This window comes from Kitasatospora sp. GAS204B, from assembly GCF_029892155.1.
GTDB lineage: Bacteria > Actinomycetota > Actinomycetes > Streptomycetales > Streptomycetaceae > Kitasatospora.
In genome coordinates this window covers 110,774-165,608 of sequence record NZ_JARZAG010000008.1, presented here as the reverse complement: position 1 = coordinate 165,608, position 54,835 = coordinate 110,774, and the positions used below count along the sequence as shown (strand labels likewise).

At 72.7% G+C, this 54,835-nt stretch carries 56 protein-coding genes, 1 tRNA gene and 1 riboswitch (1 of these 58 only partly in view); of the genes, 22 read left to right on the top strand and 35 right to left on the bottom strand.

The genetic code is table 11. The features are described 5' to 3' along the window. Nucleotides 1-447: 447 nt before the first annotated feature. Both P3T41_RS13675 and P3T41_RS13670 read left to right on the top strand, forming a co-directional pair. A complete protein-coding gene (locus P3T41_RS13675) occupies nt 448-867 on the top strand; it encodes a TOBE domain-containing protein (protein ID WP_280690070.1) in 420 nt (139 codons plus the stop codon). Between the two features lie 151 nt (nt 868-1,018). Next, nucleotides 1,019-1,726 carry an RraA family protein gene (locus tag P3T41_RS13670; RefSeq protein ID WP_280690069.1) on the top strand — a complete coding sequence of 236 codons (708 nt, stop codon included), beginning with the start codon at nt 1,019-1,021 and terminating at the stop codon, nt 1,724-1,726. A 26-nt stretch (nt 1,727-1,752) separates the two neighbouring features. On the opposite strand, the gene P3T41_RS13665 is transcribed toward P3T41_RS13670, so the two are convergent. The 3 genes from P3T41_RS13665 to P3T41_RS13655 all read right to left on the bottom strand — a co-directional run bounded on the left by P3T41_RS13665 (nt 1,753) and on the right by P3T41_RS13655 (nt 5,554). Further along, the gene (locus P3T41_RS13665) at nt 1,753-2,931 is read right to left on the bottom strand and encodes an alpha-hydroxy-acid oxidizing protein (protein ID WP_280690068.1); all 1,179 of its coding nucleotides are present in this window, start codon (nt 2,929-2,931) and stop codon (nt 1,753-1,755) included. 87 nt (nt 2,932-3,018) lie between these two features. Next, nucleotides 3,019-3,900 carry a diacylglycerol kinase family lipid kinase gene (locus P3T41_RS13660; protein ID WP_280690067.1) on the bottom strand — a complete coding sequence of 294 codons (882 nt, stop codon included), beginning with the start codon at nt 3,898-3,900 and terminating at the stop codon, nt 3,019-3,021. A gap of 1 nt (nt 3,901) precedes the next feature. Further along, a complete protein-coding gene (locus P3T41_RS13655) occupies nt 3,902-5,554 on the bottom strand; it encodes an FAD-binding oxidoreductase (protein ID WP_280690066.1) in 1,653 nt (550 codons plus the stop codon). 48 nt (nt 5,555-5,602) lie between these two features. Here P3T41_RS13655 and P3T41_RS13650 point away from each other — a divergent pair, with 48 nt between their 5' ends. Then, nucleotides 5,603-6,343, top strand: coding sequence for a TetR/AcrR family transcriptional regulator (locus P3T41_RS13650; protein ID WP_280690065.1), 741 nt, complete (start codon nt 5,603-5,605; stop codon nt 6,341-6,343). Continuing rightward, entirely contained in the window at nt 6,340-7,902 is a 1,563-nt protein-coding gene (locus P3T41_RS13645) for a glycerol-3-phosphate dehydrogenase/oxidase (RefSeq protein ID WP_280690064.1), read from the top strand. Before P3T41_RS13650 ends, P3T41_RS13645 begins: the two co-directional genes overlap by 4 nt. Before the next feature lie 282 nt (nt 7,903-8,184). Here the strand turns inward: P3T41_RS13645 and P3T41_RS13640 are convergent, their stop codons facing one another. From P3T41_RS13640 to P3T41_RS13630, 3 genes are all read right to left on the bottom strand, one after another. Next, nucleotides 8,185-8,568 carry an RNA-binding S4 domain-containing protein gene (locus tag P3T41_RS13640; RefSeq protein WP_280690063.1) on the bottom strand — a complete coding sequence of 128 codons (384 nt, stop codon included), beginning with the start codon at nt 8,566-8,568 and terminating at the stop codon, nt 8,185-8,187. 165 nt (nt 8,569-8,733) lie between these two features. Then, nucleotides 8,734-10,170: a helix-turn-helix transcriptional regulator gene (locus P3T41_RS13635; RefSeq protein ID WP_280690062.1), complete on the bottom strand. Its 1,437-nt coding sequence runs from the start codon at nt 10,168-10,170 to the stop codon at nt 8,734-8,736. Between the two features lie 242 nt (nt 10,171-10,412). Then, nucleotides 10,413-10,859: a nuclear transport factor 2 family protein gene (locus P3T41_RS13630; RefSeq protein WP_280690061.1), complete on the bottom strand. Its 447-nt coding sequence runs from the start codon at nt 10,857-10,859 to the stop codon at nt 10,413-10,415. 100 nt (nt 10,860-10,959) lie between these two features. On the opposite strand from P3T41_RS13630, the gene P3T41_RS13625 reads away from it, so the two are divergent. Next, the gene (locus P3T41_RS13625; protein ID WP_280690198.1) at nt 10,960-11,856 is read left to right on the top strand and encodes a LysR family transcriptional regulator; all 897 of its coding nucleotides are present in this window, start codon (nt 10,960-10,962) and stop codon (nt 11,854-11,856) included. A 38-nt stretch (nt 11,857-11,894) separates the two neighbouring features. Here the strand turns inward: P3T41_RS13625 and P3T41_RS13620 are convergent, their stop codons facing one another. The 3 genes from P3T41_RS13620 to P3T41_RS13610 all read right to left on the bottom strand — a co-directional run bounded on the left by P3T41_RS13620 (nt 11,895) and on the right by P3T41_RS13610 (nt 13,291). Next, nucleotides 11,895-12,098 carry a hypothetical protein gene (locus P3T41_RS13620; RefSeq protein ID WP_280690060.1) on the bottom strand — a complete coding sequence of 68 codons (204 nt, stop codon included), beginning with the start codon at nt 12,096-12,098 and terminating at the stop codon, nt 11,895-11,897. After that, on the bottom strand, nt 12,095-12,502 hold the full coding sequence (locus tag P3T41_RS13615) for a hypothetical protein (RefSeq protein ID WP_280690059.1): 408 nt from the start codon (nt 12,500-12,502) through the stop codon (nt 12,095-12,097). Before P3T41_RS13615 ends, P3T41_RS13620 begins: the two co-directional genes overlap by 4 nt. 429 nt (nt 12,503-12,931) lie before the next feature. Beyond that, nucleotides 12,932-13,291 (bottom strand): DUF805 domain-containing protein, encoded by a 360-nt coding sequence (locus P3T41_RS13610; protein WP_280690058.1) that lies wholly within the window; start codon nt 13,289-13,291, stop codon nt 12,932-12,934. A gap of 299 nt (nt 13,292-13,590) precedes the next feature. On the opposite strand from P3T41_RS13610, the gene P3T41_RS13605 reads away from it, so the two are divergent. After that, the gene (locus P3T41_RS13605) at nt 13,591-14,409 is read left to right on the top strand and encodes an aminoglycoside 3'-phosphotransferase (protein WP_280690057.1); all 819 of its coding nucleotides are present in this window, start codon (nt 13,591-13,593) and stop codon (nt 14,407-14,409) included. A 106-nt stretch (nt 14,410-14,515) separates the two neighbouring features. On the opposite strand, the gene P3T41_RS13600 is transcribed toward P3T41_RS13605, so the two are convergent. The 3 genes from P3T41_RS13600 to P3T41_RS13590 all read right to left on the bottom strand — a co-directional run bounded on the left by P3T41_RS13600 (nt 14,516) and on the right by P3T41_RS13590 (nt 16,878). Further along, nucleotides 14,516-15,118 (bottom strand): acetate uptake transporter, encoded by a 603-nt coding sequence (locus P3T41_RS13600; RefSeq protein WP_280690056.1) that lies wholly within the window; start codon nt 15,116-15,118, stop codon nt 14,516-14,518. Nucleotides 15,119-15,358: 240 nt separating this feature from the next. Further along, entirely contained in the window at nt 15,359-15,751 is a 393-nt protein-coding gene (locus P3T41_RS13595) for a GNAT family N-acetyltransferase (protein WP_280690055.1), read from the bottom strand. 182 nt (nt 15,752-15,933) lie between these two features. After that, nucleotides 15,934-16,878, bottom strand: a complete 945-nt coding sequence (locus P3T41_RS13590) for a serine/threonine dehydratase (protein WP_280690054.1) — start codon at nt 16,876-16,878, stop codon at nt 15,934-15,936. 250 nt (nt 16,879-17,128) lie between these two features. Between P3T41_RS13590 and P3T41_RS13585 the strand changes: the two genes are divergently transcribed. The 3 genes from P3T41_RS13585 (at nt 17,129) to P3T41_RS13575 (ending at nt 19,422) form a co-directional block, all read left to right on the top strand. After that, a complete protein-coding gene (locus tag P3T41_RS13585; protein ID WP_280690053.1) occupies nt 17,129-17,770 on the top strand; it encodes a hypothetical protein in 642 nt (213 codons plus the stop codon). A gap of 70 nt (nt 17,771-17,840) precedes the next feature. Beyond that, a complete protein-coding gene (locus P3T41_RS13580; protein WP_280690052.1) occupies nt 17,841-18,440 on the top strand; it encodes an isochorismatase family protein in 600 nt (199 codons plus the stop codon). A 55-nt stretch (nt 18,441-18,495) separates the two neighbouring features. Beyond that, the gene (locus P3T41_RS13575; protein ID WP_280690051.1) at nt 18,496-19,422 is read left to right on the top strand and encodes an AraC family transcriptional regulator; all 927 of its coding nucleotides are present in this window, start codon (nt 18,496-18,498) and stop codon (nt 19,420-19,422) included. Between the two features lie 32 nt (nt 19,423-19,454). Here P3T41_RS13575 and P3T41_RS13570 read toward each other — a convergent pair whose 3' ends face one another. Together P3T41_RS13570 and P3T41_RS13565 are read right to left on the bottom strand one after the other, a co-directional pair. Then, nucleotides 19,455-19,928, bottom strand: coding sequence for a carboxymuconolactone decarboxylase family protein (locus tag P3T41_RS13570; RefSeq protein WP_280690050.1), 474 nt, complete (start codon nt 19,926-19,928; stop codon nt 19,455-19,457). Nucleotides 19,929-20,058: 130 nt separating this feature from the next. Then, nucleotides 20,059-20,592: a DUF6817 domain-containing protein gene (locus P3T41_RS13565; RefSeq protein WP_280690049.1), complete on the bottom strand. Its 534-nt coding sequence runs from the start codon at nt 20,590-20,592 to the stop codon at nt 20,059-20,061. A gap of 225 nt (nt 20,593-20,817) precedes the next feature. On the opposite strand from P3T41_RS13565, the gene P3T41_RS13560 reads away from it, so the two are divergent. From P3T41_RS13560 to P3T41_RS13550, 3 genes are all read left to right on the top strand, one after another. Continuing rightward, entirely contained in the window at nt 20,818-21,696 is an 879-nt protein-coding gene (locus P3T41_RS13560) for a LysR family transcriptional regulator (protein WP_280690048.1), read from the top strand. A 9-nt stretch (nt 21,697-21,705) separates the two neighbouring features. After that, nucleotides 21,706-21,837 (top strand): hypothetical protein, encoded by a 132-nt coding sequence (locus P3T41_RS13555; RefSeq protein ID WP_280690047.1) that lies wholly within the window; start codon nt 21,706-21,708, stop codon nt 21,835-21,837. Between the two features lie 70 nt (nt 21,838-21,907). Beyond that, nucleotides 21,908-21,978: transfer RNA gene (locus P3T41_RS13550), tRNA-Cys, on the top strand. 33 nt (nt 21,979-22,011) lie between these two features. Here the strand turns inward: P3T41_RS13550 and P3T41_RS13545 are convergent. The 3 genes from P3T41_RS13545 to P3T41_RS13535 form a co-directional block, all read right to left on the bottom strand. Continuing rightward, nucleotides 22,012-23,202: a winged helix DNA-binding domain-containing protein gene (locus P3T41_RS13545; RefSeq protein WP_280690046.1), complete on the bottom strand. Its 1,191-nt coding sequence runs from the start codon at nt 23,200-23,202 to the stop codon at nt 22,012-22,014. 25 nt (nt 23,203-23,227) lie between these two features. After that, entirely contained in the window at nt 23,228-24,430 is a 1,203-nt protein-coding gene (locus P3T41_RS13540) for a permease (protein WP_280690045.1), read from the bottom strand. 112 nt (nt 24,431-24,542) lie between these two features. Continuing rightward, nucleotides 24,543-25,880: a hypothetical protein gene (locus P3T41_RS13535; RefSeq protein WP_280690044.1), complete on the bottom strand. Its 1,338-nt coding sequence runs from the start codon at nt 25,878-25,880 to the stop codon at nt 24,543-24,545. A gap of 142 nt (nt 25,881-26,022) precedes the next feature. On the opposite strand from P3T41_RS13535, the gene P3T41_RS13530 reads away from it, so the two are divergent. Next, nucleotides 26,023-26,499 carry an ATP-binding protein gene (locus tag P3T41_RS13530; protein ID WP_280690043.1) on the top strand — a complete coding sequence of 159 codons (477 nt, stop codon included), beginning with the start codon at nt 26,023-26,025 and terminating at the stop codon, nt 26,497-26,499. Between the two features lie 43 nt (nt 26,500-26,542). Here P3T41_RS13530 and P3T41_RS13525 read toward each other — a convergent pair whose 3' ends face one another. Further along, entirely contained in the window at nt 26,543-27,079 is a 537-nt protein-coding gene (locus P3T41_RS13525) for a helix-turn-helix domain-containing protein (RefSeq protein ID WP_280690042.1), read from the bottom strand. A gap of 124 nt (nt 27,080-27,203) precedes the next feature. Between P3T41_RS13525 and P3T41_RS13520 the strand changes: the two genes are divergently transcribed. Then, nucleotides 27,204-28,703: an MFS transporter gene (locus P3T41_RS13520; protein WP_280690041.1), complete on the top strand. Its 1,500-nt coding sequence runs from the start codon at nt 27,204-27,206 to the stop codon at nt 28,701-28,703. A 56-nt stretch (nt 28,704-28,759) separates the two neighbouring features. On the opposite strand, the gene P3T41_RS13515 is transcribed toward P3T41_RS13520, so the two are convergent. Together P3T41_RS13515 and P3T41_RS13510 are read right to left on the bottom strand one after the other, a co-directional pair. Beyond that, on the bottom strand, nt 28,760-29,764 hold the full coding sequence (locus P3T41_RS13515) for an NAD-dependent epimerase/dehydratase family protein (protein ID WP_280690040.1): 1,005 nt from the start codon (nt 29,762-29,764) through the stop codon (nt 28,760-28,762). Between the two features lie 88 nt (nt 29,765-29,852). Then, entirely contained in the window at nt 29,853-30,386 is a 534-nt protein-coding gene (locus P3T41_RS13510) for a DNA-binding protein (RefSeq protein ID WP_280690039.1), read from the bottom strand. Between the two features lie 131 nt (nt 30,387-30,517). Beyond that, a riboswitch (M-box (ykoK) riboswitch) is annotated at nt 30,518-30,695 on the top strand. A 272-nt stretch (nt 30,696-30,967) separates the two neighbouring features. Between P3T41_RS13510 and P3T41_RS13505 the strand changes: the two genes are divergently transcribed. Both P3T41_RS13505 and P3T41_RS13500 read left to right on the top strand, forming a co-directional pair. Further along, nucleotides 30,968-32,617 (top strand): divalent metal cation transporter, encoded by a 1,650-nt coding sequence (locus P3T41_RS13505; protein ID WP_280690038.1) that lies wholly within the window; start codon nt 30,968-30,970, stop codon nt 32,615-32,617. A 153-nt stretch (nt 32,618-32,770) separates the two neighbouring features. Continuing rightward, the gene (locus P3T41_RS13500; protein WP_280690037.1) at nt 32,771-34,831 is read left to right on the top strand and encodes an FUSC family protein; all 2,061 of its coding nucleotides are present in this window, start codon (nt 32,771-32,773) and stop codon (nt 34,829-34,831) included. A gap of 56 nt (nt 34,832-34,887) precedes the next feature. Here P3T41_RS13500 and P3T41_RS13495 read toward each other — a convergent pair whose 3' ends face one another. Both P3T41_RS13495 and P3T41_RS13490 read right to left on the bottom strand, forming a co-directional pair. Next, on the bottom strand, nt 34,888-36,432 hold the full coding sequence (locus P3T41_RS13495) for a carboxyl transferase domain-containing protein (RefSeq protein ID WP_280690036.1): 1,545 nt from the start codon (nt 36,430-36,432) through the stop codon (nt 34,888-34,890). Nucleotides 36,433-36,640: 208 nt separating this feature from the next. Beyond that, nucleotides 36,641-37,273: a TetR/AcrR family transcriptional regulator gene (locus P3T41_RS13490; RefSeq protein ID WP_280690035.1), complete on the bottom strand. Its 633-nt coding sequence runs from the start codon at nt 37,271-37,273 to the stop codon at nt 36,641-36,643. Nucleotides 37,274-37,552: 279 nt separating this feature from the next. Between P3T41_RS13490 and P3T41_RS13485 the strand changes: the two genes are divergently transcribed. Continuing rightward, nucleotides 37,553-38,212 carry a nuclear transport factor 2 family protein gene (locus tag P3T41_RS13485; protein ID WP_280690034.1) on the top strand — a complete coding sequence of 220 codons (660 nt, stop codon included), beginning with the start codon at nt 37,553-37,555 and terminating at the stop codon, nt 38,210-38,212. A gap of 269 nt (nt 38,213-38,481) precedes the next feature. Here the strand turns inward: P3T41_RS13485 and P3T41_RS13480 are convergent, their stop codons facing one another. From P3T41_RS13480 to P3T41_RS13470, 3 genes are all read right to left on the bottom strand, one after another. Next, nucleotides 38,482-39,729, bottom strand: coding sequence for a low temperature requirement protein A (locus tag P3T41_RS13480; RefSeq protein ID WP_280690033.1), 1,248 nt, complete (start codon nt 39,727-39,729; stop codon nt 38,482-38,484). A 198-nt stretch (nt 39,730-39,927) separates the two neighbouring features. Next, a complete protein-coding gene (locus P3T41_RS13475; RefSeq protein ID WP_280690032.1) occupies nt 39,928-40,938 on the bottom strand; it encodes a pyridoxamine 5'-phosphate oxidase family protein in 1,011 nt (336 codons plus the stop codon). Nucleotides 40,939-40,947: 9 nt separating this feature from the next. Further along, complete coding sequence (locus tag P3T41_RS13470) at nt 40,948-41,427, bottom strand: VOC family protein (protein WP_280690031.1); 480 nt, start codon at nt 41,425-41,427, stop codon at nt 40,948-40,950. A gap of 139 nt (nt 41,428-41,566) precedes the next feature. Here P3T41_RS13470 and P3T41_RS13465 point away from each other — a divergent pair, with 139 nt between their 5' ends. Both P3T41_RS13465 and P3T41_RS13460 read left to right on the top strand, forming a co-directional pair. Continuing rightward, the gene (locus P3T41_RS13465; protein WP_280690030.1) at nt 41,567-42,121 is read left to right on the top strand and encodes a CGNR zinc finger domain-containing protein; all 555 of its coding nucleotides are present in this window, start codon (nt 41,567-41,569) and stop codon (nt 42,119-42,121) included. Between the two features lie 348 nt (nt 42,122-42,469). Continuing rightward, nucleotides 42,470-44,059, top strand: a complete 1,590-nt coding sequence (locus tag P3T41_RS13460; protein ID WP_280690029.1) for a glycosyl hydrolase family 18 protein — start codon at nt 42,470-42,472, stop codon at nt 44,057-44,059. A 37-nt stretch (nt 44,060-44,096) separates the two neighbouring features. Here P3T41_RS13460 and P3T41_RS13455 read toward each other — a convergent pair whose 3' ends face one another. From P3T41_RS13455 to P3T41_RS13440, 4 genes are all read right to left on the bottom strand, one after another. Continuing rightward, complete coding sequence (locus tag P3T41_RS13455) at nt 44,097-44,924, bottom strand: nucleotidyltransferase (RefSeq protein WP_280690028.1); 828 nt, start codon at nt 44,922-44,924, stop codon at nt 44,097-44,099. A gap of 23 nt (nt 44,925-44,947) precedes the next feature. After that, nucleotides 44,948-45,355: a cupin domain-containing protein gene (locus tag P3T41_RS13450; protein WP_280690027.1), complete on the bottom strand. Its 408-nt coding sequence runs from the start codon at nt 45,353-45,355 to the stop codon at nt 44,948-44,950. Continuing rightward, a complete protein-coding gene (locus P3T41_RS13445; RefSeq protein WP_280690026.1) occupies nt 45,352-46,533 on the bottom strand; it encodes a M48 family metallopeptidase in 1,182 nt (393 codons plus the stop codon). Before P3T41_RS13445 ends, P3T41_RS13450 begins: the two co-directional genes overlap by 4 nt. 82 nt (nt 46,534-46,615) lie before the next feature. Continuing rightward, nucleotides 46,616-47,932 carry a PP2C family protein-serine/threonine phosphatase gene (locus P3T41_RS13440; protein ID WP_280690025.1) on the bottom strand — a complete coding sequence of 439 codons (1,317 nt, stop codon included), beginning with the start codon at nt 47,930-47,932 and terminating at the stop codon, nt 46,616-46,618. Between the two features lie 324 nt (nt 47,933-48,256). Between P3T41_RS13440 and P3T41_RS13435 the strand changes: the two genes are divergently transcribed. Further along, on the top strand, nt 48,257-48,478 hold the full coding sequence (locus P3T41_RS13435) for a hypothetical protein (protein WP_280690024.1): 222 nt from the start codon (nt 48,257-48,259) through the stop codon (nt 48,476-48,478). A gap of 303 nt (nt 48,479-48,781) precedes the next feature. Here the strand turns inward: P3T41_RS13435 and P3T41_RS13430 are convergent, their stop codons facing one another. From P3T41_RS13430 to P3T41_RS13405, 6 genes are all read right to left on the bottom strand, one after another. Next, on the bottom strand, nt 48,782-49,852 hold the full coding sequence (locus P3T41_RS13430) for an inositol-3-phosphate synthase (RefSeq protein WP_280690023.1): 1,071 nt from the start codon (nt 49,850-49,852) through the stop codon (nt 48,782-48,784). 14 nt (nt 49,853-49,866) lie between these two features. Then, the gene (locus tag P3T41_RS13425; RefSeq protein WP_280690022.1) at nt 49,867-50,343 is read right to left on the bottom strand and encodes a hypothetical protein; all 477 of its coding nucleotides are present in this window, start codon (nt 50,341-50,343) and stop codon (nt 49,867-49,869) included. Nucleotides 50,344-50,384: 41 nt separating this feature from the next. Then, nucleotides 50,385-50,768 carry a hypothetical protein gene (locus tag P3T41_RS13420; protein ID WP_280690021.1) on the bottom strand — a complete coding sequence of 128 codons (384 nt, stop codon included), beginning with the start codon at nt 50,766-50,768 and terminating at the stop codon, nt 50,385-50,387. Continuing rightward, the gene (locus P3T41_RS13415; RefSeq protein WP_280690020.1) at nt 50,765-52,321 is read right to left on the bottom strand and encodes a hypothetical protein; all 1,557 of its coding nucleotides are present in this window, start codon (nt 52,319-52,321) and stop codon (nt 50,765-50,767) included. The genes P3T41_RS13420 and P3T41_RS13415 overlap by 4 nt, the downstream gene beginning before the upstream one ends. Beyond that, nucleotides 52,318-52,659, bottom strand: a complete 342-nt coding sequence (locus P3T41_RS13410; protein WP_280690019.1) for a type VII secretion target — start codon at nt 52,657-52,659, stop codon at nt 52,318-52,320. Before P3T41_RS13410 ends, P3T41_RS13415 begins: the two co-directional genes overlap by 4 nt. A gap of 143 nt (nt 52,660-52,802) precedes the next feature. Continuing rightward, nucleotides 52,803-53,228, bottom strand: a complete 426-nt coding sequence (locus P3T41_RS13405) for a gamma-glutamylcyclotransferase (protein ID WP_280690018.1) — start codon at nt 53,226-53,228, stop codon at nt 52,803-52,805. 281 nt (nt 53,229-53,509) lie between these two features. On the opposite strand from P3T41_RS13405, the gene P3T41_RS13400 reads away from it, so the two are divergent. Continuing rightward, nucleotides 53,510-54,487 (top strand): EamA family transporter, encoded by a 978-nt coding sequence (locus tag P3T41_RS13400; RefSeq protein WP_280690017.1) that lies wholly within the window; start codon nt 53,510-53,512, stop codon nt 54,485-54,487. A 192-nt stretch (nt 54,488-54,679) separates the two neighbouring features. Further along, a protein-coding gene (locus tag P3T41_RS13395; protein ID WP_280690016.1) for a hypothetical protein crosses the window boundary here: on the top strand, nt 54,680-54,835 show its 5' portion. Its footprint extends 93 nt past the window's final position; only the first 156 of its 249 coding nucleotides appear in the window; its start codon is at nt 54,680-54,682; the stop codon falls past the right edge of the window.

Genomic DNA, 54,835 nt, shown 5'->3' with positions numbered 1-54,835 from the left:
AGCGTCAACTGTCATCTGACGAAGGTCCCCCCGGATGCCGCACCGGCATCCGGGGGGACCTTTCGCGTCACGGGGCGGCTCCAGTCGGGCGCGAGGACGGTGCGGCAGGATCGGCACCGAGCTCGCCGGGGTACCCCCGTCCCGCAGCGAGCAGCCTCGCCGCCGGCTCCGCAAGGCCCGGCGCGAGGCCGGAGAGCCGCCGGCCTGCCGGCTTCCGGTCGGCGGCTCTCCGGCTGCCCGTCTGCGTGCGCGGGCCGGCTTCTGACGGGCGCCCGTTGCGCCCACCGGGTGAGATCCGCCGCCGAGTGGGCGGAATTTGCGAGGCCCGGCCCGCCATACCGCTGGCTGATGCGAGTGACTGGCGACGGGGTCGTGACGGGCGTGGCAGGCTGGGCGGCAGCGGCAGTCCGATCTGCCCGAAATGCGCCTTCGATCGAGGAGCCCGTCATGACGCTGAGCATTCGCAACCAGTTCCCCGGCACCGTCACCGCGATCACCAACGGCGCGGTCATGGCCACGGTACGAGCACGCCTGACGGGTGGCCAGGAGATCACCGCCGCGATCACCCTCGACGCGGTCAAGGAACTCGGCCTCGCCGAGGGCTCGTCGGTCAACGCGCTCGCCAAGTCCACCGAGATCGCGATCGCCACCGCCCCGGTCACCGGTGTGAGCATCCGCAACCAACTCCCGGGCACCGTCGTGGAGGTGGCCACCGGTGGGGCGATGGCCACCGTCAAGGTCGCCATCGAAGGCGGCGAGCTGACCGCCGCCATCACCAAGGACGCCGTGGAGGACCTCGGCCTGGCGGCCGGCACCCGTGTGGTCGCCCTGATCAAGTCCACCGAGATCGCGCTCTCCGCCGCCTGAGCCAGCGCTGCCCAACACGCCCGTGGGGTTAGGGCCTCTCTTGCGGATCTTGCCGGGCGCCCCAGGAGTCATTGCGCGCACCGTGCCCGCTCCCTGATCATTGGTCAGCAGGAATCCCAACCCCACGGCGCAGTGTGAGAGGGCAGACCGGATGGACCACCACGAGCTTCAGAAGCGGTTCGAGACGCTGACCACCGCCCACCTGGCCGACGCCTGCGTCCGCGCCCAGGTCCCGGTGCGCTGCGCACCCGCGCCGCTGCAGGCCGTGCTGCCCGGTGTCCGGGTGGCCGGGCGGGTGCGTCCGGCCCGGCATGTCGGCAGCGTCGACATCTTCCTGGAGGCCTTCGAGACCGCCGAGCCCGGCGACGTCCTGGTGGTGGACAACGGCGGGCGGACGGACGAGGCCTGCGCCGGCGACCTGGTGGTGCTCGAGGCGAGCACCGCCGGGCTCGCGGGCGTGGTGATCTGGGGGCTGCACCGCGACACCGCCGACGTCCGCGCCATCGGGCTGCCGGTCTTCAGCCAGGGCTCGCTCCCCACCGGGCCGCAGCGGCTGGACGCCCGGCCCGCCGACGCGCTGGCGGCCGCCACGGTGGGGGAGTGGACGGTGACCAGCGCGGACCTGGTCTTCGGCGACGACGACGGCGTGCTCTTCGCGCCCGCCGCCCGCGCCGAGGAACTCCTCACCCTCGCCGAGCAGATCCGCGACACCGAGCGGGGTCAGGCGGAGCGGATCCGCTCGGGTGACACGCTGCGGGCCCAGGTCCGCTTCGACGCCTACCTCGCCGCGCGCCGGACCAACCCCGAGCTGACCTTCCGCGAGCACCTGCGCGCGGTTCGTGGGGCGATCGAGGAGTAAGGCGGGGAGTGAGCGAGGAGTGAGCGTCAGCCGACCTCGCCCGGGAGCCGCACCAGCGCGTCCCGGGTGAGGTCGGCCGGCGTCGGGTAGCCGTCCACCGCCATGATCAGGTCGGCCTCGGCGAGCAGCGAGCGCAGCACGTGCTCGACCCCGGCCGCGCCGCCGAGCGCCAGCCCGTAGGTGTAGGGGCGCCCGACCCCGACCGCCGTGGCGCCCAGGGCCAGCGCCTTGACCAGGTCCGCGCCGCTGCGCACGCCCGAGTCGAAGAGCACCGGCAGCCCGTCGGCCGCCGCCACCACGCCGGGCAGCGCGGCCAGCGCCGGCAGCCCGCCGTTGGCCTGGCGGCCGCCGTGGTTGGAGCAGTAGATCCCGTCCACCCCCGCGTCCCTGGCCCGTCGCACGTCCTCGGGGTGGCAGATTCCCTTGAGGATCAGCGGCAGCGTGGTGAGCGAGCGCAGCCAGGGCAGGTCGGCCCAGGTCAGCGGGGCGGCGAAGACGCTCACCCACTCCAGCACGGCGGCCTGCATGTCCTCCTGCGGCGGCTTGGCCAGTCGGGCCCGGAAGACCGGGTCCGAGGTGTAGTTGGCCAGGCAGTTGCCGCGCAGCTGCGGGAAGTTGCCGGTGGCCAGGTCGCCGGGGCGCCAGCCGAGCACCCAGGTGTCCAGGGTGACCACGATGCCCTTGAACCCGGCCGCCTCCGCCCGGGCCACCAGACTCGCCGCCAGCTCACGGTCCTTGGGCGGATAGAGCTGGAAGAAGCCCGGTGTGTCGCCGAGTTCACCCGCGACCTGTTCCAGCGGATCGACGGTCAACGTGGAGGCCACCATGGGCACCCCGGTACGGGCGGCGGCCCGTGCGGTGGCGAGGTCGCCGTGCCCGTCCTGGGCGCAGAGGCCGAGTACGCCGACCGGGGCGAGGAAGAGCGGCGAGGGCAGGGTGAGCCCGAACAGCTCCACCGACAGGTCGCGTTCGGCGGCCCCGACCAGCATCCGGGGGATCAGCCCCCACTGCTCGAAGGCGCGGACGTTGGCCCGCTGGGTGAACTCGTCGCCCGCGCCGCCCGCGACGTACGACCAGAGCGAGGGCGACAGGGTGGCCTTCGCCCTCCGCTCCAACTCGGCGAAGGCCATCGGCAGTTCGGGGAGCACGCCGGACAGTGCGTTGAACTGGATCTCGTACTGGTAGTCACCGAACTGCGCAGCCATCGGATCGCCTCTCCTCTGCACTCTGGACCTACCGCCCGCTGGTCCGCACCTGGACGGTGTCGCCTCAACGCACCGCTACGAGGCACCCTACGGCGCGAGCACCGCCAGCGCACCGGGCAGCACCCGGATCCGGGCGGGCAGTTGCGCGATCTCGTCGCCGTCCGCGCAGACCGGGATCGGCCGGTCGGCGTCCACCGTGACCTCCTGCGCGGTCTGCACGCTGACCTCGGGTCGGCGTAGGTGAGTGCCGCGCTTGGCCTCGCGCATGAAGGCGATCACCTTCGAGCGCGGCCCGTCGCCGACCACCATCACGTCGAGCAGCCCGTCGTCCAGCACGGCCGTCGGCACGATCCGCAGACCATGCCCGTACGCACCGGAGTTGGCCACCACCACGGTGTGCCCGCGCACCTCGCGCCGCGCACCGTCGACGGTCAGCGTGTAGCCGGCCGCCCGCCAGCTGAGGATCGCCCGCAGCGGGGCCAGCCGGTAGAGCAGCAGGGCGGGCAGGCCGCGTCCGGCGTTGATGATCCGGGTGGCGAGCGCGTCGATCCCGATGTACACGTTGCCCGGTGCGATCACCCCGTTGACCTCCAGCACGTCGATCGTGCGGCGCTGTCCGGCCAGCAACAGCCGGGCCACCGCCGCCGGTTCGCCGGCCCCGGGCAGCTTGAGGGTACGGGCCAGGTCGTTGCCGCGCCCGGCCGGCACGATGGCCATCGTGCCGCCGCCGCGCACGGTGCCGTCGGCCACGTCGCGCACCATGCCGTCGCCGCCGACCGCGACCACCACCTCGCCGCGTTCGGCGGCCGCTCGGGCGGCGGCGATGGCGTGTTCGCGGTCCCGGCTCGGCTCCGTGCGCACGATGGCGCCGGCCGCGCGCAGCAGCGCGGCGATCGGCTCCCAGCGGGCGAGGGCGTGGCCGCCGCCCGAGATCGGGTTGACGATCGCGGTGAACGTGTCACCGGCCATCTCAGTGCTCGCTCTCGGTACCCGGGACGCCCGCTGCCGCCGCATCCGGAGTCGGGATCAGCACACCCGGGTTGAGGATCCCGGCCGGGTCCAGCACCCGCTTGACCGCCTGCAGTGAGGCCACCGCCAGCGGGCCCACCTCGCGGGCGTAGACGTCCCGGTGGTCGGTGCCCACGCCGTGGTGGTGGGTGATCGCCGCACCGGCCGCCCGGATCGCCTCGTTGGCAGCCGACTTGGCGGCGTGCCACTGGTCGATCGGGTCCTCGGTCTGGGCACAGGCGACGGTGAAGTAGAGCGAGGCGCCGGTCTCGTAGACGTGCGAGATGTGGCAGAGCACCAGTGGCGTGCCGCCCTGCGCGGTCAGCGCGCTGGTCAGCGCCTCGGTGACGGCCGCGCGCAGCGGGTGCAGGTTCGACCAGAAGGTCACCGTCTCCAGGGTCTCGATCAGCACCCCGGCGTCCAGCAGCGGATCGCGCAAGTACGGTGCGCGGTAGCGGCCGTGGCGCCAGGACTCGCCCGGCTCGGTGCCCAGCGGCTGCCCGCCGGCCGCGATCAGCAGCTCGCTCGCGCCGGCCCGGCGGGCGGCCACCTCGGCCGCGCTGCCCTCGTAGCCGGTGACGGCCAGGCAACCGCCCGGGCCGCCGCCGAACATCGCGGCCGGGTCGGCCAGGTTGATCGAGGTCTCCATCTCGTCGGAGAGCCGCAGCACGGTGGGCAGCGGGCCGTCCTGGACCAGCCGGCGCAGCGCGTCCGCGCCCGCCTCGAAGGAGTCGAACTTCCAGGCCTCGTAGACCCGTTCGGCCGGCAGCGGGCGCACCCGGACGGTCACCGAGGTGATCACGCCCAGGGTGCCCTCCGAGCCGAGCACCAGCTGGCGCAGGTCGGGGCCGGCCGCCGACTTCGGGGCGCTGCCCAGCTCCATCGTGCCGCGCGGGGTGGCCAGCACCAGGCCGACCACCATCTCGTCGAACCGTCCGTAGCCGGCCGAGGACTGGCCGGCCGAGCGCGCCGCGGCGTAGCCGCCGATGCTCGCGCCCTCGTACGACTGCGGGAAGTGACCCAGCGTCAGGCCGTGCTCCCGCAGCTGCCGTTCGGCCTCCGGACCGCGCAGGCCGGCCTGCAGCGTGGCGGTGCGGGAGACCTCGTCGATCGCCAGCACGGCGTTCAGCCGCTTGAGGTCGAGCGCGAGCAGGCCGGCGAACCCGGCCCGCTGCGGCGCCAGTCCGCCGACCACCGAGGTGCCGCCGGAGTAGGGGACGACGGCCAGGCGCAGCCGCTCGCACAGCTCCAGCAGGGCCACCACCTCCTGGTGCGTGCCGGGGAAGGCGACGGCGTCCGGCGCGTCCGTGACATCGCCCGCGCGCAGCCGCAGCAGGTCGGGGGTGGACCAGCCGCGGGTGTGGCCGATCCGGACGGCGGCGGCGGTGCTGAGCTGCTCCGCGCCGACCACGGCGGCCAGCTCGGTAAGCGCCTTCTCGTCCAGCGCGGTGTCGGGCAGCACGAGCGTGTCGAGGTCGACCGGCGGCTGCGCGGGCGTGCGGACCCCGAAGGCGGCCAGCGTCTCGTGCGCGGCGGCCGGGAGTTCGGTGCGGCGGGCGGGGTCGCCCCAGCGGTAGGGGTGGAAGTCCGCGACGGGCAGGTCTGACTCGGTCATCGAGGTCCTCAGGGTGGAGGGGAAGGCGCTGATACACTTGTACATGTGGTGTCGCAGCGAATCAACACGTCGGGATCCGGAACCCCGTCCGAAGCCCCCTCCGGAACTCCGCCCGAAGCCCGGCCCGAGTCTCCCGCCGACTCCCGCCCCGGGCCGAAGGCCGCCAATGCCATCCCCGAGGAGCGGATCCTCGACGCGGCCTACCAGCTGCTGCTCACCATCGGCATGCAGCGGATCACCATGGCCGACATCGCCCGCCAGGCCGGCGTCTCCCGCGCCACCCTCTACCGCCGCTGGGGCGGGGTGCGCGAGGTGCTCGGCGCGTTGACCACCCGGGTCTGGACGGAGCTGGCGGAAAGCGCTTTCGAAAGCGCTTTCCCGCTCGGCGGGGCGACCCACGGCCGGGCCCACGTGGTGGACGGCACGGTGCGCCTGGTCGGCGCCATCCGGGTGCACCCGCTGCTGCGCAAGATCATCGAGCTCGACCCGGACTTCCTCACCCCTTACCTGCTCAAGCGGCGCGGCACCAACACCAACCACCAGCTCGCGATGCTCGAAGCCGGCCTGCGCGCCGGCCTCGCCGACGGCTCGATCCGGACCGGCGACCCCGCGCTGCTGGCCCGCGCGGTGCTGCTCACCGCGTGGTCCTTCACTCTCACCGGGCCCGTCTTCGTGGACGCACCCGACGGGGCGGGGGACGAGGTCGACCGGCTCGACGGCGAGCTGCGCCTGCTGCTCGACCGATACCTCTCGCCAACTCCCGTCACCGAAGGCGGTTCTGACGCATGACCAGGACAATCGGCACCGGCTCCTCGCTGAACGCCGCTCGCCGCACCCGCGACCTGGCCGACCTGGCCTCGCCGCCGGCCGGCGCCCGCGCCATCGACGTCCTGGTGATCGGCGGTGGCGTCACCGGCGCCGGCATCGCGCTCGACGCGGCCGCCCGCGGCCTGTCCGTCGTCCTCGCCGAGAAGCACGACCTCGGCTTCGGCACCAGTCGCTGGAGCTCCAAGCTGGTCCACGGCGGCCTGCGCTACCTCGCCTCCGGCAGCGTCGGCATCGCCCGGGAGAGCGCTGTCGAGCGCGGCATCCTGCTCGACCGCACCGCCCCCCACCTGGTGCACGCGCTGCCGCAGATCGTCCCGCTGCTGCCCGGCACCGGCTTCGCGGACGCCGCGCTGGTCCGGGCCGGCTTCCTGGCCGGGGACCTGCTGCGCCGCACCGCCGGCACCTCCTCGACCACCCTGCCCCGCTCCCGCCGCCTCGCCCCCGCCGAGGTGCTGCGCTACGCCCCCACCGTGCGAACCGCCGGGCTGCGCGGCGGCCTGGTCTTCTGGGACGGCCAACTGGTCGACGACGCACGCCTGGTGGTCGCCCTGGCGCGCACCGCGGCGGCCCACGGCGCACGGATCCTGACCCGCTGCGCGGTCAGCGCGGCGCACGGCACCGGGGCCCGGCTGACCGACGAACTGACCGGCGACTCCTTCGAGTTGACGGCCAGCACGGTGATCAACGCGGCCGGCGTCTGGGCCGGCGAGCTGGCCCCCGGCATCACCCTGCGGCCCAGCCGCGGCACCCACCTGGTGCTGCCGCAGTCCGCCTTCACCGGCCCGACCGGCGCCCTGAACGCCGGGCTCACCGTGCCGGTGCCGGGCGAGACCAACCGCTTCGTCTTCGCGCTGCCCGCCCCCGACGGCCGGGTCTACGTCGGCCTCACCGACGAGGACGCGCCCGGCCCGATCCCCGACGTGCCGCAGCCGGCCGAGTCCGAGATCGATTTCCTGCTGCAGACCATCAGTTCCGCACTGCGCACCCCGCTCACCCGCGCCGATCTGCTCGGCACCTTCGCAGGCCTGCGCCCGCTGCTGGACGACGGCACCGGGCGCACCGCCGACGTCTCCCGCAAGCACGCCGTGCTGACCAGCCCCGAGGGCCTGGTGACCATCGTCGGTGGCAAGCTCACCACCTACCGCCAGATGGCCGAGGACGCCCTGGACGCCGCCCTCGCCCACGCCCGGCTGACCGCCCGCCCCTGCCGAACCCGCGCCCTCCCCCTGGTCGGTGCGGCCCCGCGCCCCCAACTCGACCGCGTCGACGCCCCCCTGCGCCTGGTCCGTCGCTACGGCACCGAAGCCCCCGCCGTCCTCGCCCAGGCCGACGGCGACCCCGCCCTCCTCACCCCGATCGCCCCCGGCACCGACACCACCATGGCCGAACTCCTCTTCGCCACCCGCCACGAGGGCGCCCTGGACACCGCCGACCTGCTCGACCGCCGCACCCGCATCGGCCTCGCCCCGGCCCACCGCACCGCCGCCCGACCGGCCGCGGAACGGGCGCTGGCCGGCTGAACGGCGGCCCGGCGGGTCGCACCCACCGCACCGCCGCTTGACGGGTGATCGTCTACGAGGACGCTGTCCTGGTGATCTGACGCTCCGTCACCAGGTGCTCTTCTACCCGGGCGGCGACGCGCGTACGCAGCGTGCTGGACACCGCCACCCACCGTCATCCACGGACGGCTGTGAGCAGCCGAGCAGGCCGACTGATCGCGCACCGCGAGCACCGCCGAGGCGGACAGCGCCTCGCGGACGGCGACAGCCCGGCAGGGAGCGTCCCGATCGGCCGGGGGATGGTCAGCCGCCAGGGGGGCCGAAGAGCTGCTCCAGGGCGCGCCGGTCGCGCTTGGTGGGGCGGCCGGCGCCGCGCTCACGCAGGGCCACGGGGGCGGGGCCCAGGGAGGTGGGGCGGGGCGGGCTGTTGTCGACGAAACAGTCGACGGCGACCGAGGCGCCGACGCGCTTGCTGATCACGCGGGCGACGACGACCACCCGGGTCCAGTCGTCCTGGCGCACCCGGACCTCGTCGCCGATCTTGACGGGGTGGGCGGGCTTGACGCGTTCGCCGTTCACCCGGACATGTCCGGCGCGGCAGGCGGTGGCGGCGAGGGAGCGGGTCTTGGCCAGTCGCACCGACCAGATCCAGCTGTCCACCCGTGCGGTGGCTTCGTCTACGGCCATACCCCGACTCTAACCCGCCTCGCCGGCCGCACCGGGAGGGGACCTGGTGTCCAGTCGACGCCCCCGAATCCGCGCGGCAGCCTGCGAGGAGGCTGCCGCGCGGCCGCGGTGGCGGCGATCCGACGTGCCGTCAGAGTAATGACGGCACGTCGGATCAGCGGCCGGTCAGCCGTTGGAGGTGTTGGGGTAGCGGCAGGCGGCGCGTTCGGCGATGCCGCGATCGGCGGGGCTCAGCTGGGCGGGAGCGGGCAGCGCGGTGGAGAGGGAGAGCAGTTGGGCGTCGGCCACCGTGGTCGGCCGGCCACCGCCGAGGCAGGCGACGGACACCACGGGAATCGGTGCGGTGGCGGTCTGCAGTGGGCCGAGGCGCCAGACGTAGTCGAACTGGTGCTGCGAATCGGCGGACAGCTGGATCTGGTGCCAGGCGGGGGCGGGCGGGGTGGGGGCGGGCGAGCCCGACCCGGCCGCGGGGGATCCCGGGGTGACGGCCGGCGAGCCGGCGGCGGCGCTCGGTGTGCCCGAGCCCGCCCCGCTCGGCGCCTCGCTGAAGAAGGCGGCGTAGCCGACGATGGCCACCTGGTTCCCGGTCGCCTTCAGCTCGACCGAACCGTCGGGCGCCGATCGAGCCATGGTCAGGGAGACCGAGACGGGACTCGGGGCGTTGTCCGCGCAGGGGGTGGGCTGCAGCGCGCTCGGCGGGTCCCCGTGCATGACCGCCGAGGCCACCAACCCGCCGCCGGCCAGTTCGTACCAGCGTATGTCCGGCTCGCCGCCGGCCACGTCGTAGACCACGTCGCCGAGGCAGAAGCCGGTCAGCTGGAGGGTGCAGTCGGGCGGGACGGTCCACAAGATGGCGGCGTTGAAGCTGGCACCGGGGCGGACGTGGGCGCCGGCGCTCTTCGTCGTCGCGGTGAAGCGCACCGGCGCCGGGGTGGCCGGAGCGACGCCGGCGGCAGCGCCCGCCGGCGGCAGGCAAGCCGAGTCGGCGACGGTCGAACTGGGCGGCTGGGGCTGTGAGTGCGGCTGGTGCTGCCCGGGCAGCCAGAGGGCGAGCAGTGCGCAGACGGCGGCCACGGCCCCCATGGTGAGCAGCGTCCGCCGGGCCGGGCGTTCGCGGTACGCCTGGTACCAGCGCCGGGGGAGCGTGGCGGCTGCGGTCGCAACCGGCTCGGCGGGTTGGGCGGCTTCAGCTTCGGTGGCTTCGGCGAGTGGCGCCGGGGCCGGTTGCTCGGCCGCGTTCGGCGCAGCCTCGCCGACGGCCTCCGGCTCCTCCGCCATCGTCTGTGTCGCGTCGGCCGCCGCAGTGTCCGCGGCCTCGACCCCCGCCGGCCGCACCGCCAGCTCGCGGCTCAGCTCCTCCCAGCGCCGCTCCCACAGCTCGACGTCACCACCGCACGCCCCGACATAGGCGAGCGTCACCTCCAGGCTTGGCTGCCGCACCCCGCCCGCCGCGTCGCTCAGCGTGCTGGCGCTGAACCCGGCCAGCGTGGCGAGGGCCCGGTAGGTGGGGTTGCCGGCCTGCTCGCGCACCGCCCGTAGGTCGTGGGCGAACGCTTGCAGCGGCCCCTCGGTCGGATCGACGGGGCGGGGTTTGCGAGCCAAACGAGTCTCCGGCGTGCGGGTGATGGACGGTCATGGACAGTCACGGGTGATCGGTTCAGTGTGCGCGGTGATCGTACTCGGTCACAGTCGCTGCCCGATTCCGCCCCGGTACGAACTCATCGAAGCTCTCGTCAGGTGACGTGTGCTCACCCCGTGGCTCGCCTGCCCCAGCACCGCCGTTCCCTGGGCCCGCACCGCCGCGCTCAACGAGGTGACCAGTGGCGTGACGGCCGGTCGCAGCGTCAGGCCAGAGACTCGGAGGTCGGCGCCGGCTGGTGGTTGTTCCACACGTATTCGTCCATCTGGTGCTGGTCGCCGGAGAGGTTGACCACCCGGTCCACCCTGCCCTCGGAGTTGAAGTGCCAGACCAGCGCCCACGTGGTGTCCACCTGCCCCACGCCCTCGGTGGACCAGCCGCGGTGGATGTCCACCACGTACTCCTCGTTGGCCTCCAGGAAGATCGGATCGGCCTGGAAGCCGGCCCGGCCCAGCTCGGTGAAGAAGGCGGCCACCTCCTCGATACCCCGCTTGGTGCCCGACAGCGGGTGGCGGCCCGGGATGGTCCACGCGACGTCGTCGGTCAGCACCTCCCGCATGCCCTCCAGGTCATGGGTGGCGTAGGCCGCGAAGAACTTGGTGATCGCGCCGATCTTCTTGCTCTTGTCGCTGATGTCACTCATGTCGCTCATGGGTCCGACTCCTCGTCGTCTCGCTCGTTCGCCTGCGAGAACAGCTTGCTGGCACCCCGTCAGTTCCGTCCAATAGCCGCTTCCATAACCTGACGGCATGATCGACGTCGACACTCGCCTGCTGCGCTCCTTCGCGACCGTCGCCGAGGAGGGGCAGCTGACCCGCGCGGCGGAGCGGCTGTTCATCTCCCAGCCGGCGCTGACCAAGCAGATCCGGCAACTGGAAGGCCAGCTGGGTGTCGAGCTGTTCACCCGGTCCCGGGCCGGGATGGCGCTCACCCCGGCGGGGAAGGCGCTTTCCGACCGTGTCCAGGGCGTGCTGGCGACCTGGGACGCCGCGCTGCGCGACACCCGGGCCGCCGTCAGCCGCGCCTCGCACGTGCTGCGGGTCGGCTTCGTGGCCAGCGCCGCGAACGAGGCCACGCCGGAGATCATCGGCGGCTTCGCCCGCCGTCGCCCGGGCTGGCGGGTCGAGTTGCGGCAGATCGACTGGTCCGACCCGACCGCCGGACTCGCCGACGGTCAGGTGGACGTGGCGCTGGTGCGGTTGCCGTTCCCCGGACAGGACACCCTGCGGGTGCGGGAGTTGCTCACCGAGCCGCGTTGGGTGGCGCTGTCCGCCGAGCACCCGCTGGCCGCGCTCGACGAGATCCCGTTCCGGCGGCTCTGGGACGAACCGTGCGTGGCCACCCCGCCCGAGTCGGGCTGGTGGCGCGACTACTGGCTGGCCACCGAGGAACGCGGCGGCCACCCGGTCAGGATCGGTGCGGTGGCTCGCAACCCTGACGAGTGGCTGGCCGCCATCGCGTACGGGCACGGCGTCAGCCTCACTCCGGAGTCCTCGGCCCGCTTCTATCCGCGGCCGGGAGTCGCCTACCGGCCGGTGAGCGGCGTCAGTCCGAGTTCGATGGGCGTCGCCTGGGCACCCGCGAGTGACCACGACGCGGTGGTGCGGGACTTCGTCGATGCCTGCGTGCGGGCGGCACCTCGCGGATGATCCGGCGCGCGCTGGGGTCTCGTGGCGCGCCGCCACCTCTAGAGTCGCTCCGCCGCCACGCGGATCGCGACAGCGAGACGGATGAGTTCGGCCGGGAGCAGCGGGCGCAGCTGAACCAGGACGGTGCCGTTCTCGGTCACCAGGAAGCCGCTGCCGAGCGGTTCGAGGTCGACCCCGAGCCCGGTGATCGCCTCGGTCAGCAGCGCGACCGACTCCGTCACCTGCTGGCGCACGTTGTTCACGACACAGCCCCGAAGCTGGTCGCGCCGCCGGCACCGTTCGCCCCGGACTGCCCGGCCGCCTGCCGGGTGGCCGGCGGTTTCTCCAGCCACTTGGGATCGGCCTCCCACTCGGGTCCGCCGCGTTCGGGCCGCAGGTAGACGATGCGGCCCACTTGGTCCATGAACACCCCGAGCCGCTGGTTGAGCGCGTCATAGACCAACTCGCCCCGCGAGCGCGGCTGGTACGTCAGCTCGGGTGGATGGGTGCCGACCGGCTGCACGGCCGGGTAGGCGAGGGTGAGGCGCTGGGCGGCCTCGGGGCGGCCGCCGCAGTCGGCGGGGCAGCGGCATTCGGGCATGCCCCGGTCGAAGAGGGAGTGGCCGCTGGCGATGGCGCCCTCCGCGTTCTTCTGATTATCTGTCATATCTGGCACTCCGGTGCTCGGTTGACTTCGAGAATCGCTCACCGCGAGGGCTTGGACTCCCAATGTTGCCGTTCTATCAACAAGCATCGGCAGGTCGCCCTACGATCGGTAGCGAATCCACGGGACAACCTGCGGCGTCGCCCGGAGAAGGTCGATCGAACTGGTGATCGGGGCCGCGCGCTCGGTGGCCCGTCCGGACCGCGGCGACCTCCGGGGCTCGGCCATCTCGGACGGTCGCCAGGATGTGAAATTCGTGTGAACTTCCAGGGGCTCCGGAGAAGCTCATGGGTAACACGGGGATTCAATTTCAACTCCGGCCACAACCGAATGCGTACCGAATGCGTAAGGGCCGGACGCGCCGCCTGGCGGCGCGTCCGGCCCTTACGTTTTCCGCGTCGAATTCCGGTCGCCCGGATGCCGCTCGGTCGGTCAGACCGTTGCGGCCGTGAGCTTCGGGTTCGGCCCGTACTGGTTCGCCTCCGGCTGGCCCGCGCCGGCCGTGAAGACGATCAGGACGATGGCGCCGATCAGCGGGATCACGCCGATGAGCACCCACCAGCCGGCACGGCCGGTGTCGTGCAGGCGCCGGAACAGCACCGCGAGGGTCGGCAGCAGCACCGCGAGCGTGTAGAGCCCGGAGATGACGCCGTTGGTGCCGGCCGCGGCGTCGACGATCTCGAGAATGATCGAGATGACGACGTTGATCAGGACGAACATCCAGTATTCCTGGCGGCGTGCCCGGCCGCTGAAACCGACGTAGTTCTTCAGTACTGCCAGGTACCAGTTCACTGCTACCGCTCTCCCGTTGTCAGTGCCATTGCTCGGGGCAGAACCTATGGCCTTGGTCAATGGATGGTCAATCGAAAATTCGCCCGCGATGCGCGACTGTGATGTCTCCTGGGCGGATTGACGGGATTTGGCCCGGCTCGCGATGATTTTCGCCTGGCCGCGCGGGCTGGTGACGCCACGCCAGGTTCGGCGGCGCCGGCTCGGATGGTCGCCGGTCCGTGGAGCCTCGTCGGCGCACCGGGCGACCGACGAAGCGTCACCACTTCCGTCACCCGGCCGGTGCCGGTGAAAATGGCCCGATGACAGCCACTCCCATGAAGGCCACGTCACCACAAGGCCCGGTCGCAGTGCCGCAGGTCGTCACCGACACCGCCGACGGGCGGCCGGTGCGGGCCGTCTGGCAGAACGAGCTCGGTGGCCTGACCTTCCAGCTCGGTGCGGGGGACGCACGGCAGTTCGTGAAGTGGACCCCGGTGGGCAGCGGGATCGACCTGTCGGCGGAAGTGGCGCGGCTGCGCTGGGCAGCGGCCTTCACCGTGGTGCCACGGGTGTTGGACGTGGGCTCGGACGCCACGGGAAGCTGGATCGTCACGGCGGGCCTCCGGGGTCGGATGGCGGTGGACGACCACTGGAAGCGCGACCCCGAGACCGCCGTGCGCGCGATCGGCGCCGGGCTGCGCGCGTTGCACGAGGAACTGCCCACCGCACCTTGCCCGTTCGACTGGTCGGCCGAGCGGCGGGTGGTGGCGGTGCGGGCCCGGGCCGCGGCGGGACGGATCGATCCGACGCGCTGGCATCCGGACCTCCGGCAGGTCGGCACCGTCGAACGGGCGCTCGGCCTGCTGGCCGATCCGCCGCCGGTCGACCGCCTGGTGGTCTGCCACGGCGATGCCTGCGCCCCCAACACCCTGATCGGCGATGACGGCACGTGCAGCGGGCACGTCGACCTCGGTGCGCTCGGTCTTGCCGACCGCTGGGCCGACCTGGCCGTCGCCACCTGGAGCACGCGGTGGAACTACGGTCCCGGGTGGGAGCAGCCGCTGCTGGACGCCTACGGGGTCGAGGCCGACCCGGCGCGGATCGCTTACTACCGGCTGCTCTGGGAGTTGTCGGACTGAGACCGACCGATGCCGCTCACCCGATGCTTCCGCAGACGTGCGCGGGCCCGTCGGATCGGCTGATCGATCGATCCGACGGGCCCGCGTGGTGCGGGGGCGGGAGCGGTCAGCGAGCCGGCCAGGTGGGCAGGATCTGGCGCTTGAACGTGTAGGCGGTGACGCCCGCGAAGGAGGCGTACCAGGCCACCACGGCGGTGACCAGGCCCAGCCAGCCGCCGATCTTGGTCGTGGTGTCGCTCGGGCCGAAGGCCCCGGCCGAGAGCACCGCGAAGGTGACGGTCAGCAGCACGAAGACGGCGAGCACGGCCAGGCTCACCCGCACCGCCGCGACCGCCATGTAGGCGGTGAAGATGGCCCAGGCGAGCAGGAAGAGGCCCAGCGCCTTGTGCAGGTCCGGGTTGGTGGCCAGAGCCGGCACGACGTCCTTGACCAGGAAGTAGTAGGCCAGCCAGAAGGCGCCGAAGGAACTGAACGCGGTGGCGCCGAAGGTGTTGCCCTTGCGGAACTCCCACATCCCCGCCAGCAGCTGCGCCAGGCCGCCGTAGACGAGGGCGAGCGGCAGCACCACTAGGCCGAGCTTCGCGTCCAGCAGGTTGGCGTTGAAGCAGCTGAGCACGAAGGTGGTCATGGCGAAGCCGGCCAGGCCGAGCGGCGCGGGGTCGGCGATCTCGGTGGCGGTGGTCGGCGGGGCGGACTGCTGTGTTGCCACGGGTGTCGTCCTTTCGGGGGAGTGGAATGACGACGCGACAGAACACATATGTTGACGTGAATAGCTGTCTTGAAACACCCATCGCACGGGGTTTTTGTGACGCCTGGTGAACTACGGCCATCCGGCTGGGGATGCTGGGGTCAATGGTGCGCATGTGACGTCTGATGAGATGATGAATCGCTCTTACGGAAGCCACTGTGCACAGCTATTCGAATGAAATTCGCCGTGCGAACGCTTGCGCTATACCAGGTTCTTGCGCATGAACACCCGGCTCGCCCCGGGCGGGTCGCAGGGCATCTCGCCGAACACCTCCCACCCGTGCCGCTGGTAGAACTCGGGTGCTTGGAAGGTGATGGTGTAGAGCACCGCACCGCGGCACCCGCGTCGCCGGCCCTCCTCCTCGGCCAGCCGCAGCACCTCGCTCCCGATCCCGCGCCCGCGCAGCTCGGCCGGCAGGTGGAAGAGGTCGACGAAGAGCAGCCCCAGCGAAGTTCGCCCGGTCAGGCCGCCGAGCACCGCTCCGGTCTGCGGATCCTTCACCAGGACGGCCAGCGGACGACGGTCGAACACGCCGGTCGCCTCGAGGTTGAACGTGTCCAGCGCGTTGGAGATCATCGCCAGGTCGTCCGCCATCAGGGCGTCGGTGACGACGATGCTGGGAGCGGAAGTCGCCAGGGGCGCGGAGGTTGACGAGGACGAAGAGGGCGAGGTTATCGAGTGATCGGTCACGCCCCGACTTTAGAGCGTCCGCATGGCGTGCCCCGCCCGGGCGTCCGAGGGCGATGTGCATCTCTCCCCCCGCAATTCGCGCCGACTTATCCCAGGGTGGCCGGGTCCGTGTTCGCCCCGCAGAGCACCACCGCGATGCGCTCGCCGGGGATCGGGCGGTAGGCGCCGCTGGTCAGGGCCGCGAGGGCGGTGGCGGCGGCGTGCTCGACGACCAGCCGGTGGTTCTCCCAGAGCTGCTGGCGGGCCGTCAGGATCTGATCCTCGCCGACCAGTACGGAGACGGTGTCCGCCCGCCTGGCCCAGTACAGGGCGGTCTGCGAAGCGCGGCGGGCGCCCAGCGAGTCGGCCGCGACCGAGTCCACCTCGACGTCGACCACCTCGCCCGCCTCGATCGCGGCGTTCAGCGCGCGACAGCGTTCCGGCTCGACGGCGACCACCCGCAGGCCGTGCCGCTCGGCCGCGATGGCGGTGCCCGCGAAGAGGCCGCCCCCGCCGACCGAGAGGATCACGGTGTCCAGGCCCGGTACGCAGGCGCGGATCTCCGGCAGCAGGGTGCCGGCCCCGGCGACCACGTACGGGTCGTCATAGGCGTGCGAGGCCAGCGCGCCGGTCTCCGCGCTGAACAGGCGGGCGGCCTCCTGGGCCTGGGCGTACTCGGTGCCGACCTGCCGCACCTCGGCGCCCAGGGCGCGCAGCCGGGCCACCTTGACCCGGGGTGCGGTGCGCGGCACGAAGACGGTGGCCGGCACCCCGTGTCGGGCGGCCGCCCAGGCGCAGGCCAGGCCCGCGTTGCCGCCGGAGGCGATCACCACGCCGGCCGCCGGCATCGCCCCGTCCGCCAGGTGCGCGGCGGCGAAGTTGGCGGCACCGCGGTCCTTGAAGGAGCCGCTGTGCTGCATGAAGTCCAGTGCGAGGTAGATCTCGGCGGAGGCGACCGGGCCCAGCTGCACCGGGATCACCGGCACCGGGCGGGTCACGCCGTCGATCCGCTCGGCGGCGGCTTTGACGTCGTCATAACTCAGTGCTGACACATTTGTTGAGTGTGGGGGACGGCGCGTACACGGTGCAATAGTCCTGCGCGAGCTGCGGCGTACGACGGCGTATCGGGGGGCGTAGGGCGGTGCGCCGGCGGTGTGTGGTGGCGTACCGACGGCCGGCGAGTGGCGTACCACGGCTCGAGATGCCGTGCCGGCCTGGGAGGTGGTGCCCTAGGCTGCCCGTCATGTTTTCGGTGCTTGCGGTCAGCTCATCAGACCAGAGACGGACGAGGGACGGTGCCCGGTGATCGACTGGGGCACCTTCTCGGCGCTGGCCACCGCAGGCGGAACGCTGGTCCTGGCCGCCGCCTCCTTCGCCTCGATCCGCTCGGCTGACCGGGCCGCGCAGTCGGCCGAGCGCGCGGTGCTGGCCTCGCTGCGGCCGTTGCTGATCAGCTCCCGGCTGGAGGCGCCGCGGCAGAAGCTGATCTGGCAGGACGGGCACCGGGCGCACCTGGCCGGCAGCGCGGGCTACCTGCGGATCGAGGGGGACAACCTGTACCTGGCGGCCTCGATCCGCAACGTCGGCCCGGGGCTCGGGGTGATCCACGGCTGGCGGTTCGCCCCGCCGGAGACCTACCAGGACGTGAAGCACCCGGACCCGGCCGACTTCCGCCGCCAGTCCCGTGACCTCTACGTCGCGCCCGGCGACACCAGCTTCTGGCACGCCGCGATCCGCGACCCCCTGGACCCGGACCACCAGGCGCTGGCCGGGCCGGTCAAGAACCGGGAGCGGGTCAACATCGACCTGCTCTACGGGGACTCGGAAGGCGGTCAGCGCACCATCAGCCGGCTCTCGGTGATCTCGGTCGCCACCGAGGAGGGGGACCGTTGGGTCTGCCAGGTGGTGCGGCACTGGAACGTGGACCGGCCCGACCCCCGCTGACCGGATCGTTCCGCGTCCGGTCCGGATCGGGCCTTCGCGAGACCCCCGGGCAGCCGCCACGATGGTGCCCATGGGAACCACATCGTCACGCACCGCGCTGATCGTCATCGACGTCCAGGAGTCCTTCCGCCGTCGCCCCGACTGGGCCGCCGTCTCCAACCCCGCCATCGTCGAGCAGGTCAACCGCCTGGTCGACGTCGCGCGGGCCAACGGCGACCTGGTGGTCTGGGTGCTGCACAGCGAGCCGGGCAGCGGCACGCCGTTCGACCCGGCCCTCGGGCACGTCCAGCTGATCGAGGGGCTGGAGCCGCGACCCGGCGAGCCGCTCCTGACCAAGACCTCGCACAACGCGTTCAGCACCACCAACCTGCAGCAATTGCTCACCCGGCACGGGGTGGGGGAACTGGTGGTCTGCGGCATCCGCACCGAGCAGTGCTGCGAGACCACCACCCGGCTCGGCGCCGACCTCGGCTACCGGATGGTCTTCGTCACCGACGCCACCGCCACCCACCCGATCGAGCACCGCGACGCCCCCGCCGGGCGCACCATGGCGGAGATCCTCGCCGACCCGACCACCCTCGGCACCGACGGGATCATCGCCCGCACCGAGTACGCGCTGGCCGGCCGGTTCGCCCGGATCGCGACCGTCGCGGAACTCGAAAAGGCCTGACCGGATCGTGCCCGCCGGGTCCCACCCGGCGGGCCGCCCGGCCTACGGTGTCCTCATGAGTCAGGTCGTCTTCCTCCTCGTCCCCCAACTGCACCTGCTGGACCTGGCCGGCCCCGCCCAGGTCTTCTCCGCGGCCGCCGACCTCGGCCACCCGTACCGGATCCGCTACGTCGGCGAGCAGAGCGCGATCCCGACCGCCCAGGGGGTCGAGCTGCGCGCGCAGACGCAGTGGCCCGAGCTGACGGCGGACGACCTGATCGTGGTCCCCGGCTGGCGCTCGCCCACGCTGCGCCGGCACGGCGCGCTCGGCCAGGCCACCCTCGACCGCCTGGCGGCCCACCACGCGGCGGGCGGCACGGTGGCGAGCGTCTGCGCGGGAGCCGACGCGCTCGGTCGGGCCGGGCTGCTCGACGGGCGGCGCTGCACCACGCACCACGACCTCCAGGAGGAGCTGGCCCGTCGCTACCCGCGCGCGACGGTGGTGCGTGACGTGCTGTACGTGGTGGAGGACCGGCTGATCACCTCGGCCGGCATCGCCAGCGGCATCGACCTCGCGCTGCACCTGATCGCCCTGCGCCACGGGCCCTACGACGCCGCGCGGGTGGCCCGCAAAATGGTGGTCTACGCCCGGCGCAACGGTGATGAGCAGCAGGCCAGCGCGATGCTCCGGCACCGGGCGCACGTCTGTGACGCGGTGCACCGCGCCCAGGACCTGATCGATGCCGGCTACACCGATCGCCTCGCGCTGACCGAGCTGGCCGCCGCCGTCGGCGTCAGCGAGCGGACCCTGACCAGGCGCTTCAGCAGCGCCACCGGCCTGACGCCGCTGCGCTACCAGCAGGAGCTACGGATCGAACGCGCCGAACACCTGATCGCCCGCGGCGCGACCACCGAAGCCGCCGCCCGGGCGGTCGGTTTCCAGGACGCCCGGATGCTGCGCCGCCTGCGCGCCCGCGAGGCGGCGGCTTCGGTGGTCGCCTGATGCGGTGGCCGCCCAGCGGCCCCGGGCGTTGGTCAGCCGAACTGGCCCACCTGGTAGTCGCCGGCGGGCTGCTGGACGATGACGTTCAGCCGGTTGTACGCATTGATGAGGGCGATCAGGCAGACCAGGGCGGCCAGTTGCTCCTCGTCGTAGTGCTCGGCGGCCTTCGCCCAGACCTCGTCACTGACGCCGCCGGCGGCGTCGGCGATGCGGGTGCCCTGTTCGGCCAGTTCCAGCGCCGCCCGCTCGGCCTCGGTGAAGACGGTGGCCTCCCGCCAGACCGCGACCAGGTTGAGGCGCTGCGCGGTCTCCCCGGCGTGCGCGGCGTCCTTGGTGTGCATGTCGAGGCACATCCCGCAGCCGTTGATCTGGCTGGCGCGGATCTTCACCAGCTCCTGCGTTGCGTGCGGCAGGGTCGAGTCCGTGACGACCTTGCCCGCCGAGTTGATGTACTTCGCGAAGTTGGGCGTGATGGAGCTGCCGTAGAAGTTGAGCCGGGCGTTCATGATGCTCTCCTTGCCGTGTCGATGCTTGCCCAGCTTTGACGGAGCAGACCGGCGAGATGTGACATCCGGACGGGCCGGGCGACTGTGACGCCCGTCTCATCCGGGGCGGCCCGCGACCGACGCGTCGGCCTCAGCCCAGCGCATCCCGGACCGCCCGGCGGGCCGGCTCGCTCAGCAACGGGTCGAGGGAGGTGAAGAGCCGCCCCAGCGCCGGCCCCCAGCGCTCCCGCAGCTCGGCGCTGTGCCGCAGCACGTCCAGCTCGTTGGCGACGGTCAGCTCGGCGAAGTCCTGGCGTCGCCGCTGGTCGGGGACGGACTCGAGCCCGCTGAAGCGATCGCGGATCAGCCCGTCGGCAACCGGGAGTTGACGGTACGACAGGGCACGGTCGCAGCTGCCGTAGTCGTACACCAGCTGCTCGGCCGCCGGGCCGATCACCTCCGAGAGCCGGCCCCGCGCGTTGAGCGGCAGCAGGGTGGTGGCGAAGCCGTCCGTTCCGTAGCAGGCGTGGCAGAGACCGGCCAGCCGCAGGTCGGGGCGGGCGCCCCAGGCGGTCAGCAGCAGCTGGACCCGCTCCAGGTGGGCGAGCAACGTGCCGCCAGGGTGGTCGAGTTCCGCCGCGCCCAGCGAACGCAGCAGCGCCACTGCCGCCTCGGCCCGTCCCATCCGGCTTCCCCCTGTCGCGTCTCGGGTCACCGGGTCGGCGCCTGTCCGCCAGGGTCGACGTCCGGCTCCCGGATCGCCGCCGCGTGCCCCCCTGGCTTCGGCGGACAGGTCGCCGCCCCGGTCGCTGACGATGCTTCTCCTCCCCGACACCCAAGTCAATCCTCAGGTTGTCTTCCACAGATCCAAGGGAAATCTTCGGTCTGGGCCTTGCTACGGTGCTGCTCCATGACCCTCGACGATCTCCGCGTCTTCGTCGCCGCCTGCGAGAGCGGCAACCTCAGCGCCGTCGCCCGCGAGCTCTCCCGTACCCAGTCGGCGATCAGCCAGCACGTGCGGCGGCTGGAGACCGAACTCGGCCTGGCCCTGCTGGAGCGGCGCCCGCGCGGGGTCGCGCCGACCCAGGCCGGGCAGATCCTGCATCGCGCGGCCGCCCAGGGGCTGGGCCAGCTCGATCTGGCGCTGCGTCAGCTGCACGACCTGCGCGACGGGGACCGCGGCACGGTGCGGATCACCACCGGCGCCACCACGATGCGCCACTTCATGACCGCCGCCGTCGCCCACTTTCGGCGCGAACACCCGGACGTCAACCTGGAGTTCCGCACCGAGACGTCCAGCCGCAGCTGCTTCGACGCGCTCGCGGCGGGGGAGGCCGACCTGGCCTGGGTGACCATCGGCGCACCCGCGCGCGGGATCGAACAGCGGCCGGTGATCGAGCTGCCCTGGGTGCTCGCGGTGCGCATCGACGACCCGTTGGCGCAGCGCACGCTGATCGAGCCGGGCGAGCTGACCGCGATCCGCCCGATCCGGCTGCCGGAGAACTCCGTCGCCCGGGCCCGGCTGGACGGCCAGCTCGGCCACGTCCAGGGCGCCACCACCAGCGTTGCCGACTGGGACACGGCGGTGCTGCTGGCCGAACTCGGCCTCGGTCACGCCGTGGTCCCCGCGCTGCCCGGCTGGCGGGCCCCCGGCCACCCGGAGCTGCGGCTGATCCCGATCCCCGCCCTGCCACCCCTCCCGGTCGGCTGGGCGGTCCGCCAGTGGGACGCCTTGCCGTCGCCGGCCCGGGAGTTCGCCGACTCCGTGGCGACCCACGCGGCCGGGTGAGCGACCGTCGTGTCGGGCGGAGCGGACCGGCGCGCCGACGAGTTGGGCAGCTCGGCCGGCCGCGCGCTGGTGACCCGGGCCCGGGCGGCGCTGCGGGCCGTCCGGGCTAACGGGGAGGGCGACGTACCGCCGAGCGGGTGAGGAGCGCGGGAGGCGGTTTGGCGTCCGGGCCGGTTGCCGGTCAGGATCCTTGCCGAGCAGCAGATCGCCGGGTGGAGTGGCCGAGTGGCGAGGCAGCGGCCCGCAATGCCGCGTACATAGGTTCGAGTCCTATCTCCACCTCCTCAGCCCGTTCGTCGGCCCGTCCCGGTTGCCTCAACCCGTCAACTCCCGCTCCAGCGGCGTCCGAAAGCGCGGGGTGACCCGGACCTCGCCGAGCCAGCCGGCCAGCCGCTCGGCCTCGGCGGCGATCGCCCGCTCGGCCGTCCTCGCCTCCGACCCGCCGATCCCGGCGAGCAGCCGCCAGACCAGCTCGCCGTCCGACCGCTGGGCCCAACCGCCCACCACCCGGCCGTTCCACCACACCGTCGGGCCCGCGTTGCCGGTCCGGTCGAAGAGCGCGGGCACCAACTCCGGCTCCAGGTACCAGTCGCGGCCGCGCCAACCCAGTACCGTCGGGTCCAGCGCGGGCAGCAGCGCGGCCCACGGCTCGCCGGTCGACCCGGACTCCGGCTCCTCGTCGCCCGGCAGCACCAGTCCGGGGCCGCCGGCCAGTTGGACCTGCACCGCGCCGACGTCGGCCAGCGCCTTCCGGGTGTCGCCGAGCGTCCAGCCGGTCCACCACTTGACGTCCTCGACGGTGGCCGGACCGTAGCGGGCCAGCCAGCGGCGCACCACCTCCGCCTTGGCCTCCCGGACCGGGACGTCGGGCCACTGCGGGACCAGCGCCCACGGGTAGCTGCTGCTCACCCAGGAACCGCGCGGCCGGCAGCGCCGCACGTGCCCGTCCGAGGCCAGCAGCCGCAGCAGCCGGCTGCCCACGCTCTGCCGCGCCTCGTACGGCTTGCCCGGCGCCATCAGGATCGTCTCGCTCAACGCCGGGACGTCGACGGCCAGTTCCGCGGTGGTGGCCGCACCGCGGGCGGCCAGTGCGGCGAGCACGGCGCGCTCGGTCGCGGCCAGCCGCGCCTCGTCCCAGCCGTCCGCGCCCTCGCGCAGGTGCTTGACCAGGGTGGCCCGCTCCTTGACCGCGATGGCCCGCGCGCTCGAGGAACTGACGTACGGGGCGCAGTCCTCGGTGACGGCGAAGATGGTGCGCCGCATGGAGAGCAGCTTCACCAGCGTCACCTCCTCGTACAGGGCCCGGTCGACCGCGGCGGCGCTCGGCTCGGTGAGGCGGGTGCAGGCCGAGAGGTAGACGGTCGCCGCGTCCGTGGCGTGCAGGCCCACCACGGCATCGGCCACCTGCTCGACGGTGGCGGCCCGGTGGGCGGGGGCCAGCAGCTGCCGGTGGGCCAGGCGGGCTCGGCGCTCTTCGTCGCCGAGGAACGGGGATCGGCTGGTCATGGCTCGAGCGTAGTCCGGGCCGGAGTCAGGCGTCGTGATCCTGGTGATCGTGGTCCCGATGGTCGTGGTCCCGACGGTCGTGGCCGCGGTGGGCCGCCTGCGGTGCCCCGCCCATCATCCGCAGCATCGCCAGGCCGCCGGTGCGCAGGAACCGCACCAGCAGCGTGGCCGCCAGCAGCAGGAAGGCGATGTTCAGACAGCTGGTGTAGTTCCAACTGATCCCCTCCATCGGGATCTTCGCGTCCCGCTGGTCCGGGATCAGCCCCAGCCCGCCGAAGACGAACTCCACCAGGTAGCCCGCCGCCACCATCGCCGCGTAGCTGGTCGCGAGCAGGAAGGCGGCCATCCGGGCGCCGTAGTACTTCCGGTAGATGTTCAGGATCGGCAGGATGATCAGGTCCGCGAAGATGAACGCGACCACGCCGCCGAAGCTGATCCCGCCCTGCCACAGCACCACCGCCAGCGGCACGTTGCCGATCGAGCAGACGAAGGAGAGCATCGCCACCAGCGGTCCGATCAGCGGTCCCCACAGCTTGCTCGCCAGCGGGTGTCCGGCGAAGAAGAACGCGTGCCAGAAGCTGTCCGGCACCCAGGCGGCGATGGCGCCGGCGATGAGCAGCCCGATCACCAGGTCCCTGATGATCGCCGCCCACTCCATCACGAAGACGTGCGAGGTCGCGGTGAATCCGGCGGGGGAGAGCAGCCGGCGGGTGAAGGGGCCGTCGCCCGGCACCGACATGTCCATCGCGGCGTGCCCCTCCATCGAGCCGGGCACGCCGCGCTCCGCCTGCGCGCGAGCCGTGCTCAGCAGCCGGTCGCGCAGGAAGAATCGGAAGAGCAGCGCGAGCACCACGATCATGATCGGACCGCCGACGAACTCCGCCGCCGTGAACTGCCAGCCCATCAGCAGGGCCAGGATCACGCCGAGTTCGATCACCAGATTGGTGGACGCGATCTCGAAGGCCATCGCGGAGGTGAAGTCGGCGCCCTTGCGGAACAGCGACCGGGCCAGCGCCACCGCCGCGTAGGAGCAGGACGAGGAGGCGGCGCCCAGTGCCGAGGCGACGGCCAGGGTGCGCGGCCGGTGGTCGCCGAGCAGCCGGATGATGGTGGACTTGCGGACCACCGCCTGAACCACCGCGGAGAGCGCGAAGCCCAGGATCAGAGCCCAGGTGATCTCCCAGGTCATCGAGCCGGTGATGGACAGGGCGTGCCGGATCGCGTCCATGGGTCTCAGCCTATACCCCTGGAGGGTATCTGCTCAGGGCGCGCGGCCCCCGGCGTGTCCTCCGTCCTCCGTCCTCCGCGCCCCTTGTCGCACCACGCTGTTCGGTGACCCGCTAAACGGCGGCCTTCTGGCCCGCCACCACCCGCACCCGTTCGCCGAGCCGCCGCACCGCGCGGCTGCCCGGATGGGCGGTGACGCTCTGCCGCAGCACGTCGAAATGCTCGTCCCCGCGCGCGGTGGCCAGCGTGGTGTAGTCGTCGAGGAACTCGCCCCAGGTCACGCACGCGGCCTCGACATGGCCCAGCTCCCACTGCCGCGCCGCCAGCACCCCGTTCGCGTGCAGCCGCCCCTGCCGCTCGTTCGCCGGGCGCACCCGGTTGGACTGCCGCATCGCCTGGATCGAGCCCGGCAGGTCACCGAGCGCGTACAGCACGCTGCTGACGTGGAAGTGGTACGCCGACCAGTCGTACCCGCCCACCGCGTCGTTGCGCCCGTCGGCCTTGGCCAGCGCCGCCTCGGTCTGGCCCAGCCTGGTGAAGGCCAGCCGCTGGTCACGCACCATGGCGGCGCCGTGCGCCTGCTGGCCGCGCAGGAACGCGGTCAGTCGCGGGCCGGCGGCCGGCGCGCACTCGGCGGCGGCGTCCGCGTACTGCAGCGCGCGCGGCCCATAGCCGAGGTTGGCCGCCTGCAGCGACATGCCCCGCAGCGTTCGGCAGTACGTGACGTGGTCCTGGCCGTCCTGAGCCAGCGTCAGGGCCTCGGTGAAGTACTGCTGGCCCAGGCCGTGCGCCCGTTCGTACATCGCCATCCAGCCGGTCAGGTAGACCAGGTCGGAGGCGGCGGCCAGCATCGACTTCTTCACCCGTGGCGTGCCGTCGGCCTGCAGCCAGGGCATCACGGTGTTCGCCAGGAACGCGGCGCTCATCGGGCGCGCGTGGCCGCCGCCCAGCTCGTCGAGGATCCCCGCGATCCGCTCCGTCATCGCCCGGACCGTCTCCACCTCGCTCTCGCCGATCCGCACGGTGCGCCCCGCCCGCACCTCGTGGTTGGCGTTGTCCAGCCGCTGGGCCAGCTCGGTGTAGCCGGGCACCAGCATCGCGGCCGAGTAGAGCCCGGCGGTCAGCATGCTCCGGCGCGACGGGTCCATGTCGCTGCGCACCAGGTCGGCCAGGTCGGCCCCGGGAGTGCTGCCGGCCGGGGCCGGCCCGAAGCCCGCCTCCTGCGAGGTGACCGGGCGGCCCAGCCGACGGGCGAACGCCTCCGCCACCACCGGTCGGACGGTCGGCTTGGGACGGACGCCTTTCAGCCAGTGCGAGACCGCAGAGTGATCGTATGTCAGCTCCAGACCGGCGCTGCGGCCGATCCGGTTCACCGCGCGGGCCAGCTGGTCGTTGCCCCAGCGGGCCTCGGCCAGCAGGGCGGCCAGCTGTCTGTTCGGCGTGCGAGTCATAGCTCCCCCTTGCTTGATTCACGTCGTTCACGGCTCAGCCCAGCATGGACCGTTCTCTTCTCGGGCGTAAGTCGGTTGACTGTGCATCAGCCGCTCGGGGACGGCGGATCATGGTTCAGCCGCTCCCTGGATCGTCGAGGAGATGCCCTACATGGAGCGCGAGTACCGTCCCCTGTCGAATGAATTCCAGGTCACCGCTGATGCCAACGCCGTTCGGCGGGCTCGTGACCGGATCGTTGCCGTGGCCGCGGGTTGGGGGGTTCCGCTCGCCCCGGAGGCACGGGGGGACCTGCGGCTGTGCGCCAGCGAGGTGGTCACCAATGCGCTGGAGCACGGCGGCGGGGAGTGCCGGGTCACGGTGCGGTGGACCGGTCGGCAGCTACTGGTGGAAGTGGCCGACCGGTCCAGGCGCACGCCGTTGGTGCTGTGCCCCGCGGACGACGTGAGCTCCGGGCGTGGCCTGGCGCTGGTCCAGGCGCTGGCGGACAGCTGGGGGTGGGAGCCGAACGACCGGGGCAAGGTGGTCCGCTTCGCCTTCGCCGCCGAGCCGGCGCAGGCGCCGCCGCAGACGCGGCCGCTCGACCGCAGCTGCGCACCGCTGGTGGCGCGGTCGTCCTGAGGCCTGCTCGGCGTGGGGCGGCGCCCAGCGCATGGGGCTGGGCTCAGTGCTGACCTTCCGTCAGTACGGGAGTGAGCAGCGCCCGGGGCCGGGCCAGGGCCAGGGTGACCGGGTCGGTGCGCGGACTGCGACGGTCGCCGGGAGCCGGCCGCATGACGACGTGGGCCGGCGCGACCGCCACCCCGCACGGGACGCAGATGCCGACCGGGCTGATCCGGTTGCCGCACGCGTCGTGGGTGAAGACGGTGTGCGAGGCGTGCTCGGCGGCGTGCCGTTCGCCCCAGCGGGCCAACGCGTGTACCGGCAGCCAGAGTTCGAGGCCGGCCTCGGTCAGCAGGTACTCGTAGCGCACCGGGCCGTCCTGGTAGGGCTCCTTGCGCAGCACCCCCGCCTCGACCAGGGCCCGCAGCCGGGCGGTGAGGACCGCGCGCGGAATGTCCAGGTGGACCAGGAAGTCGTTGAACCGGCGCACCCCGTAGAAGGCGTCGCGCACGATGAGCAGGCTCCAGCGCTCGCCGACCACCTCCAGGGCACGGGCGAGCGAGCAGTCCTGTTGGGCGTAGTCCGTTCCGAGCGCCATGGGAGCCAGTGTACTCGGGTCGGTTCATTGAACAGACCGATGGTGTAGCGTGATGAACGAGTCAGTTCATTCACCAGACTCGCTTGCCCGAGTGAGTTCATTCACCAGACTGAGGTGGTCGTCGATGGCCCAGGACAGTGCACGCCCCGACCTGTTGTCGACACCCGACCCGGTGCCCCCGCTGCCCCCGTTACTCCCGTCGGCCGCGCGGCCCGGCCCGCGCCCGGCCCTGCTCACCGCCTGCTACGGCACCTTCCTGGTGCTGATCGCCTACACCCTGCCGACCACCACGCTCGCACCCACCGCCAGCGCCCTGCACGCGGGGCCCGCCGCGCAGACCTGGATCCTCACCGGCGCGCTGCTCGGCCTCACCGCACTGCTGCTGATCATGGGCGGAGTCGCCGACGACCACGGCCGCAAGCGGGTGTTCACCGCGGGCGCGCTGCTGCTCGCGGCCTCCGCCGCGCTGTCCGCGCTCGCCCCCGACACCACCGTCTTCGTGATCGCCCGGGTGCTCCAGGGCGGTGCCTCGGCCGCGCTGCTCGCGCCCAGCCTCGGCCTGGTCAGCCAGGCCTACCCAGCCGGCCCCGCGCGGGTGCGGGCCCTCGGCGGCTGGGGCGCGGCGGTCGGGCTCGGCATCGCGGTGGGTCCCGTCTACGCCGCGCTGCTCGCCGAACTCGCCGGCTGGCGCGCCGTCTACGCGGTGCTGGCCGCACTCGCACTGCTGCTCGCCGGGCTCGCGGCCCGGCACCTCACCGAGTCCCGCAGCGACCGGCCGCGCCGCCTGGACCCGCTCGGCGCCCTCACCCTGTCGGTCGGCACCGCCGCGCTGATCGCCGGTCTGGCCGAGGGACGCACCGGCTGGCTGCGGCCGGCCCCGGTGACGCTGCTGGCCCTCGGGGTGCTGGCGCTGGGCGCGTTCGCGCTGGTGGAGTCCCGGGTGGCCGAGCCGATGCTGGACCTCGCGCTCTTCCGCGACGCCCGCTTCGTCGCCGCCGGGACGGGTGCGCTCTTCACCGGCCTGTCCATCGTCGGCCTGATGAGCTGCCTGCCCAGCGTGCTGGAACGCGCCCTCGGCGAGAGCCCGTTGGTGGCCGGGCTGGTGCTGGCGATCTGGTCCGGCCTGTCGGTGGTCGCCGCCCTGCAGTCGCGTCGACTGGCCGACCGGCTCGCCCCGGTCACCCAGCTGGCTGCCGCCCTGCTGGCCTGCGCCGTCGGCGAGGCCGCTCTCTACGGGCTCACGCCCGCCGCCGGTTGGCCCCGGCTGGTCCCCGGCCTGGTGGTGGCCGGTCTGGGCAGCGGAGTGCTCAACGCGGCGCTGGCCCGGCTCGCCGTCAGCAGCGTGCCGGGCCATCGCGCCGCCATGGGATCCGGCGCCAACAACACCGCCCGCTACCTGGGTTCCGCCCTCGGCGTCGCCCTGTCCCTGGCGCTGATCGGCTCCGCCCGCTCGCCCGCGGGTCCCGCCGCCGCAGCGGCCGCGGGCGCCGACCGGGCGATCGTGGTCGCGGTCGCCCTGTGCCTGCTCGGCGCCGCGGTCGCCCTCTGGGCCCGCGCGGCGGCCCGTGCGGCGGCACGCTCAGGGGCCTGTTCGGGGGCTCGCGAGGGGGCTCAGCGCCGGTAGCGGTGCCCGCTGTTGCGCTCCCGCGCGGCCGGCTGCGCCCCCCGCCACCCGTCCGCTCACGGCTGCCCGAGCAACTCCCGTTCCAGCTCGGCGCTGATCCCGCTCGCCGAGTGGCCGGTCCCGCTCGGCACGCCGCCGGGCAGCTCCCGCTGCCACGCCCAGGTGTCCGCGACCGTCTCGCTCAGCGGGCGGCAGCGCAACCCGGCAGCGAGCGCCTTGCCGACGTTGCCGCGGTGCATGGTGGCGTGCAACTCGCCCGGCGGGATCCAGATCGGCAGCTGGGTCCAGGGCTCGACGCCGGCCGCCAGCAGCACCTCCGGGTCGGTCCAGCGCAGCTCGGCCGTGGACCCGGTGGCGGCGACGCAGGTCTCCAGCAGGTCGCCCATGGTTGTCCGATCGGGCGGGCAGACCAGGTTGAACACGCCGCCCAGGCCGCGCTCGGCCGCGTCCAGGCTCCAGCCGGCGAGGTCGCGCGCATCGATGTACTGGATGGTCAGCTCGCGTGGTCCGGGCGCCAGGACCGGACCGCCACGGGCGATCCGGTTCAGCCACCAGGGCAGGCGCCCGACGTTCTCGCCGGGGCCGAGCACCAGTCCGGCGCGCACCAGCAGCGCACGCTCCCCGAACGACGCCAGCGCGGCCAGCTCGCCGCCGCGCTTGAGTCGCGCGTAGTCGCCCTCCGGGTCGTCCGGATCGCCGTCCACCACCGGGCACCGCTCGTCCAGGTCGACCCCGGTGGGGTAGCCGTAGACGGAGCGGCTGGACACGTAGACGTAGTGGCCGGCCCGCCCCGCCAGCAGCCGCGCGGCGTCCCGGACGGCGGTGGGGGCGAACCGCCAGGTGTCCACCACCAGGTCCCACCCGCCCTCGGGCGAGGCGGCCGCCGCCGCCAACTCGGCCAGGCCGTCCTCGGTGGTCCGGTCGCCGCGCAGCGCCCGGACGCCCGGCGGCGGCGCGTGGTGGCCGCGGTGGAAGACAGTCACCTCCCAACCACGCGACAGGGCCGCCTCGGTGAAGGCCCGCCCGACGAACTCGGTACCACCCAGGATCAGGAGTCTCATGCCGACTGACTCTGCCGCCCGAGGACGGCGGCGGGAAGAGCGGCAAGCTCTCAGCGGAATCGCCGAGAGCGGACAGACCGCCGCCGCTTCACCGACCTGACGCAGCGGCCGCGTCCGCAGCAGCCGTGTCCGCGGCACCAGCATCCGCAGCACCGGCACCGGCACCGGCATCCGCAGCAGCCGCCGACCGGCCGGCCAGCCGCTCGTACCGCTGCCGGGCCGCCTGCGGAGTGCCGAGGCCCAGGCCGAACGCCACCTCCTGCCAGGTGAGTCCGCGCCCGCGCGCCATTCCGAGCAGTCCGGCTTCCAGGTCGTCCATCTCGGCCCGGGCTCGTGGCACCAGACTGAGCGCGGCCAGGATGTCGCTGCGGTCCACCTCCGGCTCGCCCTCCTCGGGCAGCGCGGCGCCGCTCAGCAGGAAGGTGACCAAGCGGATCGCCTCGTGCGGCGCGAGGACCATCGGGTGCACCTGGCGCCGGCGCTGCTCGTCGGTGGCGGCGTGCCGCTCGGCTATCCGGAAGAGCGAGGCGTACTCGCGCTGCACCCGCGCCTGGTCGGGATCGGGCACCGCGAACGGATCGACTGAATCGGTCGGGTCGTTTGGGCTGTTGGCTGATGACATGCCATCACCCTCACCACACTGCAGCTCGTTGTCAACGGTTCCTTGTGAACAATCTGTTCATCAGTCAAAGTTTGGTAATCGCTTGCCGCTCGATGCAACCACGGGTCTATGCTGGTGAGCGTTCAATGAAGAAGGCACCTCGTTCGGTGAGGCGTCTTCACGGACACAGGCCACTGATCCCAACCGTCGAGAGACGCTCCGGATCAGGACAGATCTTCCCGACCTAAGGGTTGATCCCAAGTGGCTTCCGGCTCAGCCGAGTCGGATCACGCCGTGAAGTGCCAAAGCTCTGACGAGTTGGGGTGAGCCGGCCCTCGGGGACGGCGAGCTCCTTGCCGTGTCGTCATGCGTAGCGGATCCGTCGCGCGCACCGGCCGGGGGGAGGCGAGAGACAGACTCATGGATTGCAGTAGTCCGGGCCATAGTTGCCCCTACTCCCGCTTGTCCTCGTACTTCTTCGGCTCGCGGTAACCACCTCGGCAAGGCTCACTCGCGCCTGCGCACGCTCCACCTGCTCCGAGGGCTGCTGCCGCGTGCCTCCGAACTCCCCCTGAATCCGTGGGGGCTGAGGGAGGTTCATCATGACCACCAACGCGACTCTCGACTCGAAGGTTCCCGCCGCGCGTGCCGCGGTGCTGGATGACGCGCACCTGGGTGACATCAAGGGTGCGCTGGGCACGATCCGGCTGGATGACACGGCCGAGCGCAAGGGCCTGTCCGCGAAGCTGAAGACGCTGCTGGCGATCGTGGGCCCGGGCCTGATCGTGATGGTCGGCGACAACGACGCCGGCGCGTTCTCCACGTACGGGCAGGCCGGGCAGAACTACGGCACGCATCTGCTGTGGACGCTGTTGCTGCTGGTTCCGGTGCTGTACGTCAACCAGGAGATGGTGCTGCGCCTGGGTGCGGTGACCGGTGTGGGGCACGCCCGGTTGATCCTGGAGCGGTTCGGGAAGTTCTGGGGCGCGTTCAGTGTGATCGACCTGTTCCTGCTGAACGGGTTGACGTTGGTGACAGAGTTCATCGGGGTGACGCTGGCGGCCGGCTACCTGGGCCTGCCGAAGGTCGCCTCGGTGGTGCTGGCCGCCGCGATCATCATCGCCTCGGCCTTCACCGGCTCGTTCCGCCGTTTCGAGCGGATCGCGGTGGCGCTGTGCGCGGGTTCGCTGCTGCTGGTGCCGATCTACTTCATGGTCCACCCGAGGACCTCGCAGATGGCGCACGACTTCGTGGTGCCGAACATGCCGGGCGGCACGGGCCAGTTGGCGACCGTGATGCTGCTGATCATCTCCATCGTGGGCACCACCGTCGCGCCGTGGCAGCTGTTCTTCCAGCAGTCGTACGTGATCGACAAGCGGATCACGCCGCGGTTCATGAAGTACGAGAAGGCCGACCTGTGGATCGGCATCGTGATCGTCGTGGTCGGCGCGGCCGCGATGATGGGTTTCACCGCCGCCGCGTTCGCCGGCACCGACGGGGTGGGGCAGTTCTCGGACGCGGGCGCGGTGGCCAGGGGCCTGGCGGAGCACTCCGGCAAGCTGGTCGGCGTGCTCTTCGCGATCGCGCTGCTGGACGCCTCGATCATCGGCGCGTTCGCCGTCTCGCTCTCCACCGCGTACGCGATCGGTGACGTCTTCGGCATGAAGCACTCGCTGCACCGTGGGGTCGCCGGCGCCAAGGGCTTCTACGCCGTCTACGCGGCGCTGGTCTGCGTGGCGGCGGCGATCGTGCTGGTCGCCAGTGACCACACGCTGGGGTTGTTGACGCAGGGTGTGCAGGTGCTGGCCGGGGTGCTGCTGCCGTCGGCCTCCGTCTTCCTGCTGCTGCTGTGCAACGACAAGCAGGTGCTGGGGCCGTGGTCGAACGGGCCGAAGGTCAACGCGTTCACCTCCGCGGTGGTGGGGGTGCTGGTGACGCTGTCGGTGATCCTGACCGCCTCGGTGCTGTTCCCGAACATCTCCTCCGGGGCGATCCTGGACATCATGGCCGGCTGCGGCGTGCTGGGGGTGCTGGCCGCCGGCTTCGCCTTCACGCGCAAGCGCACCGCCACCGCCGAGGACCCCATCGACCGCACCGGACGCGACAACTGGCGGATGCCCCCACTGGCGACCCTCACCCGCCCGGTGATGTCCACCGGCCGCAAGATCGGCATGGGCGCGCTGCGCACGTACCTGCTGATCGCGATGGTCCTGGTCGTCATCAAGCTCGTCCAGACCGCCCTCGGCCACTGAACCACCGCCTGGGGATGTGATCGGCTGCGAGCTCTCGTCCAATGGCTACCGCAGCTATCCGCCGAACGCGGTGGCCCGGGTGCGGTGGCGGGTGCGCGCGGTGAGCGCTCGTGCCTTCCGGCAGGGAAGTGAGCGACGGGCGAGGATCATCAGGTGAGGACGACTGAGAACGACTCTGCCGCCGGCCGGTTGACCCCGCCGCCCTGGCTGGTCCGCACGCTGCGTCCGCAGCCGACCGCCGTGCCCAAGGCGGCGGCCGTGCGCGCGGCCGTCGGGATGGGGTTGCCGGTGGCCGTCGGGTTCGCCGTCGGGCAGAGTGCAGACGGCGCGCTGGTCGCGATGGGGGCGCTCGGTGCCGTGCTCGGGGACACCGCCGACGCTTACCGGCTGCGGGTGTTCAACATCGCCGTTCCACAGCTCTTCGCCGCCGCCGGGCTGGCGCTCGGCGAGCAGGTGTACGGGCACGGTTGGGTCGCCGTCGCCGCCCTCACCGGGCTCGCGCTGGTGGCCGGGATGATCAGTACGATCGGCGCGGTCTCCTCCGCCGTCGGGCTCAACGTGCTGCTGATGGCGGTGATCGGCGCCGGCCTGCCGTTCCCGCCGCCCTGGTGGCACGGTCCGGCGCTCATCCTGCTCGGCGCCGCGCTGATCCTGGTGATGGCGCTGCTCGCCTGGCCGGTCCGCTCCGGAATCCCCGAACGGGCGGCGGTCGCCGACGCCTACCACGCGACCGCCGACCTGCTGGACGCCGCCGGCGGGGAGGACTGGAGCGAGGCGCGGACCCGGCTGACCGGAGCTCTCGACAACGCCTACGACCTGCTGCTCAGCCGCCGCGCTCTGGTCCCGGGGCGCAGCCGGGGGATGTCCCGTCTGATGGCGCTGCTGGGGGCGCTGACGCCGCTGGTCGAGGCGGCCCCCGCCGTGCACGCGGCGGGTGGCCCGCTGGGCAGGCGGTTGGCGGTCGAGGTGCGGCGGATCGCGGCGGCGGTGGCGGTGGGGGGAACGCTGCGCACCCTCGCCGTTGACGCTCCGTCAGCTGCTGAGTCCTCCTCAGACACCGAGCCGGACACCCCGGTCGAACGGGCCGCGGCCGCCGCCGTCCTGCACGCGCGGGAGGTGCTGGCGGACGCGCGCCGGTCGCCGGTGCCGTCCGCCGGGCTGCGGCCGACCCCGCTGCGGGCGCGAGTGCCGGCCCGTGCGCGGGAGGTGCTGCTGTCGGCCACCTCCTGGCGCTACGGCCTGCGGCTGGCGCTCTGCCTCGGGCTGGCCCAGGCGCTGGTCTCCACCGTCACGGTGCCGCGCTCCTACTGGGTGCCGTTGACCGTGACCTTCGTCCTCAAGCCCGACTTCGGCTCGGTCTTCACCCGCGCGGTGCTGCGCGCGCTGGGGACCGCGGTGGGGCTGGTGCTGGCCACCGCCGTGCTGGAGGTGGTGCCGCGCGGGGCCTGGGAGGTGCCGGTGGTGGCCGTGCTGGCGGCGGCGCTGCCGGTGGTCTCGCGACGCAGCTACGGGCTGCAGACGATGGTGATCACGCCGCTGATCCTGATCCTCTCCGACCTGTTGAACCACCAAGGGGTGCACCTGCTGGTGCCGCGACTGGTGGACAGCCTGCTCGGCTGCGCGATCGTGTTGGTCGCGGGGTATGCGCTCTGGCCGGAGAGCTGGCACTCCCGGGTCGGCGCCCGGCTCGCGGACTCGGTGGACGACGTCGCCCGGTACCTCGAGTGCGCGTTCGCGGGGGTGGGCGGCGACGGTGACGCGCCCGGGCCGTCGCCGGGTTCGGTGGGCTCGGTGGGCTCGGTGGGCTCGGTGGGCTCGGTGGGCTCGGCGGGTGCGCGGCATCGGCTGCGACGTCGGCTCTACCGCGATCTGGGCGGTCTGCGCACCGAGTTCCAGCGTGCCCTGGGCGAACCGCCGCCGACGGGCGCCCGGGCCGCCGCCTGGTGGCCGCTGCTGGTGGCGGTGGAACGGGTGATCGACGCGGGCACCGCGGCCGCCGTGCAGACCGCCCAGGGTGCCGGCTCACCGGCGCCCGCCGAGCTGGCGGGCACGACCGCCGACCTGCGTGCGCTGGCCGTCGCGATCCGTGCGGGCGGCGCCGAACTCGCGCCGCGTGCCCATGACGTGACACCGGCCGGTGCCCTGGCCGAAGTCCGCCGCGAGGTGGCCGCCGCCTGGTCGGTGCTGGCGGGGCCGGGGGACGTCGCGCGCTGATCCGTACGAGAGGTCCCGGGCTGCTCGGGTTCCGCGGCTACTGCGGCTGCTCGCGGTTACTGCGCCAGGCCGCGGAACCTGGCCAGGCGCGGGGTGGGCGGGGTGAGCGTCGCCGCGTGCGCCAGTTCCTCGCGGACGGCGCTGACGGTGCGTCGGATGAACTCGGCCGGCTCCGCAGCAGCGGAGGGCGGCTCCGGCAGGATGCGGTCGATCACGCCTTCCCTGGCCAGCTCCGTTGCCCCGATCCGCTGCTGTTCGGCGAGTTGCGGGGCGTGCTCGGGGGTGCGGTGCAGGATCACCGAGGCGCCCTCCGGGGGGAGGGGGGAGAGCCAGGCGTGTTCGGTGGCGATCGCCCGGTCGGCGGGCAGCAGGGCGAGCGCGGCGCCGCCCGCGCCCTCGCCGAGCAGCAGGCTGACCACGGGGACGGGCAGCGTGCTCAGTTCGGCCACGCAACGGGCGATCTCCCCGGCCAGCGCGCCCTCCTCGGCGGACTGGCTGAGCAGCGCGCCGTGGGTGTCGATCACGGTGAGCAGCGGCAGGCGCAGTTCGGCGGCGAGCCGCATGCCGCGCCGGGCGGTGCGCAGGGCGCCGGGGCCGACCGGGCCGTGCACGGCTGCCGCCGCCCGATCATGGCCGACCACCACGCAGCGGCGGTCGCCGAACCGGGCGAGCGCCAGCCGCAGCGCGTCGTCGCGTTCGCCGGCTCCGGTGCCGGAGAGCGGGACCAGGGTGTCGGCCTCGCCCAGCAACTCGGCCAGCCCGGGGCGCCCCGGCTCCCGGGTCCGACCGACGGATTCCCAGACGGGGACCGTGGCTGAACCCGCCGGCTCGCTCACCGAACTGATCGGTTCATTCACCGAACTGATCGGTTCGCTCATCGAACCCATCGGTTCGTTCGGCGAACTCACGGGTTCGTCCAGCAGATCGAGGGCCGCCGTCAACCACCCGCGCAGCTGACCCACCGTCAGCACCGCGTCCACCGTGCCGAACCGCTCCAGGTGCTCGGCGCGCTGCACCCCCTCCGGGAACGGTGCACCGTACAGCGCCTGGTACACGCGCGGGCCCAGGAAGCCCACCAGCGCCCCGGGTTCGGCGGTGGTCAGCTGGCCGAGCGAGCCCCAGGAGGCGAGCACGCCACCGGTGGTGGGGTGGCGCAAGTGGACCAGGTACGGCAGCCCGGCGGCCTTGTGCGCGGCGACGGCGTTGGCGATGGCGATCATCCGGACGAACGCCGGGGTCCCCTCCTGCATCCGGGTGCCGCCGGAGGCCGGGAACGCGATCAGCGGCAGTCGCTCCGCCGTCGCCCGCTCCACCGCGCGCAGCAACCGGGCGGCGGTCGCGGTGCCGATCGAGCCGGCCAGGAAGGTGAACTCGCTGAGCAGCACCGCCACCCGGTGCCCGCCGATCCGCCCCTCCCCGGTGAGCGCCGCCTCGTCCGCCCCGCTGCGGGCTCGCGCCCGCGCGAGGTCGTCGGCGTACGAGGCCCCGTCGTCGGTGTACCGCGGCGGCTCGTCCCAGCTGCGGAACGAGTCGGCGTCGAGCACCTGGCCGGCGAAGACCAGGGCGGCGGGCACTACGGGTGTCGCGGTCGCTTCGTCCACAGGACCAAGTCTCCAGACCCGCCCTACCCCGGGACAACCCCCGACTTGATCACAGCCGGCCGAGCGAACAGCGGCCCCGGGTCCGGCGGCCGCCCGTCCGGCCGCCCGTCCGGCGGGCCGGCCGAGAGCAGGAGTGCACTGTCGGTCGCCAAGGCCCGCACGATGTGCCGGATGAGGCCGGCGGCGTGCTGGCAACTGTCGGCCTGGGTCAGCTGGTGTTCGGGGAGCCGCGGAATGCCCCGGCCAGCACGGGGACCAGCCACCGTTCGATCTGCTCGGGGGGCTTGGTGGCCAGTTCGGTGCCGATGGGCGCCAGTGCGAGCCAGTTCAGCAGGCCGGCCGCGCAGCGGATGCGGAAGTCCAGCTCCTGCTCGCCGACTCCGGGGAGGTTGGCCGAGAGCTTGCGGATGATGTCCCGCCGGGACTGCTGGAACTTCGCGGCCAGTCGATCCCAGCCCTCGGGAGGGTCGATCCCGACTCGTGCCACCGTCCGGATGACCGCCAGGTCCTGTCCGCCGGCCGCCAGTGCGCGCATCATCGGCCTGGTGAACGCCGCGGCCAGCTCCTCGATGCTCGACGTGGTGTCGAGCGAAGCGACCGCGTTGATCTGCTCGTCCAGGTACCGCTCCAGCGCGTGCTCGATCGCCGAATCGCACAGTGTCTTCAGCGACCCGAAGTGGTAGCTCACCGCGGAGACGTTGGCGCCGGCGTGGTCTGTGATCTCGCGGAGGGTCACACCGTCCTGGCCGCGTTGCGCGAGCAACTCCACCGCGGCGGCCAGCAGGCCGTCCCGTGTCCGTTGGCCGGCCTCGCGGCGTTGGTCTGTGCGCTCTGTCGCCATGGGCAGTAGTCAAACAGTTGATTGATTTTGCTGTCAAGGAGCCGAGGGCCGAACCGGCACTCGCCCGCTCGGCAGCTCGCTGATCACCCGTCAACCCACCTACCAGGCGCGCGCATTCCGGGGCGCGCGCTCCGCAACACATAAATCAATCATTCGCTTGACAGCTTGGCGCCGCCACTCCTACCTTCAAACAAGCGCTTGATTTGAGAGCGCCGCACGCGACACACAACCGTCTCGACGGACCCTCAGATCCCGAGAACCAACCTGAAGGAGCACGATATGAAGTCGCTCGGATGGAAGACGATCGTCACCACGGCCGCGGTCGCGAGCCTCAGCGGTCTCGCCATCGCCGCCGCGCCATCACAGGCCGCAAGCCCCATCGCCGCCAGCGCGCGGGTCAACGCCGTCAGCAACTCGCAGACCCACGCGGCCCTGAGCCCTCGCGAACTGTCGGCGCTGCCGCTCACCAACCGCCACCTGACCGCGCACGAGATAGCCAACCTCGCGGTCGTCCTGAACGCCTACCACGTGGCGGAGGGCCACAGCCTGGACGTCAACGCGTTCATCAACAGCTTCACCGACGACGGCGTCTTCAACGACGAGGTCGCCGGCAAGACCTACCAGGGCAAGGCGCTCGGCGACGTGCTCACCGGCATGGCCGCCATCTTCCCCGACGTCCACCGCGACCTCAAGAGCATCACCGTCAACGGCGACGTCATCAGCCTCGAACTGTCCATCCAGGGCACCTTCGAGGGACCACTGCAGACACCGGCCGGCACCCTCAAGCCCAACGGCGCGAAGATCGACGCACCGACCGCCGACTTCTGGTACCTGCACAACGGCAAGGTCCAGAAGTTCGACTGCTACGTCGGATACACCGACATGTACGCCCAGATGGGCGTGAACCTCGACTGGGCCACCGCAGTCGCCAAAGGCTGAGCCAAACCCTGGCAGGTGACACCCGACACAACCGGCCGCGCACCACCCGCCACGGCCCGGCCGTCAACACGCCGGCGCTCAAGGGCTGCTGACGATCCCATCGCAGGGCTGTCCGGCCGCGGGCCGGGCAGCCCTGCGCGCCATGTGGTGGTCGGGAGCGAGGTGGCAGGCGGTGGCCTGAGCAGGGCCGGGGACCGGCGCGGTGGCCGACCGTTGTCTAGGGCCTCTCTTACGGATCTTGCCGGGCGCCAAGATCCGTAAGAGAGGCCCTAACGGCCCGGCTGCTCGGGGTTCGCGCCGGGTCGGCGAAGCCGGTGGGAGACGGCGAATCCCCAGGGGGCGCTGAAAAGCAGGACAAGGACCAGACCGAGCGCGAGCGGTGCGGGGCGAGCCGCGCCCAGCACGAGACAGGCGAGGGCCACCGCTGCACAGATGCGGGAGAGCGGGCGGTACAGCTCGCGCTTGCTGTGCCAGGCTTCCAGACTGGCGGCCACGAGCATCGTGCTGAGGAGTACGACTGCGGTGGCGGAGCAGAGCACCCATGCCGTGGCTTCATCGGTGCGGGCGGCGTGGGCGTGTTCGACGAGGCTGACCATCGCGGCGCCCATGGCGGCCACCGCGGCGGTGAGCGGCAGGTGGGCCAGCATCCACTGCGCGGTGGCCGCCGGGGTCCGACGCGGTTCACGGTGGCCGGCGAAGTCGAAGTAGGTCCACCATGCGCCGAAGCCGACCACGACGGCGATCAGCGCGACCGCGATGGTGAGCGCGCTGACCGGCTCGGCCGCGAGCCCGCTCACCACACCGGTGACGGTCTCGCCCAGCACGATGATGATGAGCAGCCCGAACCGCTCGATCAGGGCGTCGGTGACGGTGAGCGTGGCTGCCGCGCCCGGCGCGGCTCGCAGGATCACGACGGCTAGGCCGGCCAGGTAGGCGAGGTCCAGCAGCCCCCACGTCCAGACCCGGGCGTCGGCGGGGAACAGCGCGCTCGTGCCGAGGATGACGGCGCAGCAGACGGTTCCGGTGACGAAGAGCCGGCTGGAACGGCGGTATTCGGGCCGATCACCGCGCGAGGCGAGCAGCCACAGCATGGCCAGGACCGCGAACAGGCTCCCGGCCGTGACGGCGAAGGCCGCTCCGCGTGGGCCGCCCGCCTCGGGGATGAAGGCCCCCAGGGGGACGAGGACCAGGATCTGGAGCAGGAAGGTGCTGCGGGCCCGGGCGTCCTCGCGGCCGTGCAGCTCGTGGTGCAGGCTTCCGTTGACCCAGGCGATCCAGACGAGCCCGAACACCGCCGCGTACTCACCCAGGCCCCGCCAGCTGAGCTTGCCGGCCAGGTGATGGGCGGCCTGCGCGACCAGGACGACCACGACCAGGTCGTAGAAGAGCTCCAGCGGGCCGACGATGCGCTCGCTCGGCTGGTCCCCGTGGGCACGCGGCGGCTGCCACAACTGCCGCCGCAGCCGTCGCCAGAGCGTCGGCTCGCCGGCTGCGGCGGGGGCGACTTCGTCCGTCATCCGGCAACGCTCCTACGGTCGGTGCGGCGGCCCCGCGTGTTCAGGGCGTGCAGGGACGGGTCCCGGTCCGGCCGACCACCAGACGGCGCTCGGCCAAGAACCACGCCCCGTCCTGCTTGACGAATTCGTCGAGGTGACGGATCGACGCGATCATAATCGTGCGCTCGCCGTCCGCACCGAACTGGACCCGTCGGCGCGTCAAGCGGTCCGGGGCAGGACCTCGGGGTTGAACTTGGAGTACTCCGCCCGGGTCCAACGCAGCCCGCTGGCCTGCGCGGTGGCCACCACCTCGGTGACCGTGAACTCCACCAGCCGCTGCGCGCCGGGGACTTCGGCGGCATGCCGCTCGTCCCAGTCGGTGTGGGCGGTGCCGGTCAGCTGGAGTGTGTCGCCGGTCGCCCAGTCGATGAAGAGCAGTCCGGCGGAGGGGTTCTCGGCGAGGTTGCCGAGGGTGCAGAACATCGCGTTTCCCTGGTAGTCCGGCCACCGGAGCCGCCGGGGATCGAGGAGTTGGACGAAGCCAGGATTGCCGCCCCGGTGTGAGGCGTCGACCTCGCCGCGCCGGTTGGCGGTGGTGATGAAGAAGGTGTCCGCCCGCTGGATCAGCTGCTGCTGACTCATCGTCAACTGGGCATGGTGTGACGGAACTCCGGGGACGCTGCCCGGCTCGAGCCAGGGTTCGCGGCCCTGGATGTACTTGGGGCAGTTGGCGAAGACTTCGTCGAGGGTCACCTGGATGCCCGAACCGCCGGGCGACGCATGGCCGTTCATCCGCATCCGGCGCCGGACGGCCGGTTGGAGGGCGATCATGCCGACCTCGGCCGGCCGGCTCAGCGCCTCGGCCAGCGGATCGCCGTCCATTGGCCGCGCGGAGATGGTCACCGCGTCCGCCTGCTCGGCGTCGCCGGTCGGCTGGGCCCGGGCGAACCCGGGCGGGCCGGTCAGCAGGCTCGCCCAGAGCCGCTCGTGGTGGTCGGCGGCGCCGACCACCACCATCGGCTGCTCGGTGAGGAACTGGGCGGCGATGGGCGGGATCCGCCGGCTCCGGCTGGGGCCCGTGTAGCCGGGCCGGTCGAACCCGGCCCGGCGGCGGACCGCCAACTCGCCGGGGACGTCTGCCGGCACGTCTACCGGCACGTCTGCCACGACGTGTGCCGGGATGTCTGGCGGGAGTGCGTCGGGTGTCGCGGGGACGTGCTGTGCGGTCATGGCGATCGCCTAGAAGAAGCCGCAGGTCGGCGCGGAGCCAGCCGGCGCGCTGCCGTCGGGCGAGTGGGCGCCGTGCGGGGTGAAGATCTCCAGCCGGATCCCGTCCGGGTCGGTGAAGAAGATGCCGCCCGAGTCGGCCCCCTCGCCGTGCGGGACCACGCCCTCGTATGCGAACTCGGCGCCCAGCTCGCGCAGCACTTGTTCGATCTCGCGCACCTCGGCCACGTTCTCGACCCGGAAGGAGAGGTGGTGCAGGCCGGGCGCGGCGGTGGCGAAGGCGCCCTTGCTCTGCTGCCAGAGGGTGAGCATGGTGCGGCCGTCCCGGCCGAGGAACGCGTGGCGGTGCTCCGGCTCGGTGCCCTCGCCGAGCAGCTCGAACCCGAGGATGCGCTGGTAGAAGGCGCGCGAGCGGTCGAGATCGGTGACGTTCAGGCCGACGTGACCGGTCTGCAAGGACGTGTGCGCGGCGAGCTGTGCGGGCTGTGCCATGGAGGACCTCCGTCGTGCGGCCCGGATGATGTCCGGGCTAACCGTTGTTATCGAGTATGTGGGTTAGGAAAGTCGACCGTCAACCGGTTCTGGCTCGAATGCCGGTTAGAATCACCGCCAGTTGCACGAAGGAGGGCCGATGGCCGAGGAAACGCAGCCGACCGACCCCCGCCCGATGCCGGGCGAACCCCTCTCGCTGGACCTGCTGAACACCCGGTGGAACAACGGCGGCAGCCCGCGCGATCTGCTGGACTCGCTCGACGGGCTGGCGCTCTGGCTGACCCTGAACGGGTTCGCCGACCGGGTCCCGGCCGACCAGGTCACCCTGGACGCGTTGGTGCTCACCCGCGCCGCCATCGCCCGCCTGGTCGACGGTGACCGTTCGCCCGAGGCGCGTGCCGCGCTCAACGAGGTGCTCGCGCACGGCTCGGTCCGCCGCACCCTGCGGGCGGACGGCCCGCACGCTCACCCCGAGACCGACGGCCCGGCCTGGCTGCCGGCCTGGAGTGCCGCCGAGGACCTGCTGCGCCTGCTCGCCGAGGCGCCCGGCCGGATCCGCTCCTGCGCGCACCCCAACTGCGTCCTGTACTTCTACGACACCTCGAAGAACGGCACCCGGCGCTGGCACTCGATGGCGACCTGCGGAAACCGTGCCAAGGCCTCCCGTCACTACGAGCGGACCAAGACCGACTGACGGTCCGTCAGTATCACTGCACCGCAGCCCCGGAACCGCTGAGCGGACGTCCGGTCGCGGCGCGGTCTCGCCTGTCGCTCGACCATTGACACGGACTGGTCCAGACCGGTTCAGTGGTCTGGACCACAGGGGTGTGCCTGCGGGGTCGCTCCCCGTGCTGCCCCGAACCGTCCGACAGTCGAGACAGCAGGAGCCTTCCCCCACATGCGCAGTCTCCGTAACGCGGGTCAGCCGCGCCCCCAAGTCCATCCCGGATCCCGCAGCCCCAGACCAAGCAGCCCCAGACCAAGCAGCCTCAGACCCGGCAACCTCACGCCCCGCAGCCGCAGACCTCGCAGCCTCGCCGCGATGACCACCGCCTGGGCGCTCGCGGTGGCCGGCGCGGCCGGCCTCACCTTCGGCCTGGCCCCCACCGCCTCGGCCGGCGAGTTCCTGGTCAACGGCGGCTTCGAGAGCGGCGCGTTGGCCCCCTGGAGCTGCGACGGAAGCACCGGCAGCGTCGTCACCGGCCATGCGCACAGCGGTGGTTACGCCCTCGCCGGGGCGGCCACCGCCGCCGACGACGCGCAGTGCGCGCAGACGGTCGCGGTCGCGCCGAACACCAGCTACACACTCAGCGCCTACGTCAACGGCGCCTACGTCTACCTGGGCGTGGACGGCGGTGCCAGCACCTGGACGCCGAGCACCGGCGGGGCGTACCAGCAGCTCTCGGTCGGCTTCACCACGGGCGCGAGCCAGACCAGCGCGACGGTCTACCTGCACGGGTGGTACGGGCAGGGGACGTACTACGCGGACGACGTCTCACTCAGCGGCCCGGGCGGTCCCAGCCCGTCACCGACGCCTACCCCCACACCGACTCCCACACCGACTCCCACTCCGACGCCGACCCCGACCCCGACGCCCACCCCGCCGGGCGGCGGCCTCCCCACCCACGCCCTGGTCGGCTATCTGCACGCCAGCTTCGCCAACGGCGCCGGCTACCTGAAGATGTCCGACGTCCCCGCCTCGTGGGACGTCATCGACCTTGCCTTCGGTGAACCCACCTCGGTGACCTCCGGCGACATCCAGTTCAACCGCTGCTCGACCACCGACTGCCCGGGCGAGGAGTCCGACGCCGCCTTCAAGGCCGCCATCGCCGCCAAGCAGGCCGCGGGCAAGAAGGTGCTGCTCTCCATCGGCGGTGCCAACGGCGAGGTCCAACTCACTACCACCGCAGCCCGGGACGAGTTCGTCAGCTCGGTCTCCGCGATCATCGACCAGTGGGGCCTGGACGGCCTGGACGTCGACTTCGAGAACCAGTCGCTCGCGCTCAACCAGGGCGACACCGACTTCAAGAACCCGACCACCCCGGTCATCGTCAACACGATCTCCGCCCTGCAGACGCTCAAGGCCAAGTACGGATCGAAGTTCGTGCTGACCATGGCGCCGGAGACGTTCTTCGTCCAACTCGGCTACCAGTTCTACGGTCCCGGCCCCAACAACGCCCAGGACCCGCGAGCCGGAGCCTTCCTGCCGCTGATCTACGCGCTGCGCAACGACCTCACCCTGCTGACCGTCCAGGACTACAACTCCGGCTCCATCATGGGTCTGGACAACCAGTACCACTCGATGGGCGGCGCCGACTTCCACATCGCGATGACCGACATGCTGCTCGCCGGCTTCCCGGTCGCCGGCAACACCAACAACATGTTCCCGCCACTGTCCCCCTCCCAGGTGGCGATCGGCATGCCGGCCAACAGCTACGCGGGCAACGGCTACGTCCCGCCGAGCGCGGCGGACCAGGCGCTGGACTGCCTGACCAAGGGCACCAACTGCGGTGGCTACGTGCCGCGCAGCGGTCCGCAACCGACCTTGCGCGGCTTGATGACCTGGTCGATCAACTGGGACCAGTACAACGGCAACGAGTTCTCCAACAACTTCCACAGCTACTTCGGCTGACGGCGGAGACGGGGCCAACTTCCGTACGGCCAACTCCCTACGGCCGCGGCGCCTTCACCCCGTGGCTGGCCGTGTACTCGGCGGCCAGCCACGGACCGAGCTCCTCGAAGAGCAGCGTCAGCACTCCCGGATCCGCACTCCCGGTCCGGGCGGCGGCCGCGGCGGCCCGCATCTGGTCACCTCGCTCCGGGTAGTACCGCGCGAACACCTCGGCGGACTCGGCGAGATCGCTCGTCCAGCCCTGCCAGCGCGGCATCACCAGGGTGAACCCGGTACGGACCAGGTGGCGGCCCGCGCCCCGGCTCAGGGTGCGGCGCTCGGCGTCCGTCGTGGCGGCGGCCGCGCGGGCCCGCCAGCGGGGGAGCAGGAGCGCCAGGTCGCCGTTGGTCTCCCGGGCGAGCAGCGTGTCGGGCCGGTAGCGCGGCAGGTGCTCGGCCAGGTCGGGGCCGAGCAGCGGTGTGCACAGGCAGGCGACGAACCAGCCCAGGTCGTACCGCTCCAGCTCGCTGAGCAGGGTCTCGGTGCCGAACAGCAGGATGCCCGTACCGTTGATCTGCGCGAACCGCCGGTCCAGCTCCGCCTGCAGCGCGTCGGCGGTGGCCCGGTCGGCGGGCGTGGGCTGCCGACGCAGCGCCAGCAGCAGATCGAGGTCGGACCGCCCCGCCACCGCGGTGCCGCGCGGGATGCTGCCGTAGAGGTAGGCACTGTGCAGCAGTTCCGGCCCGAAGGCCGCGGCGATGCCCGCCCGCGCACCCGTGACCACCTCGGCGAAGGCCGCCGACACCTTGCTCAGCGCACCCTCGCGGACGAACAGCCCGTCCCGGTCCAGGCCCTTGCCCACGTCCGCCCCCTCGTCTCGCCGCACTCGTGCCACTCCCGCCGCCCCTGTCACACGCCCTCAGCCTGCCACGCCCCCGGCTCGATCCGCGCCTCGGTTTCGGTGCCGGGCCAGGCCGGCACGGTGGCGGCGACGATGTGGAGCGCGGCGCCCGCATCGGCGCGGAACTGGAAGGCCGTGCCGAGCGGAATGCTCACGGTGGTGCCCGCCCGCAGCGGCGTCACCTCCTCGCGGCCGTCCTGCCGGCGCCACAACTGTCCGGAGCCGGACACCACATGCCACAGCTCCTGCACGGTGGCGTGCGAGACCGCCCGCGACACCGCGCCGGGCGCCAGCTCGAACCGCGCCATGCTCGCCGCGCCAGGCAACTCCCCGAGCGGCAGGACCGACGATCCGTCAGTTGCCGTCAGTTCGACGGCATCCGCGAACTCCCAGGTCTGGTAGGGCTGGTGGGTCATCGGCCTGCCTCCTGTGCGGTGCCGGCGGCCGCCCAGCGGCGGGCCGCCGCGATCCGGCGTGCGGTGCTGGGGTGGGTGGCGAAGAGCAGCTCCAGCGCCCTCGGCGGGTCCACGTCCGCGACGTTGACGAGCGCGAGGCGGCGCTGCATGGCGATGAACTGCTCCGGGTCGCCGGTGAGTTCGAGCGCATGCCGGTCGGCGGCGGCCTCGATCCGGCGGCTCACCGCGGCCTGCGCCGGTCCGCCCAGCGCGCCCAGCACGGCCGCGAGCGCCACCAGCAGCGGCAGCGAGCGCGGGTCGGCCAGGTTCGGCACGCCGGCCGCCGCCTGCAGTGGTCGCAGCGCGCCCAGCAGGCCGAGCAGCGCCACGGCCACCGCCGCCCCCAGGGCGCCCAGCACCGTGCCGCGCGACACGTCGCGGTGGACGACATGCCCCAGCTCGTGCGCCACCACCAGCTCCACCTCGCGCTGCTCGGCGCTGCTGAGCAGGGTGTCGTACGCGACGATCCGCCGGGTCGCGCCGAAGCCGGACACGTACGCGTTGAGCGCTGTGGTGCGGCGCGAGGCGTCGGCGACCAGGACGTCCCGCACCCGCACCCCGTCGCGCTCGGCGAGTGCGAGCAGCGCGGTGCGCAACTCACCGTCCGGCAGCGCGGTGAACCGGTTGAAGACCGGCTCGACCAGCAGCGGGAAGAGGAACGAGAAGACGACGGTGAGCAGTGCCGTCGCTCCCGCCGCCGGCGCCCACCACCAGCGGGTCGACCAGGCGGTGAGCGCGTAGACACCGAGGGCGGCGGGCAGCGTGACGACCAGGGTCAGCGCCAGGCCGCGCAGCAGGTCCACCGCCCAGCCCGCCCAGCCCTGGGTGACCAGGCCGTAGTCGGCGCGGATCACCCGCACCCGGGCGGTGAACGGCAGACCGACCAGCTGTCCGATCAGCACCAGCGCCAGCGCCCCGCCCAGTACCTGGGCCGTTCGCGAGCCGCCGAGCAGACCGCCGGCCCAGTGCACCAGGTGGGCACCGGCCGGGGTGAGGCCGAGCAGCAGCGTCACCAGCAGTCCCGCCAGCCGCCCGCTCAGCGCCCACGGCACCTGCCGCCGCCGCAACGCCCGTCCTCGGGCCAGCTGCTCGGGTGTGAAGTCCGTGCTGCCCGCACTCTGCGCCGCTGCCCCGTCCACCGCTGCCCGCCTCCCGCGCACCCGGATCCGCACCGTTCCGCTCCATCGACACCCTAGGGCCTGTCGTGGGATCGGAACGGGGCTACCGCTGCCCGTTCACCCGCTCCGTGCGCACCGGCTCCGTACTCGCCCGTTCCCCGTTCCACGGCTCCCCCTCCACCTGCTCCACCCGCTCCACCGCCACGATGGCCGCGTCGTCGCCCAGCCGGCCGCCCGCGTGGACCAGCAGATCGCGCTGCAGATGCTGGAGCAGCAGCGCGGGCGGCTCGGTGGCCCAGGCACCCACCCGCTCGCTGAGCGGGTAGAAGGTCCGACCGGCGTCCCGGGCCTCGATCACGCCGTCCGTGTAGATCAACAGCCGGTCCTTGGGCGCGAATCGGAACTCGTCGGTGTGGTAGCCGGTCGCGGCCAGGTTGCCCAGCCCCAGCGGTGGCGCGGGCCGGGCCGCTTCCAGCGCCAGCACGTCGCCCTGGTGCAGCAGCAGCGGCGGCGGGTGGCCGCAGTTGATGACCTGGATCCAGTCCCCCTCGTCCGGGATCTCCAGGATCACGGCGGTGATGAACGACTCCGTCGACTCGATCTCCGGGCTCTCCAGCCGGTCGCCGGCCTGCCGCCGGTCCGCACCGCCCAGGCCGTCCTCCGCGTCCGCGCCATCCAGGCCACCCGTGCCGTTCGTGCCGTCCGCATCGCCCGCATCGCCCGCGGTGTCCCCGTTCCCTGGGGCCGCCGCCGTCAGGTCGCCCGACCCGGCCGCCGCCAGGTCCCAGCTCACGCTGCCGTCCAGGTAGGCGGCGAGGTCCGGCAGCGACGCCTGCAGGTGTGCGGCGGCCCGGAACGCGCCCAGCAGCAGCGAGGCCTCGCTCAGCGAGGTCAGCCCCTTGCCGCGGACGTCGCCGACCAGCAGCCGGGTGCCGGAGGTGGTCCGCGCCGCGGCGTAGAGGTCGCCGCCGACCTGGGCCTCTTCCTCGGCGGCCAGGTAGATCGAGGCGATCCGCAGCGGGCCGACCCGGGTCGGCAGCGGGCGCAGCAACACCCGCTGCGCGGCCTCGGCCACCGAGCGGACCTGGGTGAGCTCGCGCGCGTGCCGATCGCGCAGCGCGGTGAAGCTGACCACCACGCCCGAAACGGCGATCAATCCGACGATCTGGGTCTCGTGGTTGGACGTGGTGATCCCGTCGCGCATGACACCGATCACCGTCAGCGCGGCCACCGCCAGCAGACTGACCAGCGCGGTCAACCGAGTGCCGGCGAAGGACGCCGTGATCGCGGGAGCCACGACGAGGAGCGGGCCGAGGTGGATCTGCGGCGGGCTCAGCACGTCGGCGACGGTGATCACCACGATCAGTGCGAGCGGCAGCAGCACCAGGGCGCGACTGGATCGCCGGGGCCCTGCGGACACGTCGGAAAGCCACCGGGGAAGCACCTTTCCTCTCTACACCCGGCCTGCCCGTGGCGCAGCGCGAGGTAGGGTCGCGTCCGGGTGATCTTCAGCGACGTTCAGCGATCTTCGGGGGCGGGGAGCGGCAGGACGGCCGGCGGGTCCTGGCGATTCGACGAGGGCGGTGAGGACGGGGCTCCCCTCGACCCACCCGAGGTGCTTGCCGATCCGGCCGCCCGCGGCGGACCCGGACGGCGCGCTCGGACCGGCTGGACCTGATCCCGCACCCGCTGCTCCTCCTGACCGGCTCGACCGCGTCCGGCTCGACCCGGACGCCGGTGCCGTGTGTCGGCGCTGCACGGGCGGCGGGCAGCAGCCGGGAGAGGCCCAGCGCCGGCGCTGTCCGGCCCCGCTCGCCTCGCCGCGCGTGGCCGGCTCCACACCTTCGCGGACAACGGCTTCGTCACCGCCGTCGAGCCGGCCGACCAGCACTGGACCTGCCGGCTGCCGTCCCGGCTGGACCGCCGCAGCCGCCCGCTGCTGGTTCCCGGGCCGGCGGACGGCTAGGGCCTCTCTTACGGATCTTGTCGGCTGTGACACCAGCGGCTGACGCCGCGGGGCGCGCGGCTCCCCCAGCCTTCGGCCGGGAGGTGCCCCCACGGCGCCCGGCTGGGCGGGCCGGCGGATCGTCCTCGTACTGGGTCGTACTTGGATGATTCGCCGGTGCGTCCAGCCGGGATGCCCGGCGTCGCGCGCCCGGCAAGATCCGTAAGAGAGGCCCTAGGTGGCCTCCCTCGACGTCGACACCGGCGCCCGGCGCTGGGTCTCCCAGGACGGCGAACTGTTGCACGCCATCGACCTGGCCGACACTCAGTCCTGACGCAGCGTCAGCAGATCACGCAGCCCGGCCGCTGCCGCCTCCTCGCTCATCGGGCGCGGCACGGCCTTCATCAGGCGCGCCGCCACCGGGTCGAGCAGGCCCGAAATCCCGTGGTCCAGCGCGAACTTGAGGTATCGGACGGCGTCCAGCGCGTTGCCCGCGCCGCTCGGCGAGTCGTCCACGCTCAGCCGCAGGTCCAACTCGACCGGGGTGCCGCCGAAACCCTCTCCCTCGACACGGATCATCGCGAGCTTGCGGTCCGCCAGGAACGGGATGTAGTCGGCGCCCACATGCACGCTCTCCGGTGGCAGCAGGGCGCTGCCGTCGGCGCCGCGCAGGCCGCTGGCCTTGGAGTCCTTCTTGGTCCGCATCCGCTCGGCGTCCTGCAGGTTGACGAAGTCCATGTTGCCGCCGGCCAGCAGCTGGTAGGTGTTCCGCAGTCGCACGCCGTTGGCCGCAAGCAGCTCCACCAGGGCGCGGTGCACCAGGGTGGCGCCGAACTGGCTCTTCAGGTCGTCGCCGAGCAGCGGCAGCCCCGCCGCCGCGAACCGCTCGACCCAGCGCGGTGAGCGTGCGATCACCGACGGGAGGCAGTTGACGAACGCGCACCCCGCCGACAGGGCCGCCTCGGCGTAGAGTTCGGAAGCCTGCTGGCTGCCGGCCGGCACGAAGTTCACCAGTACCTGAGTCCGCGTCAGTTTCAGGTGCTCGGCCACGGACTCGACGGTGGCCGCGCCACGCGCGGTGATCCGCTGGCCGGTGCCACGGCCGACGCCGTCGCTCAGGATGCCCTCGGCCACCGGCACGCCCAGCGAGGGGACTTCGGCGAACCGGGTCGAGTTGTTGGGCGCGACCCGGATCGCCTCCGCCAGGTCGCGGCCGATCTTGGCGGTGTCCACGTCGAAGGCGGCGGTGAACCGGATGTCCGCGATGGCGTAGCCGGCGCAGACCGGATGGGCCAGGCCGGGCGCGTCGGGTGCGGCGGTGTAGTGGGTGACGCCCTGGACCATGGATGAGACGCAGTTGCCGACACCGACCACGCCGACGTTGACTGTTGACACGGGGGCGCTCCTGATCAGGCGGTGACGGTGATGTGGACGGCCTTGGTGGCCTTCACGCAGAGCAGGTGCGGCGGCGGCCCGGGCCTCGCGCTCTGGCAGCCGAGCACTTCGTACGTCCAGCTCACCGTGGTGCTGCCGGCGGAGACGGCGGTGTAGACCTCGTCGACGTCGGCCTCGCAGCCGGCCACGTCGGGGGAGCAGCCGTGCACCGTCTTCTCCGGGTCCTGTCGCACCACATGGGAGTCGGCGACCGTGCCGGGAAGCCAGGCCTCGGGCAGGTCGGAACGGACGGTGGCGACCAGCAGCCGCTGCCCGACCCGCAGTTCGACCTGGTCCGTCGGGAAGGCGCCCGGGGCGGTGGGCGGGCTCGTCGCGGTGCCGCCCACCGGCGCCCGGTCGGCGGCGTCGCCGGACGGCAGCGTGAGCAGCGCGCCCGGTGGCTGGGCCGCGGAGGAGCAGCCGACCAGGATCGCCGCTCCCAGGGTGGCCACAGCGATCTGACGGCGAGTCAGTCTGCGTGTCGGGCGGCGCATCAGGAGCTCGCCCCGGCCTGGCGCCGCAGCGCGATCAACGCGGCCACCTGGGCCAGCCAGCGCGCGAAGAGCAACTCGCGGCTGACGTCGAGCCCGGTTGCCGCGGCGGCCCGGATCCACCCGCGCACCAGGGCCTGCGCCCGCGCGCCGGGGGCCGGTTCGGGCAGGTCGAGCGCGGCGGTGAAGCCGCCCGCGCGCACGTGACGGGCCAGGAAGCTCAGTGGATAGGGACCCAGGCCCGCCTGCTCGGCCTCGTGGCAGGCGGCGATCGCCGCCTCGGTGAAGAGGGCTCGGCGCGGGCCGCCGTCGAGCAGCAGCCCCCGGGTGATCGCGGTGGCCACGTCCAGGCCCAGCAGTTCGGCGTCGTCGCGGACCGTCCTCATTTGGGCAGCTCCAGGGCGTAGGCGTTGTTGAGGTTGTCGCCGTCGGTCAGCGAACCGAGCTGCCCGTGGACGAACTGGTCCTCGCTCACCCAGGCGGTCCGGCCCCAGGGGTTGTAGATCTCCAGCATGTTGTTGTCCCGCCCGATGATCATCATCTGGTGCGCGCCCTTGGCGCCGTTCACGTCGATCGGCACCGGCAGACCCTGGTCGACGGAGTTCTCGATCCGGCGGACCGAGGCCTGCCGGTCGCCGTCGTTGTGCATCCCGACGTACTCGTAGCTGCTGCCGGTCGCGGCGCCGAGATCCTGGTTGGCCAGCAGGGTCTCGCCGGTCTGGCCGATGCCGACCTTCGGGTTGATCCCGCCGTCGGCCGACTGGCCCTGCCGGTACTGGCCCAGGTACATCTGCTGGAGCCGTTGCTGGAAGGCCGCCGGCGAGTCGGCGCCGGGCTGGTCGGGTGTGCCGCCCGTGGTGAGCTGGTACATCGTCAGCGGATCGATCCGGGCCTGGGCGATCACGGTGGAGGCGGCCACGCAGTCGTTCACGTTGCCCTGGCTGTAGATGTAGAGCCAGTTCGTCCCGTCGAGGGTGGTGCTCTGCTGCCCTTGGTAGGTCAGGTAGACGTTCCCCGGTGCCTCGTTCATCGCTCCCGCGTTCCCGGTGGCCGGCATCAGGTGGGAGGAGAGCCAGACCGGGTCGTCCCCGTGCGGGTGGATCCCCGCGTCGAACTGCTGGATGTCGGCCACCGAGTGGCCCGCGGCAAGCGCTTTCCAGAGATACGCCGCCTCCTCGGGGGACTTGGCGTTGGAGAGCAGCGCGCTGAACGCGGCCTGGTCGGCGCCGTTCATGGTGCCGAAGATCTGGGTGGCCCGGTCGAGCTGACTGTCCGTCAGGATCGCACCGGCGTCCTCGCTGCCGCCCGGGTTCTTGGCGTCGGCCAGCACCACCGCGCTGAGCGGGTCGAGCGAGCCCTGGCCCGCGTGCTCGGCGCGGGCCGCCGCGGCCAACTGGCCGAGCCGGCTCGCGGTGTTGGTGCCGCAGTCCTCGGCGCGCTGGGCGGCGGCCAGCCGGGCGTTGACCCCGTCCAGCGCGGTCGACCGGGCCTGGAGCACCGCGTCGTCGCCGCCCTGCTGAACGGCGTTCTGCGCGTTCTGCAGCGAGGCGCAGCCCTGCGCGTCGGTCTGCTGGGCCCAGGAGAGGTCGTCCGCCCAGGTGGAGAGCAACTGGGCGGCCTGGGAGAGCGTCTGCTGGGAGAGCGTGGTCTCGTCGGCCACCGCCTGCACCGCGACGGTGGCGTTCTCGGCCACCGCGCCCTGCCAGGCGCTGGGGAGTTGGGCCGAGGCCACCGAGGTCAGGTCGGAGCCGGCCCGGACGTAGACGATCGCGGTGTCGGCGTAGGCCTTGGCCCGCTCGCGGATCGTGGCGGGGTCGCCGACCGGCGCGCCGACGGCGAGCGCCTGCTGGATCGCGCCGATCAGGGACACCCCGACATACATCGGATCCAGGTGCTGGATCGCGTTCTGCGCGTGCTGGAGGTCGCTCACCTTGCTCATCGGCTCGCCCCGATGGCGGTCAGCGAGCCGGCCACGGTGGCTTCGGCGGCGCGGTAGTTGGCGGTGGTCGAGGTGAGGTTCTGGTTCAGCTCCGCCACCGCGCGCTGGGTGACCCGGATCTCCGCACCCCAGTCGGTGTCGAACCTCTCCCAGGCCTGGTCCATGCCGAACTCCCCGAAGGCGGAGGCCGCGTAGCAGACCGGCGCGTTGTAGCTGCTCTCTGCCTGTTGGAGGTCGGCGGCGACCTGGGACAGTTGCCCGGCCACCGCGTCCATCGCCTGCGGGTGGACCTGGTATCCGCCCGGCCCGCCCCCACCCTGACCTGGAACCACACCCATCCGGCTCTCCCCCCTGTGCCTGGCCCCCCGGGGCCCTTCCAGCGCGCGCCAGCTCAGCGCATGCGAGCGCGGAAGCCGAGCATAGACGGTGGGGTTCCGGCGTCAGGTCTGAAGGTGGGTCAGCACCGATGGGTCAGGGCTGGTCAGCCCCGGTCCGCCCAGTCGCCGGAGGGGATCGGCGCGGGTCGCTCGCGCAGCCGGGCAGCCGGCTTCGGGCCGGCCAGGTAGACCCAGGCCGGCACCCGCTCCCCGCTCGCGTCGAGGGTGACGGGCAGTCGCAGCCGCACGTAGAGCCCGGTGCCGTCCGGGTGGCACTCCTCCAACTCGTCGAGCGTGGCCAGCACTTGGCCGAACTGGGCCGGTTGCACGGTGATCAGCTCTCCGTGCACCAGTCGCCCGGGATCGGGGTCGGCCACCGCGTACGGGTAGCCGGGCCCCTCGTGCAGCGTGGCGCCGGCCAGCACGGCGCGCTCGATCCGCTCGCAGCGGCCACCGAGGTAGCGGGCGTGGTAGCGCTGCCCGAGGCGCAGCGTGCCGTAGACGAACAGCGGCAGCACGGGGTCGGTCACGGCGTTGGTCCTCCTCGGCGGGGTGCGGGCGACCCGCGTGCGGGCAGCCTGGGTGTGGCATCCACCGGGATTCTTCCAGCGCCGGCCCGGACGGCGACAGCGTGCTCGCCTGCCCAGAACGGAGAGCGTTTTCCTGGGAAAGGAGAGCGATGTCCCGGTCTGTCGCGGAGAGCGCTTTCCAGCCGCCAAGGCCAGGCGCCGACGGCGCCGCTGGCGGACCCGCTCCCCGATGCGCTCTGATGGCCCCTGGCCGGGTCACGGAGCGAGGCGAGGAGACAGGCATGACGTCGATCGGAACCGGGCGGTCCGCCGGTCCGGCGGACTCGGGGCGGGCTGCGCCGCCGGCCGGCCCTGCCGCCCTGGACGGCGGCGCGCGAATATCGGGGACCGTCTGGGCCGCGCTCGCCGTGGTCTACGTGGTCTGGGGCTCCACCTACCTCGGCATCCGGATCATGGTGGAGACCATGCCGGCGCTGCTCGGGGCGGCGGCCCGCTTCCTGTTCGCCGGGGCGCTGCTGCTGGGCGTGCTGGCCTGGCGGCTGGGCCCCGCCGCCCTGCGGGTGACCCGGCGTCAGCTCGGTTCGACGGCCCTGGTCGGCGTGCTGCTGCTGGTCGGCGGCAACGGCCTGCTGGTGCTGGCCGAGGGCCGGGTGCCCTCCGGTCTCGCGGCACTACTGGTCGCCGTGGTGCCGCTCTGGGTGGTGGTGTTGCGGACGGCGACCGGCGACCGGCCCGGCGGCGCCGCGCTGGTCGGCGTGCTGCTGGGCCTGGGCGGCCTCGCGGTGCTGTCGGCCCCGGGGCTGAGCGGGGACGTCTCGCTCGGCGGGTTGGTGCTGATCATGCTCGGCGCGATCTCCTGGGCGGTCGGCTCCTTCATCTCGGGCCGCCTGCCGATGCCGGCCAACCCCCTGGTGGCGAGTGCCTACGAGATGCTGATCGGCGGACTGGGCTGCCTGCTGGTCGCGGTGGCCCGCGGCGAGGAACTCCACCTGCACCTCGGCGCCGTCTCGACCCGGTCCTGGGTCGCGCTGGTCTACCTCATCGTGGTCGGCTCCCTGGTGGGATTCACGGCCTACGCCTGGCTGCTGCAGTCCGCACCGCTCGGCCTGGTCGCCACCTATGCCTACGTGAACCCGGTCGTCGCGGTCTTCCTCGGCTGGCTGGTGCTGGCGGAGCGCCTGACGCTCTCCGAGCTGCTGGGCGGCGCGATCGTGGTGCTGGCGGTCTGCGTGGTGGTGAGCACGGAGCGTCGCCGCTGACCGTCCGCGCTGACCGTCCGCGCGGGCCTGCCACGAACGGCGTTGAGCCTGTCGCGGAAGCCGTCGCGGGCCTGTCGCGGAAGCCCTCACGGGCCTGTCACGGAAGCCGTCGCGGGCCTGTCACGACTGGTGGGCGGTGCGCGACGGCCCGCCGTACCGTGGGTGAGGGGCCCGCTAGCGAAGGAGTCCGTGATGCCTGGATCCGTCACGCTCGGCCACACCGAGGCCGGCGCCACCGTTGATCACACCGATGCCCAGCGCCTCGCGGTGCTGCTGGACGAGATGGGCCACCTGCTGGCCATGGCCGGCCCGAACCGGCTGACCGACGCGCAGGTCGGTGCGCTCTGC

Coding starts and splice junctions, on each gene's coding strand:
- P3T41_RS13515 (WP_280690040.1), bottom strand. CDS start 29,764: ATGAGACTCCTGATCCTGGGTGGTACCGAGTTCGTCGGGCGGGCCTTC.
- P3T41_RS13490 (WP_280690035.1), bottom strand. CDS start 37,273: ATGGCGACAGAGCGCACAGACCAACGCCGCGAGGCCGGCCAACGGACA.
- P3T41_RS13580 (WP_280690052.1), top strand. CDS start 17,841: ATGGGAACCACATCGTCACGCACCGCGCTGATCGTCATCGACGTCCAG.
- P3T41_RS13465 (WP_280690030.1), top strand. CDS start 41,567: ATGGCCGAGGAAACGCAGCCGACCGACCCCCGCCCGATGCCGGGCGAA.
- P3T41_RS13575 (WP_280690051.1), top strand. CDS start 18,496: ATGAGTCAGGTCGTCTTCCTCCTCGTCCCCCAACTGCACCTGCTGGAC.
- P3T41_RS13560 (WP_280690048.1), top strand. CDS start 20,818: ATGACCCTCGACGATCTCCGCGTCTTCGTCGCCGCCTGCGAGAGCGGC.
- P3T41_RS13505 (WP_280690038.1), top strand. CDS start 30,968: ATGACCACCAACGCGACTCTCGACTCGAAGGTTCCCGCCGCGCGTGCC.
- P3T41_RS13670 (WP_280690069.1), top strand. CDS start 1,019: ATGGACCACCACGAGCTTCAGAAGCGGTTCGAGACGCTGACCACCGCC.
- P3T41_RS13510 (WP_280690039.1), bottom strand. CDS start 30,386: ATGTCATCAGCCAACAGCCCAAACGACCCGACCGATTCAGTCGATCCG.
- P3T41_RS13655 (WP_280690066.1), bottom strand. CDS start 5,554: ATGACCGAGTCAGACCTGCCCGTCGCGGACTTCCACCCCTACCGCTGG.
- P3T41_RS13565 (WP_280690049.1), bottom strand. CDS start 20,592: ATGGGACGGGCCGAGGCGGCAGTGGCGCTGCTGCGTTCGCTGGGCGCG.
- P3T41_RS13525 (WP_280690042.1), bottom strand. CDS start 27,079: ATGGCGCTCGGAACGGACTACGCCCAACAGGACTGCTCGCTCGCCCGT.
- P3T41_RS13415 (WP_280690020.1), bottom strand. CDS start 52,321: ATGAGCAAGGTGAGCGACCTCCAGCACGCGCAGAACGCGATCCAGCAC.
- P3T41_RS13630 (WP_280690061.1), bottom strand. CDS start 10,859: ATGAGCGACATGAGTGACATCAGCGACAAGAGCAAGAAGATCGGCGCG.
- P3T41_RS13400 (WP_280690017.1), top strand. CDS start 53,510: ATGACGTCGATCGGAACCGGGCGGTCCGCCGGTCCGGCGGACTCGGGG.
- P3T41_RS13485 (WP_280690034.1), top strand. CDS start 37,553: ATGAAGTCGCTCGGATGGAAGACGATCGTCACCACGGCCGCGGTCGCG.
- P3T41_RS13530 (WP_280690043.1), top strand. CDS start 26,023: ATGCCCTACATGGAGCGCGAGTACCGTCCCCTGTCGAATGAATTCCAG.
- P3T41_RS13410 (WP_280690019.1), bottom strand. CDS start 52,659: ATGGGTGTGGTTCCAGGTCAGGGTGGGGGCGGGCCGGGCGGATACCAG.
- P3T41_RS13540 (WP_280690045.1), bottom strand. CDS start 24,430: ATGGACGCGATCCGGCACGCCCTGTCCATCACCGGCTCGATGACCTGG.
- P3T41_RS13475 (WP_280690032.1), bottom strand. CDS start 40,938: ATGACCGCACAGCACGTCCCCGCGACACCCGACGCACTCCCGCCAGAC.
- P3T41_RS13640 (WP_280690063.1), bottom strand. CDS start 8,568: ATGGCCGTAGACGAAGCCACCGCACGGGTGGACAGCTGGATCTGGTCG.
- P3T41_RS13605 (WP_280690057.1), top strand. CDS start 13,591: ATGACAGCCACTCCCATGAAGGCCACGTCACCACAAGGCCCGGTCGCA.
- P3T41_RS13595 (WP_280690055.1), bottom strand. CDS start 15,751: ATGGCGGACGACCTGGCGATGATCTCCAACGCGCTGGACACGTTCAAC.
- P3T41_RS13520 (WP_280690041.1), top strand. CDS start 27,204: ATGGCCCAGGACAGTGCACGCCCCGACCTGTTGTCGACACCCGACCCG.
- P3T41_RS13535 (WP_280690044.1), bottom strand. CDS start 25,880: ATGACTCGCACGCCGAACAGACAGCTGGCCGCCCTGCTGGCCGAGGCC.
- P3T41_RS13660 (WP_280690067.1), bottom strand. CDS start 3,900: ATGGCCGGTGACACGTTCACCGCGATCGTCAACCCGATCTCGGGCGGC.
- P3T41_RS13450 (WP_280690027.1), bottom strand. CDS start 45,355: ATGACCCACCAGCCCTACCAGACCTGGGAGTTCGCGGATGCCGTCGAA.
- P3T41_RS13460 (WP_280690029.1), top strand. CDS start 42,470: ATGACCACCGCCTGGGCGCTCGCGGTGGCCGGCGCGGCCGGCCTCACC.
- P3T41_RS13665 (WP_280690068.1), bottom strand. CDS start 2,931: ATGGCTGCGCAGTTCGGTGACTACCAGTACGAGATCCAGTTCAACGCA.
- P3T41_RS13675 (WP_280690070.1), top strand. CDS start 448: ATGACGCTGAGCATTCGCAACCAGTTCCCCGGCACCGTCACCGCGATC.
- P3T41_RS13420 (WP_280690021.1), bottom strand. CDS start 50,768: ATGAGGACGGTCCGCGACGACGCCGAACTGCTGGGCCTGGACGTGGCC.
- P3T41_RS13480 (WP_280690033.1), bottom strand. CDS start 39,729: ATGACGGACGAAGTCGCCCCCGCCGCAGCCGGCGAGCCGACGCTCTGG.
- P3T41_RS13645 (WP_280690064.1), top strand. CDS start 6,340: ATGACCAGGACAATCGGCACCGGCTCCTCGCTGAACGCCGCTCGCCGC.
- P3T41_RS13570 (WP_280690050.1), bottom strand. CDS start 19,928: ATGAACGCCCGGCTCAACTTCTACGGCAGCTCCATCACGCCCAACTTC.
- P3T41_RS13470 (WP_280690031.1), bottom strand. CDS start 41,427: ATGGCACAGCCCGCACAGCTCGCCGCGCACACGTCCTTGCAGACCGGT.
- P3T41_RS13545 (WP_280690046.1), bottom strand. CDS start 23,202: ATGACCAGCCGATCCCCGTTCCTCGGCGACGAAGAGCGCCGAGCCCGC.
- P3T41_RS13615 (WP_280690059.1), bottom strand. CDS start 12,502: ATGACAGATAATCAGAAGAACGCGGAGGGCGCCATCGCCAGCGGCCAC.